The organism is Streptococcus sp. 2579, assembly GCF_013277195.1.
Taxonomy (GTDB): domain Bacteria; phylum Bacillota; class Bacilli; order Lactobacillales; family Streptococcaceae; genus Streptococcus.
This window is the reverse complement of record NZ_VMMM01000005.1, coordinates 1-57,671: the sequence shown is the minus strand read 5'-3', so window position 1 is coordinate 57,671 and position 57,671 is coordinate 1. Positions and strand designations below refer to the sequence as shown.

Annotated in this window: 46 protein-coding genes and 1 riboswitch (1 of these 47 running past the window's edge); of the genes, 42 read left to right on the top strand and 4 right to left on the bottom strand. The window is 40.7% G+C overall.

All coding sequences use genetic code 11. From position 1 onward, the window contains the following. From HT725_RS02735 to tsf, 3 genes are all read left to right on the top strand, one after another. A protein-coding gene (locus HT725_RS02735; protein ID WP_112445445.1) for a CHAP domain-containing protein crosses the window boundary here: on the top strand, nt 1-1,014 show its 3' portion. Its footprint begins 165 nt before the window's first position; the window shows 1,014 of its 1,179 coding nt (coding positions 166-1,179); its start codon lies off the left edge, out of view; it ends in the stop codon at nt 1,012-1,014. 224 nt (nt 1,015-1,238) lie between these two features. Continuing rightward, nucleotides 1,239-2,018 carry a 30S ribosomal protein S2 gene (rpsB, locus tag HT725_RS02730; RefSeq protein ID WP_000268466.1) on the top strand — a complete coding sequence of 260 codons (780 nt, stop codon included), beginning with the start codon at nt 1,239-1,241 and terminating at the stop codon, nt 2,016-2,018. 78 nt (nt 2,019-2,096) lie between these two features. After that, nucleotides 2,097-3,137 (top strand): translation elongation factor Ts, encoded by a 1,041-nt coding sequence (tsf, locus tag HT725_RS02725; RefSeq protein WP_000808091.1) that lies wholly within the window; start codon nt 2,097-2,099, stop codon nt 3,135-3,137. A gap of 121 nt (nt 3,138-3,258) precedes the next feature. On the opposite strand, the gene cysK is transcribed toward tsf, so the two are convergent. Both cysK and HT725_RS02715 read right to left on the bottom strand, forming a co-directional pair. Further along, nucleotides 3,259-4,185, bottom strand: a complete 927-nt coding sequence (cysK, locus tag HT725_RS02720) for a cysteine synthase A (protein WP_173253018.1) — start codon at nt 4,183-4,185, stop codon at nt 3,259-3,261. Between the two features lie 284 nt (nt 4,186-4,469). Further along, entirely contained in the window at nt 4,470-5,105 is a 636-nt protein-coding gene (locus tag HT725_RS02715) for a YigZ family protein (RefSeq protein WP_173228965.1), read from the bottom strand. 56 nt (nt 5,106-5,161) lie between these two features. On the opposite strand from HT725_RS02715, the gene HT725_RS02710 reads away from it, so the two are divergent. From HT725_RS02710 to HT725_RS02625, 18 genes are all read left to right on the top strand, one after another. Further along, on the top strand, nt 5,162-6,460 hold the full coding sequence (locus HT725_RS02710) for a DEAD/DEAH box helicase (protein WP_173253017.1): 1,299 nt from the start codon (nt 5,162-5,164) through the stop codon (nt 6,458-6,460). Continuing rightward, entirely contained in the window at nt 6,457-7,119 is a 663-nt protein-coding gene (locus HT725_RS02705) for a ComF family protein (RefSeq protein WP_173253016.1), read from the top strand. Before HT725_RS02710 ends, HT725_RS02705 begins: the two co-directional genes overlap by 4 nt. A gap of 79 nt (nt 7,120-7,198) precedes the next feature. Then, complete coding sequence (gene raiA, locus HT725_RS02700; RefSeq protein ID WP_050073478.1) at nt 7,199-7,747, top strand: ribosome-associated translation inhibitor RaiA; 549 nt, start codon at nt 7,199-7,201, stop codon at nt 7,745-7,747. Nucleotides 7,748-7,882: 135 nt separating this feature from the next. Then, a complete protein-coding gene (locus HT725_RS02695) occupies nt 7,883-9,856 on the top strand; it encodes a DHH family phosphoesterase (RefSeq protein ID WP_173253015.1) in 1,974 nt (657 codons plus the stop codon). Next, the gene (gene rplI / locus HT725_RS02690; RefSeq protein ID WP_173224870.1) at nt 9,853-10,305 is read left to right on the top strand and encodes a 50S ribosomal protein L9; all 453 of its coding nucleotides are present in this window, start codon (nt 9,853-9,855) and stop codon (nt 10,303-10,305) included. The genes HT725_RS02695 and rplI overlap by 4 nt, the downstream gene beginning before the upstream one ends. Before the next feature lie 43 nt (nt 10,306-10,348). Next, on the top strand, nt 10,349-11,701 hold the full coding sequence (gene dnaB, locus HT725_RS02685) for a replicative DNA helicase (RefSeq protein WP_000852490.1): 1,353 nt from the start codon (nt 10,349-10,351) through the stop codon (nt 11,699-11,701). Nucleotide 11,702: 1 nt separating this feature from the next. Next, entirely contained in the window at nt 11,703-11,969 is a 267-nt protein-coding gene (locus HT725_RS02680; RefSeq protein WP_001278169.1) for a Veg family protein, read from the top strand. A gap of 88 nt (nt 11,970-12,057) precedes the next feature. After that, entirely contained in the window at nt 12,058-13,419 is a 1,362-nt protein-coding gene (cbpD, locus tag HT725_RS02675) for a choline binding-anchored murein hydrolase CbpD (protein WP_173253014.1), read from the top strand. A gap of 82 nt (nt 13,420-13,501) precedes the next feature. Further along, nucleotides 13,502-13,604, top strand: a riboswitch (TPP riboswitch). A gap of 68 nt (nt 13,605-13,672) precedes the next feature. After that, a complete protein-coding gene (locus HT725_RS02670; RefSeq protein ID WP_000647665.1) occupies nt 13,673-13,963 on the top strand; it encodes a thiamine-binding protein in 291 nt (96 codons plus the stop codon). Continuing rightward, nucleotides 13,926-14,684, top strand: a complete 759-nt coding sequence (locus tag HT725_RS02665; protein WP_001245134.1) for an ABC transporter permease — start codon at nt 13,926-13,928, stop codon at nt 14,682-14,684. The genes HT725_RS02670 and HT725_RS02665 overlap by 38 nt, the downstream gene beginning before the upstream one ends. 36 nt (nt 14,685-14,720) lie before the next feature. Further along, nucleotides 14,721-15,728, top strand: a complete 1,008-nt coding sequence (locus HT725_RS02660; RefSeq protein WP_173253013.1) for an ABC transporter substrate-binding protein — start codon at nt 14,721-14,723, stop codon at nt 15,726-15,728. Further along, nucleotides 15,728-16,456: an ABC transporter ATP-binding protein gene (locus HT725_RS02655; protein ID WP_173253012.1), complete on the top strand. Its 729-nt coding sequence runs from the start codon at nt 15,728-15,730 to the stop codon at nt 16,454-16,456. Before HT725_RS02660 ends, HT725_RS02655 begins: the two co-directional genes overlap by 1 nt. Before the next feature lie 117 nt (nt 16,457-16,573). Beyond that, complete coding sequence (locus HT725_RS02650; RefSeq protein WP_173253011.1) at nt 16,574-17,032, top strand: CtsR family transcriptional regulator; 459 nt, start codon at nt 16,574-16,576, stop codon at nt 17,030-17,032. A gap of 1 nt (nt 17,033) precedes the next feature. Further along, nucleotides 17,034-19,466, top strand: coding sequence for an ATP-dependent Clp protease ATP-binding subunit (locus tag HT725_RS02645; protein ID WP_173253010.1), 2,433 nt, complete (start codon nt 17,034-17,036; stop codon nt 19,464-19,466). A gap of 507 nt (nt 19,467-19,973) precedes the next feature. Then, nucleotides 19,974-20,627: a two-component system response regulator RR06 gene (gene rr06, locus HT725_RS02640; RefSeq protein WP_173253009.1), complete on the top strand. Its 654-nt coding sequence runs from the start codon at nt 19,974-19,976 to the stop codon at nt 20,625-20,627. Further along, on the top strand, nt 20,624-21,967 hold the full coding sequence (locus HT725_RS02635; RefSeq protein WP_173253008.1) for a HAMP domain-containing sensor histidine kinase: 1,344 nt from the start codon (nt 20,624-20,626) through the stop codon (nt 21,965-21,967). Before rr06 ends, HT725_RS02635 begins: the two co-directional genes overlap by 4 nt. Before the next feature lie 168 nt (nt 21,968-22,135). Further along, nucleotides 22,136-22,663, top strand: coding sequence for an isoprenylcysteine carboxyl methyltransferase family protein (locus tag HT725_RS02630; RefSeq protein ID WP_173253007.1), 528 nt, complete (start codon nt 22,136-22,138; stop codon nt 22,661-22,663). Between the two features lie 76 nt (nt 22,664-22,739). Continuing rightward, nucleotides 22,740-25,049 (top strand): RICH domain-containing protein, encoded by a 2,310-nt coding sequence (locus HT725_RS02625; RefSeq protein ID WP_173253032.1) that lies wholly within the window; start codon nt 22,740-22,742, stop codon nt 25,047-25,049. Nucleotides 25,050-25,126: 77 nt separating this feature from the next. On the opposite strand, the gene dusB is transcribed toward HT725_RS02625, so the two are convergent. Together dusB and hslO are read right to left on the bottom strand one after the other, a co-directional pair. After that, the gene (gene dusB, locus HT725_RS02620) at nt 25,127-26,107 is read right to left on the bottom strand and encodes a tRNA dihydrouridine synthase DusB (RefSeq protein WP_000183308.1); all 981 of its coding nucleotides are present in this window, start codon (nt 26,105-26,107) and stop codon (nt 25,127-25,129) included. Next, entirely contained in the window at nt 26,094-26,966 is an 873-nt protein-coding gene (gene hslO / locus HT725_RS02615) for an Hsp33 family molecular chaperone HslO (RefSeq protein WP_031227923.1), read from the bottom strand. Before hslO ends, dusB begins: the two co-directional genes overlap by 14 nt. A gap of 164 nt (nt 26,967-27,130) precedes the next feature. Here hslO and HT725_RS02610 point away from each other — a divergent pair, with 164 nt between their 5' ends. The 21 genes from HT725_RS02610 to HT725_RS02505 all read left to right on the top strand — a co-directional run. Next, complete coding sequence (locus HT725_RS02610; RefSeq protein ID WP_173253006.1) at nt 27,131-28,558, top strand: helix-turn-helix domain-containing protein; 1,428 nt, start codon at nt 27,131-27,133, stop codon at nt 28,556-28,558. Between the two features lie 158 nt (nt 28,559-28,716). Continuing rightward, entirely contained in the window at nt 28,717-30,225 is a 1,509-nt protein-coding gene (glpK, locus tag HT725_RS02605; protein ID WP_050256796.1) for a glycerol kinase GlpK, read from the top strand. Nucleotides 30,226-30,266: 41 nt separating this feature from the next. Beyond that, on the top strand, nt 30,267-32,093 hold the full coding sequence (glpO, locus tag HT725_RS02600; RefSeq protein ID WP_173253005.1) for a type 1 glycerol-3-phosphate oxidase: 1,827 nt from the start codon (nt 30,267-30,269) through the stop codon (nt 32,091-32,093). A gap of 87 nt (nt 32,094-32,180) precedes the next feature. Further along, nucleotides 32,181-32,885, top strand: a complete 705-nt coding sequence (locus HT725_RS02595) for an MIP/aquaporin family protein (protein ID WP_173253004.1) — start codon at nt 32,181-32,183, stop codon at nt 32,883-32,885. Nucleotides 32,886-33,113: 228 nt separating this feature from the next. Continuing rightward, nucleotides 33,114-33,245, top strand: coding sequence for a teichoic acid D-Ala incorporation-associated protein DltX (locus HT725_RS02590; RefSeq protein WP_000813667.1), 132 nt, complete (start codon nt 33,114-33,116; stop codon nt 33,243-33,245). 20 nt (nt 33,246-33,265) lie between these two features. Then, entirely contained in the window at nt 33,266-34,816 is a 1,551-nt protein-coding gene (gene dltA / locus HT725_RS02585) for a D-alanine--poly(phosphoribitol) ligase subunit DltA (protein WP_173253003.1), read from the top strand. Then, nucleotides 34,813-36,057, top strand: a complete 1,245-nt coding sequence (gene dltB, locus HT725_RS02580) for a D-alanyl-lipoteichoic acid biosynthesis protein DltB (RefSeq protein ID WP_173253002.1) — start codon at nt 34,813-34,815, stop codon at nt 36,055-36,057. Before dltA ends, dltB begins: the two co-directional genes overlap by 4 nt. A gap of 12 nt (nt 36,058-36,069) precedes the next feature. After that, nucleotides 36,070-36,309, top strand: coding sequence for a D-alanine--poly(phosphoribitol) ligase subunit DltC (dltC, locus tag HT725_RS02575; protein ID WP_173253001.1), 240 nt, complete (start codon nt 36,070-36,072; stop codon nt 36,307-36,309). Further along, nucleotides 36,302-37,570 (top strand): D-alanyl-lipoteichoic acid biosynthesis protein DltD, encoded by a 1,269-nt coding sequence (gene dltD / locus HT725_RS02570; RefSeq protein WP_173253000.1) that lies wholly within the window; start codon nt 36,302-36,304, stop codon nt 37,568-37,570. The genes dltC and dltD overlap by 8 nt, the downstream gene beginning before the upstream one ends. Nucleotides 37,571-37,722: 152 nt before the next feature. Next, entirely contained in the window at nt 37,723-38,163 is a 441-nt protein-coding gene (gene adcR, locus HT725_RS02560) for a zinc-dependent transcriptional regulator AdcR (protein WP_001249308.1), read from the top strand. Further along, nucleotides 38,163-38,867: a metal ABC transporter ATP-binding protein gene (locus HT725_RS02555; RefSeq protein WP_001269496.1), complete on the top strand. Its 705-nt coding sequence runs from the start codon at nt 38,163-38,165 to the stop codon at nt 38,865-38,867. The genes adcR and HT725_RS02555 overlap by 1 nt, the downstream gene beginning before the upstream one ends. After that, nucleotides 38,860-39,666, top strand: a complete 807-nt coding sequence (locus HT725_RS02550; RefSeq protein WP_000950038.1) for a metal ABC transporter permease — start codon at nt 38,860-38,862, stop codon at nt 39,664-39,666. Before HT725_RS02555 ends, HT725_RS02550 begins: the two co-directional genes overlap by 8 nt. A gap of 9 nt (nt 39,667-39,675) precedes the next feature. Then, complete coding sequence (gene adcA, locus HT725_RS02545) at nt 39,676-41,181, top strand: zinc ABC transporter substrate-binding lipoprotein AdcA (protein ID WP_173252999.1); 1,506 nt, start codon at nt 39,676-39,678, stop codon at nt 41,179-41,181. A 1,818-nt stretch (nt 41,182-42,999) separates the two neighbouring features. Continuing rightward, complete coding sequence (locus HT725_RS02540) at nt 43,000-43,884, top strand: SPFH domain-containing protein (RefSeq protein WP_025168872.1); 885 nt, start codon at nt 43,000-43,002, stop codon at nt 43,882-43,884. 202 nt (nt 43,885-44,086) lie between these two features. Next, complete coding sequence (locus HT725_RS02535) at nt 44,087-49,009, top strand: ZmpA/ZmpB/ZmpC family metallo-endopeptidase (RefSeq protein WP_173218785.1); 4,923 nt, start codon at nt 44,087-44,089, stop codon at nt 49,007-49,009. A 225-nt stretch (nt 49,010-49,234) separates the two neighbouring features. Then, nucleotides 49,235-53,023 (top strand): sugar-binding domain-containing protein, encoded by a 3,789-nt coding sequence (locus tag HT725_RS02530; protein ID WP_173252998.1) that lies wholly within the window; start codon nt 49,235-49,237, stop codon nt 53,021-53,023. A 1-nt stretch (nt 53,024) separates the two neighbouring features. Then, complete coding sequence (locus HT725_RS02525; RefSeq protein ID WP_138703866.1) at nt 53,025-54,713, top strand: alpha-L-fucosidase; 1,689 nt, start codon at nt 53,025-53,027, stop codon at nt 54,711-54,713. Nucleotides 54,714-54,813: 100 nt separating this feature from the next. Further along, entirely contained in the window at nt 54,814-55,704 is an 891-nt protein-coding gene (locus tag HT725_RS02520) for an Rpn family recombination-promoting nuclease/putative transposase (protein ID WP_138703865.1), read from the top strand. 236 nt (nt 55,705-55,940) lie between these two features. Continuing rightward, entirely contained in the window at nt 55,941-56,702 is a 762-nt protein-coding gene (locus HT725_RS02515) for an IS110 family transposase (protein WP_173218789.1), read from the top strand. Beyond that, nucleotides 56,665-57,108 carry a transposase gene (locus HT725_RS02510; protein WP_119942462.1) on the top strand — a complete coding sequence of 148 codons (444 nt, stop codon included), beginning with the start codon at nt 56,665-56,667 and terminating at the stop codon, nt 57,106-57,108. The genes HT725_RS02515 and HT725_RS02510 overlap by 38 nt, the downstream gene beginning before the upstream one ends. Nucleotides 57,109-57,363: 255 nt before the next feature. After that, nucleotides 57,364-57,671: YSIRK-type signal peptide-containing protein (locus HT725_RS02505; protein WP_173252997.1), on the top strand; the 308-nt coding region annotated here is incomplete at its 3' end.

Genomic DNA, 57,671 nt, shown 5'->3' with positions numbered 1-57,671 from the left:
GATCAAATTCAGGAGCAAGTATCTGCTATTCAAGCAGAGCAATCTAACTTGCAATCTGAAAATGATAGATTACAAGCAGAATCTAAGAAACTCGAGGGTGAGATTACAGAACTTTCTAAAAACATTGTTTCTCGTAACCAATCTTTGGAAAAACAAGCTCGTAGTGCTCAAACAAATGGAGCCGCAACTAGCTATATCAATACCATTGTAAACTCAAAATCAATTACAGAAGCTATTTCACGTGTTGCTGCAATGAGTGAAATCGTATCTGCTAACAACAAAATGTTGGAACAACAAAAGGCAGATAAAAAAGCAATTTCTGAGAAGCAAGTAGCAAATAATGATGCTATCAATACTGTAATTGCTAATCAACAAAAATTGGCAGATGATGCTCAAGCATTGACTACTAAACAGGCAGAACTAAAAGCTGCTGAATTGAGTCTTGCTGCTGAGAAAGCGACAGCTGAAGGGGAAAAAGCAAGTCTATTGGAACAAAAAGCAGCAGCTGAGGCAGAGGCACGTGCAGCTGCGGCAGCAGAAGCAGCTTATAAAGAAAAACAAGCTAGCCAACAACAATCAGTACTTGCTTCAGGTAATACAAACCTAACAGCACAGGTACAAGCAGTATCTGAATCTGCAGTAGCACCTGTTCAGGCTAAAGTACGTCCAACATATAACACGGATGCCTCAACTTATCCAATTGGAGAATGTACCTGGGGAGTTAAAACATTAGCACCTTGGGCTGGAGACTATTGGGGTAATGGAGCACAGTGGGCCACAAGTGCAGCAGCAGCAGGTTTCCGTACAGGTTCAACCCCTCAAGTTGGAGCAATTGCATGTTGGAACGATGGTGGATATGGACACGTAGCGGTTGTTACAGCTGTTGAATCAACAACACGTATTCAAGTATCAGAATCAAACTATGCAGGTAATCGCACACTTGGAAACCACCGTGGATGGTTTAATCCAACAACGACTTCTGAAGGTTTTGTGACATATATTTATGCAGACTAATTACAGAGGGACTCGAATAGAGCCCTCTTTTTCAGTTTTTACCAGGGACAATAACTATTAAAAATCCCATCAAAATAGCTTGAAAATATCGAAAAAGTATGGTAGAATAAAGATTGTCGTGTGAACGATAATACTCATTCTTGATGAATTGTGAAGCAGTTGCCCTTGGGTCGTTTTGCGAGTTGAAGTCAAGAAGAGGAAAAAAACAAAAAGGAGAAATACTCATGGCAGTAATTTCAATGAAACAACTTCTTGAGGCTGGTGTACACTTTGGTCACCAAACTCGTCGCTGGAACCCTAAGATGGCTAAATACATCTTTACAGAGCGTAACGGAATCCACGTTATCGACTTGCAACAAACTGTAAAATACGCTGACCAAGCATACGACTTCATGCGTGATGCAGCAGCTAACGATGCGGTTGTATTGTTCGTTGGTACTAAGAAACAAGCAGCTGATGCAGTTGCTGAAGAAGCAGTACGTTCAGGTCAATACTTCATCAACCACCGTTGGTTGGGTGGAACTCTTACAAACTGGGGAACAATCCAAAAACGTATCGCTCGTTTGAAAGAAATCAAACGTATGGAAGAAGATGGAACTTTCGAAGTTCTTCCTAAGAAAGAAGTTGCACTTCTTAACAAACAACGTGCGCGTCTTGAAAAATTCTTGGGTGGTATCGAAGATATGCCTCGTATCCCAGATGTGATGTACGTAGTTGACCCACATAAAGAGCAAATCGCTGTTAAAGAAGCTAAAAAATTGGGAATCCCAGTTGTAGCGATGGTTGACACAAACACTGATCCAGATGATATCGATGTAATCATCCCAGCTAACGATGACGCTATCCGAGCTGTTAAATTGATCACAGCTAAATTGGCTGACGCTATCATCGAAGGACGTCAAGGTGAGGATGCAGTAGCAGTTGAAGCAGAATTTGCAGCTTCAGAAACTCAAGCAGATTCAATTGAAGAAATCGTTGAAGTTGTAGAAGGTGACAACGCTTAATTTATATAAATAGTAATTACCTAGGAGGGCGGGGCTTAGCCCGGCTCTCCTATTTTTAAAAAATATAGGAGAATCAAAATGGCAGAAATTACAGCTAAACTTGTTAAAGAGTTGCGTGAAAAATCTGGTGCTGGTGTTATGGACGCTAAAAAAGCATTGGTTGAAGTGGAAGGCGATATCGAAAAAGCGATTGAATTGCTTCGTGAAAAAGGTATGGCAAAAGCAGCTAAGAAAGCTGACCGTGTTGCTGCAGAAGGTTTGACTGGTGTTTATGTTGACGGTAACATTGCAGCAGTTGTTGAAGTAAATGCTGAAACTGACTTCGTTGCGAAAAACGCTCAATTTGTTGAGTTGGTAAACGCAACAGCTAAAGCAATCGTTGAAGGAAAACCAGCTAACAACGAAGAAGCTCTTGCTTTGACTATGCCTTCAGGTGAAACTCTTGAAGCTGCATACGTATCTGCAACAGCGACTATCGGAGAAAAAATCTCATTCCGTCGCTTTGCTTTGATTGAAAAAACAGATGCACAACACTTCGGAGCATACCAACACAACGGTGGACGTATCGGTGTTATCTCTGTAATCGAAGGTGGAGACGAAGCACTTGCTAAACAAATTTCAATGCACATTGCTGCTATGAAACCAACAGTTCTTTCATACAAAGAATTGGATGAGCAATTTGTTAAAGATGAGTTGGCACAATTGAACCACGTTATCGACCAAGATAACGAAAGCCGTGCAATGGTTAACAAACCAGCTCTCCCACACTTGAAATATGGATCAAAAGCTCAATTGACTGATGATGTTATTGCTCAAGCTGAAGCTGACATCAAAGCTGAGTTGGCTGCAGAAGGCAAACCAGAAAAAATCTGGGACAAAATCATCCCAGGTAAAATGGATCGCTTCATGCTTGACAACACTAAAGTTGACCAAGCTTACACACTTCTTGCACAAGTTTACATCATGGATGACAGCAAGACAGTTGAAGCATACCTTGAATCAGTTAACGCTTCAGTAGTTGAGTTCGCTCGCTTTGAAGTTGGTGAAGGTATTGAGAAAGCTGCAAACGACTTTGAAGCTGAAGTTGCAGCTACAATGGCAGCAGCCTTGAATAACTAATTATAGAAAGGAAGTAAATTTGCTTCCTTTTTTCTATGCAGTCGATCCTTATAGGGAGAGTTTCCTATTTTCAAGGTAAAAATAAAAAGCCCTATAATAAGGGCCAATTGTATTTAGGAGACTAAACTTCAAATTCATAGAGTGCTGTAGAGAGATAACGTTCACCGTTATCTGGTGCTAGAGCAAGGACTTTTTTACCTGTACCTAATTTTTTGGCAATCTCGATGGCTCCGTAGATAGCTGCAGCTGAAGAAATCCCTACAAGGAAACCTTCTTTTCCACCAATTTCACGTCCGAGTGCAAGAGCATCATCTGATGTTACACGAACGATACCATCATAGGCTTTAGTATCAAGTGTATCAGGAATAAATCCAGCTGAGATACCTTGAATTTTGTGAGGACCAGGTTTTTCACCAGATAGAATAGCAGATTCATCTGCTTCTACTGCAAAAACTTGAATACTTGAATTTGCTGATTTGAGTGCATGAGAAACACCAGAAATTGTTCCACCGGTACCCACTCCAGCAACAAAGGCATCTAGTCCATCTTTACCGAAAGCAGCTAGTATTTCAGCTCCTGTTGTTCTTTCGTGTACCTCTGGATTTGCTGGGTTGTCAAATTGAAGAGGAAGGAAACCATCACGTTCAGCAGCGATTTCTTGAGCTTTGGCAATAGCACCCTTCATTCCTTCGCTACCAGGCGTAAGGACGAGTTCAGCACCATAGGCTTGGATGATCTTACGTCGTTCTACACTCATAGTTTCAGGCATAACGATGACGACTTTATACCCTTTAGCAGCACCTACCCATGAAAGTCCAATACCAGTGTTTCCACTTGTTGCTTCAACAATAGTAGAACCAGGTTTTAGAATACCGTCTTGTTCAGCTTTTTCAATCATGCTAAGAGCAATACGGTCTTTTACAGAAGAACCAGGGTTAAATGCTTCAAGTTTTACATAGACATCTGCAGCACCTTCTGGCACAATGTTGTTGAGTTTAACAATCGGAGTTTGACCGATTAGTTCAGTAATGTTGTTATAAATAGACATATGAATACCTCTTTGTATAAGATATTTCTAGTATAACGCTAACTATACCATTTGTAAAATATAGAAATCCTATCGGAGCGATAGGATTTTTTTATATCATAGGTCTAAGCCATTAATTTTAAGAGATTGTGTTAGGCTAATTCTAGTAAATAGGTGTAAAGGAGAACGCTATCCATTTTCTTTTTGAATTGCTTCATTTTCTAGTATATTTTGGTACGCATCTTTTTATTTTGCTAATTAAAGTAGCGGTGGAAATATCAGTGAAACACTGTATTATCCATTGTTTACACTAAGTTTACAGGAACTTCAACTTCTCGTAAACCTTGATCAGTTAAAGTGACTTTTCCATTAAAAAACTCCACAAGTGCAGATTTAATAGTTTCTTTTTCTTCTTTATCAACATAAATCATCGTATCGACTTGATCTGTAAAGTTTGTATCCAGCTCCATGAGATTATGTTCTTTAAGAAAGTTACTGTACTCTTGGTACTGAGCATAAGACATTTGAATAGCAATGCCAGCCTGTTCTTTTATTTCAATAATACCAATTTCTTTGACAGATAAGGCAACACTGCCGGCGTAAGCACGAATGAGTCCTCCAGCGCCTAGTTTAATACCACCAAAGTAGCGTGTCACGACCACACAGACATTGGTGAGATTGTGATTTTCTAGTACCCCAAGCATGGGAACACCAGCAGTGCCACTAGGCTCACCATCATCACTTGTCCGTTTAATTTCACTACGTTCCCCAATAATAAATGCAGAGCAGTTATGCGTCGCTTTGTAGTGTTCTTTTTTGATGGCAGTAATGAAGTCACGAGCCTCTTCTTCGCTATAAACACGCTTGGCATGACAGATAAAGCGGGATTTTTTGATTTCTTCTTGGACTTGACCGTCCTCTTTAATTGTTCTAAATTCCATGATTTAATTGTACTAAAAAATCATCTAAAGCGCTAGGTTTTTACGAATAAAGAAGTATGAAAGTAAATCCAAATTATCTCGGTCGTTTGTTTACTGAGAATGAATTAACTAAAGAGGAACGTCAGTTGGCAGAGAAACTTCCAGCAATGAGAAAGGAGAAAGGGAAACTTTTCTGTCAACGTTGTGATAGTGCTATTTTAGATGAATGGTATTTGCCCATCGGTGCTTACTATTGTAGGGAGTGTTTACTGATGAATCGAGTCAGGAGTGATCAAGCTTTATACTATTTTCCGCAGGAGGATTTTCTGAAGCAAGATGTTCTTAAATGGCGTGGTCAATTAACCCCTTTTCAAGAGAAGGTATCAGAGGGACTGATTCGAGCAGTAGTCAAGCAGGAGCCAACCTTAGTTCATGCGGTAACAGGAGCTGGAAAGACAGAAATGATTTATCAAGTAGTAGCTAAAGTGATCAATGCGGGTGGTGCAGTATGCTTGGCTAGTCCTCGCATAGATGTTTGTTTGGAGCTGTACAAGCGCCTGCAAGATGATTTTGCTTGCGAGATATCTTTACTACACGGAGAATCAGAGCCGTATTTTCGAACACCACTAGTTGTTGCGACGACCCATCAGTTATTGAAATTTTATCAAGCTTTTGATTTGCTGATAGTGGATGAAGTAGATGCTTTTCCTTATGTTGACAATCCCACGCTTTACCACGCTGTCAAGAATAGTGTAAAGGAGAATGGATTGAGAATCTTTTTAACAGCGACTTCGACCGATGAGTTAGATAGGAAGGTTCGCATAGGAGAACTAAAACGATTGAGTTTGCCAAGACGGTTTCATGGAAATCCGTTGATTATTCCTAAACCTGTCTGGTTATCGGATTTTAATCACTGTTTAGAGAAAAATCGGTTGTCACCAAAGTTAAAGTCCTATATTGAGAAGCAGAGAAAGACAGCTTATCCGTTACTCATTTTTGCTTCAGAAATTAAGAAAGGGGAGCAGTTAAAAGAAATCTTACAGGAGCAATTTCCAAATGAGAAAATTGGATTTGTATCTTCTGTAACAGAGGATAGATTAGAGCAGGTACAAGCATTTCGAGATGGAGAACTGACAATACTTATCAGTACGACGATATTGGAGCGTGGAGTTACTTTTCCTTGCGTGGATGTTTTCGTAGTAGAGGCCAACCATCGTTTGTTTACCAAGTCTAGTTTAATACAGATTGGTGGACGAGTTGGACGAAGTATGGATAGACCGACAGGAGATTTGCTTTTCTTCCATGATGGGTTAAATGCTTCAATCAAGAAGGTAATTATGGAAATTCAGATGATGAATAAGGAGGCTGGTCTATGAAGTGCTTGTTATGTGGGCAGACTATGAAGACTGTTTTAACTTTTAGTAGTCTCTTACTTCTGAGGAATGATGATTCTTGTCTTTGTTCAGACTGTGATTTTACTTTTGAAAGAATTGGGGAAGAGAACTGTCCAAACTGTATGAAAACAAGCTTGTCAACGAAGTGTCAAGATTGTCAACTTTGGTGTAAAGAAGGAGTTGAAGTCAGTCATAGAGCGATTTTTACTTACAATCAAGCTATGAAGGATTTTTTCAGTCGGTATAAGTTTGATGGAGACTTCCTGTTAAGAAAAGTTTTCGCTTCATTTTTAAGTGCGGAGTTAAAAAAGTACAAAGAGTATAGATTTGTCGTAATTCCCCTAAGTCCTGAAAGATTGCTTGACAGAGGATTTAATCAGGTTGAGGGCTTGGTAGAGGCAGCAGGTTTTTCGTATCTGGATTTACTAGGGAAAAGAGAAGAGAGAGCCAGTTCTTCTAAAAATCGTTCAGAGCGCTTGGGGACAGAACTTCCTTTCTTTATTAAAAGTGGAGTCCGCATTCCTAAGAAAATCCTACTTATAGATGATATTTATACTACAGGAACAACTATAAATCGTGTGAAGAAACTGCTGGAAGAAGCTGGTGCTGAGGATGTAAAAACATTTTCCCTTGTAAGATGAGGAAAAAATTTGCAAAAATAGAATGAAAGCGTTATAATAAAATCATAAAAACAAAAATGTTTAGAAAGAAGGTACTCATATGATTAAATATAGTATCCGTGGTGAAAACCTAGAAGTAACAGAAGCAATTCGTGATTATGTAGTTTCTAAACTCGAAAAGATCGAAAAGTACTTCCAGCCAGAACAAGAGTTGGATGCCCGAATTAACTTAAAAGTTTATCGTGAAAAAACAGCTAAAGTGGAAGTAACGATTCCGCTTGGATCTATTACTCTCCGCGCAGAAGATGTGTCTCAAGATATGTATGGTTCAATTGACCTTGTAACTGATAAAATTGAACGTCAGATTCGTAAAAACAAAACAAAAATCGAGCGTAAAAATAAAAATAAGGTAGCAACTAGTCAATTATTTACAGATGCTTTGGTGGAAGATTCAAATGTTGTCCAGTCTAAAGTTGTTCGTTCAAAACAAATTGATTTAAAACCAATGGATTTGGAAGAAGCTATTCTACAGATGGATTTGTTGGGACATGATTTCTTTATCTATGTGGATGTTGAAGATCAGACAACCAATGTGATTTATCGTCGTGAGGATGGCGAGATTGGCTTGTTAGAAGTTAAAGAATCTTAATTTCAATATGTGTAAAGGTAGGTTTACTGAATTGTAAACCTCCTTTTTCTTATAATTGATAGAATTACTGATTACACTTTTAAAAAGTCGCTTTTTGAGGGGTATTATGGTATAATGGGTGCCAAGAGGTTTGGAATGAAAAAATTTTATGTAAGTCCAATTTTTCCTATTCTAGTAGGATTGATTGCGTTTGGAGTCTTATCCACTTTCATTATTTTTGTTAATAATAATCTGTTGACGCTTTTAATTTTGTTTCTTTTTGTAGGAGGCTATGTTTTTTTATTTAAGAAACTGAGAGTGCATTATACAAGGAGTGAAGTAGAACAAATCCAGTATGTAAACCACCAAGCGGAAGAAAGTTTGACAGCTCTATTGGAACAGATGCCTGTAGGTGTTATGAAATTGAATTTATCTTCTGGAGAGGTTGAGTGGTTTAATCCCTATGCTGAATTGATTTTGACCAAGGAAGATGGCGATTTTGATTTGGAAGCTGTTCAAACGATTATCAAGGCTTCAGTAGGAAATCCGTCTACTTATGCCAAACTGGGTGAGAAGCGTTATGCTGTTCATATGGATGCTTCTTCCGGTGTTTTGTATTTTGTAGATGTATCCAGGGAGCAAGCCATAACAGATGAATTAGTAACGAGTCGACCAGTGATTGGAGTTGTATCTGTGGATAATTATGATGATTTGGAGGATGCAACTTCTGAGTCAGATATTAGTCAAATCAATAGTTTTGTAGCTAATTTTATATCAGAGTTTTCAGAAAAATACATGATGTTTTCTCGTCGGGTAAGTATGGATCGATTTTATCTATTTACTGACTACACGGTGCTTGAGGGCTTGATGAATGATAAATTTTCTGTTATTGATGCTTTCAGAGAAGAGTCGAAACAGAGACAGTTGCCCTTGACCTTAAGTATGGGATTTTCTTATGGCGATGGAAATCATGATGAAATAGGGAAAGTTGCTTTGCTCAACTTGAATTTGGCTGAAGTACGTGGTGGCGACCAGGTGGTTGTCAAGGAGAATGATGAAACGAAAAATCCAGTCTACTTTGGCGGTGGGTCGGCTGCGTCCATCAAGCGCACTCGTACCCGTACTCGATCAATGATGACAGCCATATCTGATAAGATTCGTAGTGTGGATCAAGTGTTTGTAGTTGGGCATAGAAATTTAGATATGGATGCCTTGGGCTCTGCTGTAGGTATGCAGTTGTTCGCCAGCAATGTGATTGAAAATAGCTATGCTCTTTATGATGAAGAACAAATGTCTCCAGATATTGAACGAGCTGTTTCATTCTTAGAAAAAGAAGGAGTTACGAAGTTGTTGTCTGTTAAGGATGCAATGGGGATGGTAACCAATCGTTCTTTGTTGATTCTTGTAGACCATTCAAAGACAGCTTTAACTTTATCGAAAGAATTTTATGATTTATTTACACAGACCATCGTTATTGATCACCATAGAAGGGATCAGGATTTTCCAGATAATGCGGTCATTACTTATATCGAAAGTGGTGCAAGCAGTGCCAGTGAGTTGGTAACGGAATTGATTCAGTTCCAGAATTCTAAGAAAAATCGTTTGAGTCGTATGCAAGCAAGCGTCTTGATGGCTGGTATGATGCTGGATACTAAAAATTTCACCTCACGAGTGACTAGTCGGACATTTGATGTTGCTAGCTATCTCAGAACGCGCGGAAGCGATAGTATTGCTATCCAAGAAATCGCTGCGACAGATTTTGAAGAATATCGTGAGGTCAATGAACTGATTTTACAGGGGCGTAAATTAGGTTCAGATGTACTAATAGCAGAGGCTAAGAACACGAAATGCTATGACACAGTTGTTATTAGTAAGGCAGCAGATGCCATGTTAGCTATGTCAGGTATTGAAGCGAGTTTTGTCCTTGCGAAAAATACACAAGGCTTTATATCCATCTCAGCTCGGAGTCGTAGTAAACTGAATGTACAACGGATTATGGAAGAGTTAGGCGGTGGGGGCCACTTTAATTTAGCTGCAGCTCAAATTAAGGATTTAACCTTGTCAGAAGCAGGTGAAAAACTGACAGAAATTGTATTAAATGAAATAAAGGAAAAGGAGAAAGATGAATGAAAGTAATCTTTTTAGCAGATGTTAAAGGAAAAGGTAAAAAAGGCGAAATTAAGGAAGTACCAACAGGGTATGCACAAAACTTTCTTATCAAAAAGAATCTAGCCAAAGAAGCGACTGCTCAAGCGGTAGGTGAGCTTCGTGGTAAACAAAAATCCGAAGAGAAAGCCCACGCTGAGATGATTGCAGAAGCAAAAGCAATTAAAGCCCAACTTGAATCAGAGGAAACTATTGTAGAATTTGTTGAAAAGGTTGGTCCAGATGGCCGTACCTTTGGTTCTATTACCAATAAGAAGATTGCAGAAGAATTGCAAAAGCAATTTGGAATTAAGATTGATAAACGTCATATTCAAGTACAAGCTCCGATTCGAGCAGTTGGTTTGATTGATGTACCAGTGAAAATCTATCAAGATATCACAAGTGTAATCAACCTTCGTGTGAAAGAAGGATAAGTTTACACCTTCTTGACAAGATTGTAAAAGGAAGGGAAGTCTGATGGCAGAAGTAGAAGAGTTACGAGTACAACCTCAAGATATCTTAGCTGAGCAATCCGTTTTAGGGGCTATCTTTATTGATGAGAGTAAGCTTGTTTTTGTGCGAGAATACATTGAGTCTCGGGACTTTTTTAAGTATGCCCATCGTTTGATTTTCCAAGCTATGGTTGATTTATCCGATCGTGGTGATGCTATAGATGCAACAACGGTTCGTACCATTCTTGATAATCAAGGTGATTTGCAGAATATTGGTGGCCTGTCTTACCTAGTTGAGATTGTCAATTCTGTGCCCACTTCTGCTAATGCGGAGTATTATGCTAAAATCGTTGCAGAAAAAGCAATGCTACGTCGTTTAATTGCCAAGTTGACAGAGTCTGTCAACCAAGCTTACGAGGCTTCACAACCAGCTGATGAAATCATTGCTCAGGCAGAAAAAGGCCTGATTGATGTCAGCGAAAATGCTAATCGAAGTGGATTTAAGAACATTCGAGATGTGTTGAATGTCAACTTTGGAAATCTGGAAGCTCGCTCGCAACAAACGACCGATATTACAGGTATTGCGACAGGCTATCGTGATTTAGATCATATGACGACTGGTCTGCATGAAGAGGAGTTGATTATCTTAGCAGCTCGTCCGGCGGTTGGTAAGACAGCCTTTGCCTTGAATATCGCTCAGAACATTGGGACTAAGTTGGACAAAACGGTTGCTATTTTTTCACTGGAAATGGGTGCGGAAAGTCTAGTGGATCGTATGTTGGCGGCAGAAGGTTTGGTGGAATCCCATTCTATCCGTACAGGTCAATTGACCGATGAGGAGTGGCAAAAGTATACCATTGCTCAAGGGAATCTAGCTAATGCAAGTATCTATATCGATGATACGCCAGGGATTCGGATTACGGAAATTCGTTCTCGTTCTCGTAAACTGGCTCAAGAAACTGGGAATCTTGGTTTGATTTTGATAGATTACTTGCAGCTTATCACGGGAACTGGGCGAGAAAACCGCCAACAAGAAGTTTCAGAAATTTCACGTCAGTTGAAAATTTTAGCTAAGGAACTGAAGGTTCCAGTAATCGCTCTTAGTCAGCTTTCTCGTGGGGTAGAACAACGTCAGGATAAGAGACCGGTCTTGTCTGATATTCGTGAATCTGGGTCTATTGAGCAGGACGCTGATATCGTAGCCTTTCTTTATCGCGACGATTACTATGAGCGTGGTGGTGAAGAAGAGGAAGGCATCCCAAATAATAAGGTAGAAGTTATTATCGAGAAAAACCGTAGTGGAGCTCGTGGAACGGTGGAATTAATTTTCCAAAAAGAATACAATAAATTTTCAAGTATCTCAAAGAGGGAGGCATAAGATGTCAGATGCATTTACAGATGTAGCCAAGATGAAAAAAATCAAAGAAGAAATCAAGGCACATGAGGGACAAGTCGTAGAAATGACTTTGGAGAATGGTCGTAAGCGCCAAAAAAATAGATTGGGTAAGCTAATTGAGGTTTATCCATCCCTATTTATTGTGGAATTTGGGAATGTGGAAGGAGATAAACAAGCTAATGTTTACGTTGAATCCTTTACTTACTCAGATATCCTTACTGAAAAGAATTTGATTCATTATCTGGACTAAAGTGAGAAATTTTCTCACTTTTTCTTTTTTCTCCGAATAGTTTAAGTGAAGGCAATCTTCGATTTATATTATTTTTCAAGGAGGAAGAATGAAAATTTTACCGTGTATAGCAAGAGGGACAAGTTATTACTTGAAGATGTCAGTTAAAAAGCTTGTTCCTTTTTTAGTAGTAGGATTGATGTTAGCAGCGAGTGATAGTGTCTATGCCTATTCTGGAGGGAATGGGTCGATTGCGCGTGGGGATGATTATCCTGCTTACTATAAAAATGGGAGTCAGGAAATTGATCAGTGGCGCATGTACTCTCGTCAGTGTACTTCATTTGCAGCCTTTCGCTTGAGTAGTGTCAATGGTTTTGAGATTCCAAGGGCTTATGGAAATGCGAATGAATGGGGGCATCGTGCTCGTCGTGAAGGCTATCGTGTAGATAATACACCGACGATTGGCTCTATTGCTTGGTCTACTGCAGGAACTTATGGGCATGTTGCCTGGGTGTCAAATGTAATGGGAGATCAGATTGAGATCGAGGAATATAACTATGGTTATACAGAAGCCTATAATAAACGAAGTATAAAAGCAAATATGATGACAGGATTTATTCATTTTAAAGATTTGGCTGGGGGTAATGTAGTAAGTAGTGGCAAAGTATTCAATAGTCAACCTTCTTCTACAGGAGGAACTCATTATTTTAAGAATAAGGTAGCTATAAAAAATCAACCTTTAGTTAGTGCAACTTCAATTGCATATTATTCTCCAGGTGAGAGTGTTCATTATGATCAGGTACTTGAAAAAGATGGGTACAAGTGGTTGAGTTATACTGCCTATAATGGAAGCTATCGTTATGTTCAATTGGAGGCTGTGAATAAAAATCCTCTAGGTAATTCTGTTCTTTCTTCAACCGGTGGAACTCATTATTTCAAGTCTAAGTCTGCTATAAAAAATCAGCCATTAGCTAGTGCAACTGCGATTGATTACTATTATCCTGGGGAGAATGTTCATTATGATCAAATTCTCGAAAAAGATGGCTACAAGTGGTTGAGTTATACGGCTTATAATGGAAGTCGTCGCTATATCCAGCTAGAGGGAGTGGTTTCTTCACAGAATTATCAGAACCAATCAGGAAATAGCTCTAGCTATGGATCCAATAGTAGTTCAGCTGTTGGTTGGAAGAAGATAAATGGTAGTTGGTATCATTTCAAATCAAATGGTTCTAAATCAACGGGATGGCAGAAAGATGGAGCTAGCTGGTATTATTTGAAATCATCTGGTGAAATGCAGACAGGCTGGTTAAAGGAAAATGGCTCGTGGTATTATCTGGATAGTTCAGGGGCAATGAAAACAGGCTGGTATCAAGTTTTTGGTAAGTGGTATTATTCTTACTCTTCAGGTGCCTTAGCTGTTAATACGACGGTGGATGGCTACAGAGTAAACAGTGATGGAGAACGAGTATAGAAAATTGGAGTAGGAAATTTTTCCTGCTCTTTTCTGTAAGCAGTTTCCTTGACATTTTTCTTATTTTGCGCTATCATATATCTATATAATATATGGGAGTCTGTGTACAGTCTGAGAGGAAGTGTTAAACTTCGACCGCACCTGATCTGGGTAATGCCAGCGTAGGGAACGATACTTAGTCTATTCTTGACCTTTTCCATATATGGTAAAGGTTTTTCTTTTTGTCAAAGGAAAACGAGAAGAGGAGGTTTTTATGAAAGCAAGCATTGCCTTGCAAGTTTTACCCCTAGCACAGGGGATTGATCGGATAGCTGTTATCGATCAGGTCATTGCTTATCTGCAAGTTCAAGAAGTGACCATGGTGGTGACACCATTTGAAACGGTCTTGGAAGGGGAGTTTGATGAGCTTATGCGCATTCTAAAAGAAGCGCTGGAAGTGGCAGGGCAGGAGGCAGATAATGTCTTTGCCAATGTCAAAATAAATGTAGGAGAGATTTTAAGTATTGATGAGAAACTTGAAAAGTATACTGAGACGACACATTAGTCTATTGGGCTTTCTGGGAGTCTTGTCAATCTGGCAGTTAGCAGGTTTTCTTAAACTTCTCCCCAAGTTTATCCTGCCGACACCTCTTGAAATTCTCCAGTCCTTTGTTCGTGACAGAGAATTTCTCTGGCACCATAGCTGGGCGACCTTGAGAGTGGCTTTATTGGGACTGATTTTGGGAGTCTTGATTGCCTGTCTCATGGCTGTACTTATGGATAGTTTAACTTGGCTCAATGACCTGATTTACCCTATGATGGTGGTTGTTCAGACCATTCCGACCATTGCCATAGCTCCTATCTTGGTCTTGTGGCTAGGTTATGGGATTCTGCCCAAGATTGTCTTGATTATTTTGACGACAACTTTTCCTATCATCGTCAGTATTTTGGACGGTTTTAGGCATTGTGACAAGGATATGCTGACCTTGTTTAGTTTGATGCGGGCCAAGCCTTGGCAAATCCTGTGGCATTTTAAAATTCCAGTCAGCCTGCCTTACTTTTATGCAGGTCTGAGGGTCAGTGTCTCCTACGCCTTTATCACAACAGTGGTATCTGAGTGGTTGGGAGGCTTTGAAGGACTAGGTGTCTACATGATTCAGTCCAAGAAACTGTTTCAGTATGATACCATGTTCGCGATTATTATTCTGGTATCGATTATCAGTCTTCTGGGTATGAAGTTGGTCGATATCAGTGAAAAATATGTTATTAAATGGAAACGTTCGTAGAATTAGAATGTTTCAAAAAGAAAAGAGGAAATCAAAATGAAAAAAACATGGAAAGTGTTTTTAACGCTTGTAACAGCTTTTGTAGCTGTTGTGCTTGTGGCCTGTGGCCAAGGAACTGCTTCTAAGGATAATAAGGAAGCAGAACTTAAGAAGATTGACTTTATCCTAGACTGGACACCAAATACCAACCACACAGGGCTTTATGTTGCCAAGGAAAAAGGTTATTTCAAAGAAGCTGGAGTCGATGTTGATTTGAAATTGCCACCAGAAGAAAGCTCATCTGACTTGGTTATCAATGGTAAGGCACCATTTGCAGTGTATTTCCAAGACTACATGGCTAAAAAATTGGAAAAAGGAGCAGGAATCACTGCCGTTGCAGCTATCGTAGAACACAATACATCAGGAATCATCTCTCGTAAATCTGATAATGTAAGCAGTCCAAAGGACTTGGTTGGTAAGAAATACGGAACTTGGAATGACCCAACTGAACTTGCTATGTTGAAAACATTGGTAGAGTCACAAGGTGGGGACTTTGATAAAGTCGAAAAAGTACCAAACAACGATTCAAACTCAATCACACCGATTGCCAATGGAGTATTTGACACTGCTTGGATCTACTATGGATGGGATGGAATTCTTGCCAAATCTCAAGGTGTAGATGCTAACTTTATGTACTTGAAAGACTACGTTAAAGAATTTGACTATTACTCACCAGTCATCATTGCTAACAACGACTACCTCAAAGATAACAAAGAAGAAGCACGTAAAGTCATCCAAGCTATCAAAAAAGGCTACCAATATGCCATGGAGCATCCAGAAGAAGCAGCTGACATCCTCATCAAAAATGCACCTGAACTCAAGGAAAAACGTGACTTTGTCATCGAATCTCAAAAATACTTGTCAAAAGAATACGCAAGCGACAAGGAAAAATGGGGTCAATTTGACGCAGCTCGCTGGAATGCCTTCTACAAATGGGATAAAGAAAATGGTATCCTTAAAGAAGACTTGACAGACAAAGGCTTCACCAACGAATTTGTGAAATAATGACAGAGATTAGACTAGAACACGTCAGTTATGCCTATGGTCAGGAGAGGATTTTAGAGGACATTAACCTGCAGGTGACTTCAGGTGAAGTGGTTTCTATTCTGGGTCCAAGTGGTGTAGGAAAGACCACCCTCTTTAATCTAATTGCTGGGATTTTAGAAGTTCAGTCAGGGAGAATTGTCCTTGATGGTGAAGAAAATCCCAAGGGGCGCGTGAGTTATATGTTGCAAAAGGATTTGCTCTTGGAGCATAAGACGGTGCTTGGTAATATCATCCTGCCCCTCTTGATTCAAAAAGTGGATAAGGCGGAAGCCATTGCCCGAGCGGATGAAATTCTTGCGACCTTCCAGTTGACAGCTGTACGGAACAAGTATCCTCATGAACTCAGTGGCGGGATGCGTCAGCGTGTAGCCTTGCTTCGCACCTACCTTTTCGGGCACAAGCTTTTTCTCTTAGATGAAGCCTTTAGCGCCTTGGATGAGATGACCAAGATGGAACTCCACGCTTGGTACCTTGAGATTCACAAGCAGTTGCAGCTAACGACCCTGATCATCACGCATAGTATCGAGGAGGCTCTCAGTCTCAGCGACCGCATCTATATCTTGAAAAATCGCCCTGGGCAGATTGTTTCAGAAATTAAACTAGATTGGTCTGAAGGTGAGGACAAGGAAGTCCAAAAGATTGCCTACAAACGTCAAATTTTGGCAGAATTAGGCTTAGATAAATAGAAAAATAGGGAGTTGGTGAAGATTATCCTTTACCAGCGCCCTTTTTCTTTTAAAAATGAGAAAATTTCGGTATAATAGTCAAAGATAGTCAAGGTTTAAAGAGAGAGGTGGGTTGTAATGAGATTTAAAAATACATCGGATCATATTGAGGCCTACATCAAGGCGATTTTAGATCAATCTGGTATCGTGGAGTTGCAACGTAGTCAGTTGGCAGATACCTTTCAGGTTGTCCCTAGTCAGATTAACTATGTGATCAAGACACGCTTTACTGAAAGTAGAGGCTACTTGGTTGAAAGTAAGCGTGGTGGCGGAGGCTATATTCGTATAGGACGGATTGAGTTTTCTAGTCATCATGAAATGCTCCGGGAGCTGCTTTACTCGATTGGTGAGCGAGTCAGTCAAGAAATTTATGAAGATATTCTGCAGCTTTTGGTTGAGCAGGAATTGATGACCAAGCAGGAGATGAATTTGCTGGTAGCAGTAGCTTTGGATCGCGTTCTAGGAGAAGAAGCTCCAGTCCATCGTGCAAACATGCTACGCCAGGTCATACAAGAGGTAGATAGAAAAGGGAAGTAAGATGAACTATTCAAAAGCATTGAATGAATGTATCGAGAGTGCCTACATGGTGGCTGGCCATTTTGAAGCTCGTTACCTAGAGTCTTGGCACTTGTTGATTGCCATGTCCAATCACAGTTATAGTGTGGCAGGGGCAACTTTAAATGATTATCCATATGAGATGGACCGTTTAGAAGAGGTGGCTTTGGAACTGACTGAAACGGACTATAGCCAGGATGAAACCTTTACGGAATTGCCGTTCTCCCATCGTTTGCAAGTTCTTTTTGATGAAGCAGAGTATGTAGCGTCAGTGGTCCATGCTAAGGTGCTAGGGACGGAGCACGTCCTCTATGCGATTTTGCATGATGGCAATGCCTTGGCGACTCGTATCTTGGAGAGGGTTGGTTTTTCTTATGAAGACAAGAAAGATCAGGTCAAGATTGCAGCCCTTCGTCGAAATTTAGAAGAACGAGCAGGATGGACTCGTGAAGACCTCAAGGCTCTACGCCAACGGCATCGTACAGTAGCTGACAAGCAAAATTCTATGGCCAATATGATGGGCATGCCCCAGACTCCAAGCGGTGGTCTCGAGGACTATACGCATGATTTGACAGAGCAAGCGCGTTCTGGCAAGTTAGAACCAGTCATCGGTCGGGATAAGGAAATCTCACGTATGATTCAAATCTTGAGTCGAAAGACCAAGAACAATCCTGTCTTGGTTGGGGATGCTGGTGTCGGGAAAACAGCCTTGGCGCTTGGGCTCGCTCAGCGTATTGCTAGTGGTGATGTACCTGCGGAAATGGCTAAGATGCGCGTGTTAGAGCTTGATTTGATGAACGTTGTTGCAGGGACACGCTTCCGTGGTGACTTTGAAGAACGCATGAACAATATCATAAAGGATATTGAAGAAGATGGTCAAGTTATCCTCTTTATCGATGAACTTCACACTATCATGGGTTCTGGTAGTGGAATTGACTCAACTCTGGATGCGGCCAATATCTTGAAGCCAGCCTTGGCGCGTGGAACTTTGAGAACGGTTGGTGCGACTACTCAGGAAGAATATCAAAAACATATCGAAAAAGATGCGGCCCTTTCTCGTCGTTTCGCTAAAGTGACGATTGAAGAGCCAAGTGTTGCAGATAGCATGACCATTTTGCAGGGGTTGAAGGCGACTTATGAGAAACATCACCGTGTACAAATCACAGATGAAGCGGTTGAAACAGCCGTTAAGATGGCCCATCGTTACTTAACTAGTCGTCACTTGCCAGACTCTGCTATCGATCTCTTGGATGAGGCAGCAGCAACAGTGCAAAATAAAGCAAAGCATGTAAAAGCAGACGATTCTGGCTTGAGTTCAGCTGACAAGGCCTTGATGGATGGCAAGTGGAAACAAGCAGCTCAGCTAATCGCAAAAGAAGAGGAAGTGCCTGTTTACAAAGACTTGGTGACAGAGTCTGACATTTTGACCACCTTGAGTCGCTTGTCAGGTATCCCCGTTCAAAAACTGACTCAGACTGATGCTAAGAAATACCTGAACTTGGAAGCAGAACTACACAAACGTGTCATCGGTCAAGATCAAGCAGTTTCAAGTATTAGTCGTGCCATTCGCCGCAATCAGTCAGGGATTCGTAGTCATAAGCGCCCGATTGGTTCCTTTATGTTCCTAGGACCGACAGGTGTCGGTAAGACCGAATTGGCCAAAGCTCTGGCAGAAGTTCTTTTTGACGACGAATCAGCCCTTATCCGCTTTGATATGAGTGAGTATATGGAGAAATTTGCAGCCAGCCGTCTCAACGGAGCTCCTCCAGGCTATGTGGGTTACGAAGAAGGTGGGGAGTTGACAGAGAAGGTTCGCAACAAACCCTATTCCGTTCTCCTCTTTGACGAGGTAGAGAAGGCCCATCCAGACATCTTTAATGTTCTCTTGCAGGTCTTGGATGATGGTGTCTTGACAGATAGTAAAGGACGCAAGGTTGACTTTTCAAATACCATTATCATCATGACGTCAAACCTTGGTGCAACTGCCCTTCGTGATGACAAGACAGTTGGTTTTGGGGCAAAGGACATTCGTTTTGATCAGGAGAATATGGAAAAACGCATGTTTGAAGAGCTGAAAAAAGCTTATAGACCTGAGTTTATTAACCGTATTGATGAAAAGGTGGTCTTCCATAGCCTGTCTAGCGACCATATGCAGGAAGTGGTGAAGATTATGGTCAAACCTTTAGTGGAAAGTTTGGCTGAAAAAGGCATTGACTTGAAATTACAAGCTTCCGCACTGAAATTATTGGCAAATCAAGGATATGACCCAGAGATGGGAGCTCGTCCACTTCGCAGAACATTGCAAACAGAAGTGGAAGACAAGTTGGCAGAACTTCTTCTCAAGGGAGAATTAGAGGCAGGTAGCACACTTAAGATTGGTGTTAAAGCAGGCCAGTTAAAATTTGATATTGCATAAAAGAATAAAAGTATCAGCATCTGACCATAAGTCACAGTGGAGTGAAACTCAATGAAAATCAAAAAGCAAACTAGGAAGCTAGNNTTTTGAGGTTGCAGATAGAGATGACGTGGTTTGAAGAGATTTTCGAAGAGTATGAAACTAAAACCTATAGCTTCTAAAGGATCCGTGGTTTTCACTATTCAACCCAAAATTCATATGTTTATTACCCTCCATCGTATTTGTCTTAGAGCGTGTGTAGTAGAAAAAGAGCAGTCTTATCTGAAATTTTTATTCTTTCAAAAGAGACCTGTTTCTTTTTTGCCTGTCAACCCCGTTCTAGCTTGTATTTGAAAAATCAAACTAAGTTGCAAGATGAATGATTTTCTTGTATTTACGTTGTTGTTGACAACAAGTAGCGGATAAATGAAATCCATTCCATTATCATAGATGATAGGCTGGTAGGAAATTTTCAAATAACATACAGGAAATAGATGTGTGAAGTTCCGGTAGTAGAAAGGGAGAAAGATGAACATTTTAGTTGCAGATGACGAGGAAATGATTAGAGAAGGAATTGCAGCATTTCTGACAGAAGAGGGTTATCATGTCATTATGGCTAAGGATGGACAAGAGGCCTTGGAAAAATTTCAAGATCTTCCTATCCATCTCATGGTACTGGATTTAATGATGCCTAGGAAGAGTGGTTTTGAAGTGTTAAAAGAAATCAATCAAGAGCACGATATTCCTATCATCGTCTTGAGTGCTCTGGGAGATGAAACTACTCAGTCACAGGTATTTGATCTCTATGCTGATGATCATGTGACAAAGCCTTTTTCTTTGGTACTGCTTGCCAAGCGTATTAAAGCGCTTATCAGACGTTACTACGTCATAGAGGATCTTTGGCAATATCAGGATGTAACAGTGGATTTTACCTCTTACAAAGCACATTATAAAAATGAAGAAATTGATCTCAAACCAAAGGAATTATTGGTACTAAAGTGTTTGATTCAACATAAAAATCAAGTTTTAAGTAGAGAGCAGATATTGGAAGAAATTTCAAAAGATGTAGCTGATTTACCTTGTGATAGGGTCGTTGATGTCTATATTCGTACTCTTCGTAAAAAATTGGCTTTAGATTGTATCGTGACTGTGAAAAATGTTGGGTATAAGATTAGCTTATGATAAAAAATCCTAAATTATTAACCAAGTCTTTTTTAAGAAGTTTTGCAATTCTAGGTGGTGTTGGTCTAGTCATTCATATAGCTATTTATTTGACCTTTCCTTTTTATTATATTCAGTTGGAAGGGGAAAAGTTTAATGAGAGTGCAAGAGTGTTTACGGAGTATTTAAAGACTAAGACAGCTGATGAAATTCCAAGCTTACTCCAGTCTTATTCAAAGTCCTTGACTATATCTGCTCACCTTAAAAGAGATATCTTAGATAAGCGGCTCCCTCTTGTGCATGACTTAGATATTAAAGATGGAGAGCTATCAAATTATATCGTGATGTTAGATATGCCTGTTAGTACAGCAGATGGTAAACAGGTAACGGTGCAGTTTGTGCAGGGAGTGGATATCTACAAAGAAGCAAAGAATATTTTGCTTTTGTATCTCCCCTATACATTCTTGGTTACAATTGCTTTTTCCTTTGTTTTTTCTTATTTTTATACGAAACGCTTGCTCAATCCTCTTTTTTACATTTCAGAAGTGACTAGTAAGATGCAAGATTTGGATGATAATATTCGTTTTGATGAAAGCAGAAAAGATGAAGTTGGTGAAGTTGGAAAGCAGATTAATGGTGTGTACGAGCACTTGTTGAAGGTTATTCATGAGTTGGAAAATCGCAATGAGCAAATTGTAAAATTGCAAAATCAAAAGGTTTCCTTTGTCCGTGGAGCATCACATGAATTAAAGACACCTCTAGCTACTCTCAGGATTATCTTAGAAAATATGCAATACAATGTGGGGGATTATAAGGATCATCCTAAATATCTTGAAAAGAGTATTGAGAAAATTGATCAGATGAGTTTCTTGCTAGAGGAAGTGTTGGAATCTTCTAAATTTCAAGAATGGACAGAGTGTAGTGAGATTTTAATAGTAAATACCGTTTTGACAGATGTTTTGTCTCGATATCAGGAATTGGCATTTTCTAAAAATCTTGTGATTGATAATCAGTTGACTACTGATACAAAAGTAAGGATGAGTTTGAAGGCTTTGGATAAAGTCTTGACAAATCTTATCAGTAATGCTATCAAATACTCAGATCAATCTGGCATTGTGACTATTTCTGAGCAAGATGGTTATCTTTCTATTAGGAATACATGTGCTCCGTTGAATCAGGAAGAGTTAGAACATTTATTTGATATTTTTTACCATTCACAAATTGTAACAGACAGAGAAACAGGATCAGGATTGGGTCTTTATATTGTGAAGAATATCTTAGAAAGTCATCGTATGTCCTATAGTTTCTTGCCTTATGAACAAGGGATGAAATTTAAAATCTGCTTGTTACCAGATAGTTAGCTTTTAGTGATACTCTTTTCTTACTTGAGGATAATTTAAGGAAGCATAGTTTGAATGGTAGTGATAGAGTAAATCAAAGAACGGAATCAGTTTTCGTTCTTTTTCTTTTTCAATTCATATTGGGTTAACATAGAGATGTTACAGTAGTGGTAAAGAAAGGGGATCGTGATGATAGCAATAATCATTATCTGTGTATTTTTAATTCGCTTGTTGTTCCTAAAGAAATCAATTGCAAATGAAAAACGGCTTCGTAGGGATGGTGGGCGAGAATTTGGCATTAAAAATACCAAACGTCTTACCTTGGTTCATATTGTTTTTTATATGGCTTGTTTTATGGAAGCCCTAGTCTATCGACCGTCTTTCAATATGATGAGTGTTGTGGGTTTGGTGCTCCTGATATTTTCTATGTTGATGTTGCTACTTGTTATTCATCTGCTTGGGGATATTTGGACAGTCAAGTTGATGTTGGCACCAAATCATAAGTTTGTGGATCATGTCTTATTTAGGACAGTAAAACATCCCAATTACTTTTTAAATATCCTTCCTGAGTTGATTGGCTTAACCTTGCTGAGTCATGCCTATATGACTTTTGTTTTAGTTTTTCCAGTTTATGCAGTTATTTTGTATCGACGAATAGCTGAAGAGGAAAAGTTATTACATGAAGTTATAATCCCAAATGGAAGCATAAAGAGATAAATACAAGATTCAATTCATATACAGTTCATATTGAAATGATATAGTAGTGTTAAGAAAAATATTGGAGGAAATAATTATGTTTGCATCAAAAAGTGAAAGAAAAGTACGTTATTCAATTCGTAAATTTAGTATTGGAGTAGCTAGTGTAGTAGTTGCTAGTCTGTTCTTAGGAGGAGTAGTCCATGCAGAAGTGGTTGGTGGTGGGAATAACCCCATGGTTACATCTAGTGGGCAAGATAGGTTGAAGGAATACAAGCAGCAGTTGATAAAAGAGTTGGAAGATACGGATTTATCTAGTGATAGAAAAGCTGACTATAGAAAACAAATTGAAGATGGGAAGGACTATTCAACATTAGCGAGCGTACAAAATCAATTTTATGATGAGGCTCGGACAATACGTGAGACTAAACGTAATGAGGCAGTTGTTCAAGCTAAGTTACTTCTATCTAAATATATGGAACATCGCTTAGACGAACTTACAAAATTGGAAAAACAAGATAATTCTAAAATCGGGGAGATAGTAGAGGGTGTTAAAAGTATTGTCCGAAAGTATCAAAGTATGTTTGATGAAGCTTATGATGAGGCAGAAGTGGAACAGATGAGACAAAAAGGACAAAGTGAGCTAGATAAGTTGGTAGAGGACTTTAAGAATAGTTTATCAAATCAACAAAGTGAACCATCAGGAAATTCTAATTCTTCTAATGGTAGAGGTGATACGACTAAGCCTGCGAATCAAGGATTAGATTCTGATTCACCTTCTGGAAAAGAACATAATAATCCAACTCCACCAAAAGTAGAAAATCAAGGAGGAAATATAGTTTCTACTGAAAAAACTACGGAGACAAATCTTAAAGAAGCTAAAGAAACAGCTAAAACAACTTTGGATAATTATAGAAAAAGTCGTTTAACAAAATTAAATCCAGCTGCTTTTTGGTTTGGAGACCTCTTGTTGGCGTCTCAAAAGACTTTATCCGAATATAGTACGCAATTTGAGAGTGCTTCGAGTAAAGAAGAAGTGGAAGCTCTGATAGAAAAATCTAAACAGGCAATTGATGAACTGATAGCTACTCATCAAAATAGAGAAATCAGCTTAGAGCGAGATAAGGCAAAGGCTGCAGTTACTAAACATCTAACAGGCTTATTGGATGACATCAAGAAAAATTTAGAAAAAGAGCAACATATCAATACTGTAGAGCTAATTAAAAAGCTAAAAGATATTGAAAAAACGTATTTGCATAAATTAGATGACTCAACCCAAAAAGCCCAACTACAGAATCTGGTTACAGAAAGTCAATCAAAACTAGATGAAGCTTTGTCTAACTTTAAAAAGGGCTTATCTTCTTCGTCAAATTCAGGATCTTCCACTAAACCAGAAACTCCAGAAAAACCAGAGCAACCTACTCCAAGCAAACCTGCGGAAAAAGAGCAGACCCCATCAGGATCCACTGCAGGAAGTCACTCCGGTTCCACTAGCTCTTCAGGAGGTTCTAGTGCTTCCACTAAACCAAAATCTCCAGAAAAACCAGAGCAACCTGCTCCAAGCAAACCTGCTGAAAAGGAGCAGAATCCATCAGGTTCAACCACAGGAAGTCACTCCGGTTCCACTAGCTCTTCAGGAAGTTCAAGTGCTTCCACTAAACCAAAATCTCCAGAAAAAGAGCAAGAAGTAGAACCATCTACCCCAAGTAAACCATCAGGAAACGAGACAAATTCTTCATCTCCTACCAGATCTAACAGTCTTTCTCCTACTCTCTCATCTCAACCGACATCTACTGTCCAAAAGGTATTTACAACTCAAAATGGGAATGCCAAGATTACTGTTATGTTTGAAACTGCTACAGAAGCAGACTCTGTCAATCTTAAAGAGGTAACAACAAAAGAAATGATTGATAATGTTACCCGTCAAACAGGGCAAGGCACAGTGCGCATATTTGATATTTCCCTTTCAAAAGATGGAAAAGAAACCCATGTGAAGGGAGAAAGAGTAGTTCGTCTTGCAATTGGTAATATTGATTCTGAGATTCAAGTTTACCATGTGAAGGAAAATGGAGAATTGGAGTTGCTCCCATCAACAGTTGAAAATGGGCAAGTCGTTTTCAAAACGAGTCATTTCAGCTTGTTTGCGATTAAAATGCTTCCTAAAAAACAAATGGTTGCCGAGCCAGAGGCAAATAGGGAAGGAAAAACTCAATCTGATGATAAGGAAATGGTTCTTCTTGCTGATAAAGCAAATCAAATGAGTGAAAATCGTTCAAATTCAGATAAAAAAGATAAGCAAGCGCTCCCATCAACTGGAACAATGTCAACGTTGCTTATGGAATTCTTAGGTCTTATATCTCTAGTAGGTGTTTATCTATTAAAAGGAAAAAAGACGGAGAATGACTAATTTCATATAGACATTACTTGCCTGTATAAATCCAAGAAAAACCCGTAACCTTTAAGAGAGTTACGGGTTTTGGTCTATTAAGCCTTATCCAACTGCAAGAGAGCCTCAATCTCTGCTAGGGTGCTAGCTTGGGAAATGGCTCCACGGAGTTTGGCAGCGCCAGATGTTCCACGGAGGTAGTGAGGAGCGAGGCCACGGAATTCACGAACTGCTACGTTTTCCCCTTTGAGGTTAATCAAGCGTTTCAAGTGTTCGTAGGCGATTTTCATCTTGTCTTCAAAGGTCAAATCAGGTAGAATTTCTCCTGTTTCAAAGTAGTGGTTGATTTGATTGAAGAGGTAAGGATTTCCCATGGCAGCTCGGCCAATCATGACTGCGTCAGCACCGACTTCTTCGATACGCTGTTTGGCTTCTTGAACCGTACGGATGTCACCATTGGCGATGAATGGAATCTTGGTCAGAGCTTGAGCGACCTTGTGAAGGGTCTCAAGGTCTGCGTGACCTGTATACATTTGCTCACGGGTACGACCATGCATGGCGAGGGCAGAAACACCTGCAGCTTCAGCAGCGAGGGCATTTTCGACTGCAAGAGACGGGTCAGCCCAGCCTGTACGCATTTTGACAGTAAGGGGGATATCAAGGACAGACTGGACCTTGTTGATGATAGAGTAAATCTTATCTGGATCCTTGAGCCACATAGCGCCAGCTTCGTTCTTCACTATTTTGTTAACTGGGCAGCCCATGTTGATATCGACGATATCGGTTTTGGTGTTTTCTTGGATGAATTCTGCTGCGCGTGCTAGGCTGTCTTCATCACTACCAAATAATTGGATAGAGACAGGGTTTTCGCCTTCGTCGATATGAAGCATGTGCAGGGTTTTTTCGTTGTTGTATTGGATGCCCTTGTCAGAGACCATTTCCATTACAACGAGTCCAGCTCCGAGCTCTTTTGCGATGGTACGAAAGGCTGAGTTGGTGACACCTGCCATAGGTGCTAAAACGGTACGATTGGGAATCTCAACATTGCCAATCATAAAAGGTGTATTAAGATTTGTCACGAATGAGTTCCTCCAGGTCATTTTCATCAAAGTTGTAAGTTGTTTGGCAGAATTGACAAGTGATTTCTGCTCCGTGGTCTTCCTCTTTCATTTCCTGTAAGTCTGAGCTCGGAAGGCTGGCAAGAGCGTTCATAAAGCGTTCATGGCTACAGTCACATTGGAAACGGATTTCTTCTTCAGAAAGACGCTTGTAGGCCTCGTCACCGTAGATTGCCTTGAGGAGGGCTTCGATATGGTCGTCGCTTTCCAAAAGGGTTGAGATAGCTGGCATTTCTTGGATGCGTTTTTCAAAGCGAGCAATCTCTTCTTCCTTGGCTCCCGGCAAGACTTGAACTAGGAAACCACCTGCAACCTTAACCTTGTCTTCCTCGTCTAAAAGGACATTGAGGCCGACTGCTGAAGGTGTTTGTTGGCTTTCAGTCAAGTAAAAGGCAAGGTCTTCACCAATTTCTCCAGAGATAAGGGGAGTCATAGAGTTGTAAGGATTTCCAGTACCGTAGTCTGTGATAACGAGGAATTGACCATTTCCAACAAAAGGTCCGACTAGAACTTCACCAGTTGCAGTCTTTTTGATGTCAACACCAGGATTTTGAACGTAGCCTTTGACGTTCCCCTTGGTATCAGCGACGGTGATGATAGCACCTAGAGAGCTAGATCCCAGCACCTTAACTGTAAGTTTGGTATTTCCTTTTTCATTGGCTGCGAGAATCTGGCTAGCGATAAGAGTTCGACCAAGCGCTACAGTTGAGCTAGCTTGGGTTTGGTGTTTTTCTTGAGCAGTGCGGACGGTTTCTGTGCTGTCAAGGACAAAAGCACGAAAGGCTCCGCTTTCTGATATTGTTTTAATAATTTTATCCATAGCTACTATTTTAGCATAAAAATGCCCAAAGGGGGAGCCGTGTGTTTGCTGATTTTTAGGATAATGAACCAGGAAATCAGCATGAAAATAAAAAGAGAAACAGATTATTTCAGCATTTGTAAGATTTATGCTATGCTTAAGGTAGAAAATGAAAGGGGTAACAAATGTATTTAGGAGATTTGATGGAAAAGGCCGAATCTGGCCAATTTTCAATCCTTTCCTTTCTATTACAAGAGTCTCAGACGACTGTCAAGGCTGTGATGGAGGAAACAGGATTTTCAAAAGCAACTCTAACCAAATATGTCACCCTGCTTAATGACAAGGCTTTGGATAGTGGCTTAGAGCTGACTATTCACTTAGAAGATGAAAATCTGCGTCTGTCAATCGGTGCAGCTACCAAGGGGAGAGACATCCGGAGCTCGTTTTTGGAGAATGCGGTTAAATATCAGATTCTAGTTTATCTTCTTTACCACCAACAGTTTTTAGCCCATCAGTTGGCTCAAGAATTGATGATTAGTGAGGCTACGCTTGGTCGCCACTTAGCTAGTTTAAATCAGATTTTGTCAGAATTTGACTTATCCATCCAAAATGGACGTTGGCGAGGCCCAGAACATCAGATTCGCTATTTCTATTTCTGTCTTTTCCGCAAGGTCTGGTCCAGTCAGGAGTGGGAAGGTCACATGCAGAAACCAGAGAGAAAACAGGAGATTGCCAGTTTAGAAGAAATCTGCGGTGCAAGTTTGTCTTCGGGGCAGAAATTGGACTTGGTTTTGTGGAGTCACATCAGTCAACAACGTCTTCGGGTCAACGCCTGTCAGTTTCAAGTGATAGAAGAAAAAATGCGAGGGTACTTTGACAATATTTTCTACCTTCGTTTGCATCGAAAGGCTCCGTCCTTTTTCGCTGGACAACACCTTCCTCTAGGAACTGAGGATGGGGAGATGATGATTTTCTTCTCTTTCCTCCTATCCCATCGCATTCTTCCTCTTCATACAATGGAATATATCCTTGGTTTTGGAGGGCAGTTGGCAGATTTACTGACGCAATTGATTCAAGAAATGAAGAAAGAGGAGTTGCTGGGCGGTTATACAGAGGACCATGTCACCTATGAACTCAGTCAGCTTTGTGCTCAAGTCTATCTCTATAAGGGCTATATTTTACAGGATCGCTACAAGTACCAGTTAGAGAATCGCCATCCTTATTTGTTGATGGAACATGATTTTAGGGGAACGGCAGAGGAGATTTTTCATGCTCTACCTGCCTTTCATCAGGGGACGGACTTAGATAAGAAAATTCTCTGGGAATGGCTCCAGTTGATCGAATATATGGCTGAAAATGGTGGTCAACATATGCGGATTGGTCTGGATTTGACATCTGGTTTTCTTGTCTTTTCAAGGATGGCAGCCATTTTGAAACGGTATTTGGAATACAATCGTTTTATTACCATTGAAGCCTATGACCCTAGTCGCCATTATGATTTGCTGGTTACCAATAACCCTATTCATAAGAAGGAACAGACACCAGTCTATTATTTAAAAAACGACTTGGATATGGAAGATTTGGCAGGGATTCGTCAGTTATTATTTACCTAAAAGGCTTGGTTAACCCAGGCCTTTTTTGTGAAATTCACACAATCTCCTCACATTTTTTAAAAAATTAAAAAAAGTTGATAAACAAGAAAGCGCTTTATTTTGTATACTAGTAAGTGTAAAGAGGAAACACCTCAAGATCTTTATCAGGAGGACAGCACATGTCACAAGAAAAATACATTATGGCTATTGACCAGGGAACTACAAGTTCTCGTGCCATCATTTTTAATAAAAAAGGAGAAAAGGTCAGCTCTAGCCAAAAAGAGTTTACTCAGATTTTCCCTCAGGCAGGTTGGGTTGAGCACAATGCCAATGAAATTTGGAACTCAGTCCAGTCAGTTATTGCGGGTGCTTTCATCGAAAGCGGTGTCAAGCCAAATCAAATCGAAGCAATCGGGATTACCAACCAACGTGAAACAACTGTCGTCTGGGATAAGAAAACAGGACTTCCTATCTACAATGCTATCGTTTGGCAGTCACGCCAGACAGCACCTTTGGCTGAACAACTAAAAAGCCAAGGTTATGTGGAAAAATTCCATGAAAAGACTGGTTTGATTATTGATGCTTACTTCTCTGCTACCAAGGTTCGTTGGATTTTGGACCATGTAGAGGGCGCTCAAGAGCGAGCAGAAAAAGGGGAATTGCTCTTTGGTACCATTGATACTTGGTTGGTTTGGAAATTGACTGACGGTGCGGCTCACGTGACGGACTACTCAAATGCAGCTCGTACCATGCTTTATAACATTAAAGAACTCAAATGGGATGATGAGATTTTGGAAATCCTCAACATTCCTAAGGCTATGCTTCCAGAAGTTCGTTCTAACTCTGAAATTTACGGTAAGACAGCGCCATTCCATTTCTACGGCGGACAAGTGCCAATCTCAGGTATGGCTGGTGACCAACAAGCAGCCCTCTTTGGACAGTTAGCCTTTGAACCAGGTATGGTCAAGAATACTTATGGAACAGGTTCTTTCATCATCATGAATACTGGGGAAGAAATGCAGTTGTCTGAAAACAACCTCTTGACAACCATTGGTTACGGTATCAATGGCAAGGTTTACTATGCCTTGGAAGGTTCTATCTTCATCGCAGGAAGTGCCATTCAGTGGCTTCGTGACGGTCTTCGCATGGTTGAAAATTCACCAGAATCTGAAAAATACGCTCGTGATTCTCACAATGATGATGAAGTTTATGTCGTTCCAGCCTTTACAGGTCTAGGCGCTCCATACTGGAACCAAAACGCTCGAGGTTCTGTCTTTGGTTTGACTCGTGGAACAAGTAAAGAAGACTTTATCAAGGCGACTTTGCAATCTATTGCTTATCAAGTGCGTGACATCATCGACACCATGCAAGTGGATGCGCAGACAGCTATCCAAGTCTTGAAAGTAGACGGTGGTGCAGCTATGAACAATTTCCTCATGCAGTTCCAAGCTGATATTTTGGGAATTGACATCGCACGCGCCAAAAACTTGGAAACAACAGCTCTAGGAGCAGCCTTCCTAGCTGGTTTGTCAGTAGGTTACTGGAAAGACTTGGATGAGTTGAAACTCTTGAACGAGACAGGAGAACTCTTTGAGCCATCTATGAACGAATCTCGCAAGGAACAACTCTACAAGGGCTGGAAGAAGGCCGTAAAAGCAACCCAAGTCTTTGCGGAAGTAGACGACTAATACTGGCAGAATAAAGCGATTTATTTAGAAAGTGTGTAAATATGGAATTTTCAAAGAAAACACGTGAATTATCAATTAAAAAAATGCAGGAACGCACCCTGGACCTCTTGATTATCGGTGGAGGAATCACAGGGGCTGGTGTAGCCTTGCAGGCGGCAGCCAGTGGTCTTGATACTGGTTTGATTGAAATGCAGGATTTCGCAGAAGGAACATCCAGCCGTTCAACAAAATTGGTTCACGGAGGTCTTCGTTACCTCAAGCAATTTGACGTAGAAGTAGTGTCAGATACGGTTTCAGAACGTGCAGTAGTACAACAAATTGCTCCACACATTCCAAAACCAGACCCAATGCTCTTGCCCGTTTACGATGAGGATGGAGCGACCTTTAGCCTCTTCCGTCTCAAAGTAGCCATGGACTTGTACGACCTTTTGGCAGGAGTTAACAACACACCAGCTGCTAACAAAGTTTTGAGCAAGGATCAAGTCTTGGAACGCCAACCAAACTTGAAGAAAGAAGGTTTGGTAGGAGGTGGGGTTTACCTTGACTTCCGTAACAACGATGCGCGTCTCGTGATTGAAAATATCAAACGTGCCAACCAAGACGGTGCCCTCATTGCCAACCACGTGAAGGCAGAAGGCTTCCTCTTTGACGAAAACGGCAAGATTACAGGTGTTGTAGCTCGTGATTTGTTGACAGACCAAGTCTTTGAAATCAAGGCTCGTCTGGTTATCAACACTACAGGTCCTTGGAGCGATAAGGTGCGCAATTTGTCTAATCAGGGAACCCAATTCTCACAAATGCGTCCAACTAAGGGAGTTCACTTGGTAGTGGATTCAAGCAAAATCAAGGTTTCACAGCCAATTTACTTTGATACAGGTTTGGGTGATGGCCGTATGGTCTTTGTTCTCCCGCGTGAAAACAAGACTTACTTTGGTACAACTGATACAGACTACACAGGTGATTTGGAACATCCGAAAGTGACTCAGGAAGATGTAGATTATCTACTTGGCATTGTCAACAACCGCTTCCCAGAAGCGAATATTACAGTTGCTGACATTGAAAGTAGCTGGGCAGGTCTTCGTCCATTGATCGCAGGCAATAGCGCTTCTGACTACAATGGAGGGAATAACGGAACTATCAGTGATGAAAGCTTTAACAACTTGATCGCGACTGTTGAGTCTTACCTCTCTAAAGAAAAAACTCGTGAAGACGTCGAGGCTGCTGTCAGCAAGCTTGAAAGCAGTACCTCTGAGAAACATTTGGACCCATCTGCAGTTTCTCGTGGTTCTAGCTTGGACCGAGATGATAATGGGCTCTTGACTCTTGCTGGTGGTAAAATCACAGACTACCGTAAGATGGCTGAAGGAGCTATGGAGCGCGTGGTTGACATCCTCAAAGCAGAATTTGACCGCAGCTTTAAACTCATCAACTCTAAGACATACCCTGTTTCAGGTGGGGAATTGAACCCAGCAAATGTGGACTCAGAAATCGAAGCCTTTGCGCAACTTGGAGTATCACGTGGCTTGGATAGTAAGGAAGCTCATTACCTAGCAAATCTTTACGGTTCAAATGCACCGAAAGTTTTTGCCCTTGCTCACAGTTTGGAACAAGCGCCAGGACTCAGCTTGGCAGACACCTTGTCACTTCACTATGCAATGCGCAATGAGTTGGCTCTGAGCCCAGTTGACTTCCTTCTTCGTCGTACCAACCACATGCTCTTTATGCGTGATAGTTTGGATAGCATCGTTGAGCCAGTTTTGGATGAAATGGGACGATTCTATGACTGGTCAGAAGAAGAAAAAGCAGCTTACCGTGCTGATGTCGAAGCGGCACTCGCTAACAACGATTTAGCAGAATTAAAAAATTAAGAAAAAATAAAAAAAATAAAAAAAATAAAAGAGGTGGAGGGTAGGACTCCTTGTCGCCCGCCCCTTCTTTTTAATGGAGACAGAAAGATGACGAATGAATTATTTGGAGAATTTTTGGGGACTTTAATCCTGATTCTTCTAGGAAATGGTGTTGTAGCAGGTGTAGTTCTTCCTAAAACCAAGAGCAATAGCTCAGGTTGGATTGTGATTACTATGGGTTGGGGGATTGCGGTTGCAGTTGCAGTTTTTGTATCTGGCAAGCTCAGTCCAGCTCATTTAAACCCAGCTGTGACCATTGGTGTGGCCTTAAAAGGTGGTTTGCCTTGGGCTTCCGTTTTTCCATACATCCTAGCTCAGTTCGCAGGGGCTATGCTTGGTCAGATTTTGGTTTGGTTGCAATTCAAACCTCACTATGAGGCAGAAGAAAATGCAGGAAATATCCTGGCAACCTTCAGTACTGGACCAGCCATCAAGGATACTGTATCAAACTTGATTAGCGAAATCCTTGGAACCTTTGTTTTGGTGTTGACAATCTTTGCTTTGGGGCTTTATGATTTTCAGGCAGGTATCGGAACCTTCGCAGTTGGAACCTTGATTGTCGGTATTGGTCTATCACTAGGTGGGACAACAGGCTATGCCTTGAACCCTGCACGTGACCTTGGACCTCGTATCATGCACAGTATCCTTCCAATTTCAAACAAGGGAGACGGAGACTGGTCTTACGCTTGGATTCCTGTTGTGGGACCTGTTATCGGTGCAGCCTTGGCCGTTCTCGTATTCTCACTTTTCTAATCTGGAAAACAACTATGTTGATAGAGCTTGAGATGGAAATCTCAGGCTTTTTTCTTTTAAAATATACATAGAAAACCGCATAATCCTTAAAATAAGCTGAAATCTATTGAAAACATACGGTAAACAATTGAAAAAATACTATATAAAGTGGTACAATGGTAGAAAAATAAGCTAGTAAGAATCACTCTTATTTTAGCGAAAAATTACAGAAATGAATGGTTTTTCTTGATGAAACAGAGAAAAGAATTGTACCTTTTTCTTGGTCGGACAGCCTTGTATTTTCTTATCTTTCTAGGGCTGCTTTACTTCTTTAGCTATCTTGGTCAGGGTCAAGGAAGCTTTATCTATAATGAATTTTAACTTGAAGGAGAATTCCTATTGTGTCAAATAAACCAATAGTAGATATGATTGAAACCATTGAGCATTTTGCTCAGATACAGCCTAGCTATCCTGTTTATAATGTTTTGGGGCAGGAACACACTTATGGCGATTTAAAGGCTGATTCGGATAGTTTGGCTACAGCCATTGACCAACTAGGCTTGCTTGAAAAGTCTCCTGTGGTTGTTTTTGGTGGCCAAGAATATGAAATGTTGGCAACTTTTGTAGCGCTGACTAAGTCAGGTCATGCCTACATTCCCATTGATAGCCATTCGGCCTTGGAGCGAGTTTCGGCTATTTTAGAAGTAGCGGAGCCAAGTTTGATTATTGCCATTTCAGACTTTCCTTTGGAGCAGGTTTCTACACCGATGATGACTCTAGCTCAGGTTCAAGAAGCCTTTGCTCAAGGGACTAGCTATGAGATCACGCATCCAGTCAAGGGCGATGATAATTACTACATTATCTTTACTTCTGGTACGACTGGTAAGCCAAAGGGAGTGCAGATTTCCCATGATAACCTCCTCAGCTTTACCAACTGGATGATTACGGATAAGGAATTTGCGACGCCAAGTCGTCCGCAAATGCTGGCTCAACCACCTTATTCATTTGACCTGTCTGTCATGTACTGGGCACCGACCTTGGCACTTGGTGGGACGCTTTTTGCTCTTCCATCTGCCATTACTCAGGACTTTAAGCAACTCTTTGCGACTATCTTTTCATTGCCAATCGCTATCTGGACATCAACCCCTTCTTTTGCAGATATGGCCATGTTGTCTGAAGCCTTCAACAGTGAGAAAATGCCTGGAATCACGCATTTCTACTTTGATGGTGAAGAATTGACGGTCAAAACGGCTCAAAAACTGCGTGAGCGTTTCCCGAATGCCCGTATTATCAATGCTTACGGTCCAACAGAAGCGACAGTAGCCTTGTCAGCTGTTGCTGTGACAGACGAGATGTTGGCGACTCTCAAACGCCTACCAATCGGCTATACCAAGGCTGATTCTCCAACCTTTATCATTGACGAGGAAGGAAATAAACTGCCAAATGGCGAACAGGGAGAAATCATTGTGTCAGGACCAGCTGTTTCAAAAGGTTATATGAACAATCCTGAAAAAACGGCAGAAGCCTTCTTTGAGTTTGAAGGTCTGCCAGCCTACCATACAGGCGATGTGGGAACCATGACAGATGAGGGCTTGCTTCTCTACGGCGGACGAATGGACTTCCAGATTAAGTTCAACGGTTACCGCATTGAGTTAGAAGATGTCTCTCAAAACCTCAACAAGTCTCGCTTTATCGATTCTGCTGTCGCTGTCCCACGTTATAATAAAGACCACAAGGTGCAAAATCTATTGGCCTATGTCATTTTAAAAGATGGTGTGCGTGAGCAGTTTGAGCGTGATATCGATATTACCAAGGCCATTAAGGAAGATTTGACAGACATCATGATGTCCTACATGATGCCGTCTAAATTCCTTTATCAAGACAGTTTGCCACTGACTCCAAATGGAAAGATTGACATTAAAGGATTGATTAACGAGGTGAATAAGAGATGATGGAGTTCTTTCAACAGCTTCCTCATTTAGAGCCATACGGCAATCCTCAGTATTTTGTCTATGTGATTGCTGCAACCTTGCCCATCTTTATCGGTCTCTTTTTCAAGAAACGCTTTGCCTGGTACGAAGTGCTGGTAAGTCTCTTCTTTATTGTCACCATGTTGGTAGGTGGGAAGACCAATCAGTTGGCTGCCTTGGGTATTTACCTTTGCTGGGAAATATTGCTCCTGCTTTTCTACAAGCATTATCGAAAAAGCAAGGATGGCAAGTGGGTCTTCTACTTAGTTAGTTTTCTGTCCCTCCTTCCGATTATCTTTGTCAAGGTGCAGCCAGCTATCAATGGAACGCAGTCTTTGCTTGGATTTTTGGGAATTTCTTACCTGACATTTCGTTCGGTTGGGATTATCATCGAGCTGAGAGATGGAGTGATTAAGGATTTTACCCTCTGGGAATTCCTTCGTTTCCTTCTCTTCATGCCGACCTTTTCAAGTGGTCCAATCGATCGCTTTAAGCGATTTAATGAAAATTATCAGACCATTCCTGAGCGAGATGAGTTGATGGATATGCTGGATGAATCTGTTCGCTATATCATGTGGGGCTTTTTGTACAAGTTTATCCTAGCTCATGTTTTAGGAGAGACCTTACTCCCTCCTTTGAAGAATTTAGCCTTGCAGTCAGGTGGCTTCTTTAACCCCTATGCCTTGGCAGTCATGTATACCTTTGGTCTGGAACTTTTCTTTGACTTTGCAGGTTATTCTATGTTTGCCTTAGCCATTTCAAATTTGATGGGAATCCGTAGCCCTATCAACTTTAACAAGCCCTTTTTATCAAGGGATTTGAAGGAGTTTTGGAATCGCTGGCACATGAGCCTTTCTTTCTGGTTCCGTGACTTTGTCTTTATGCGAATGGTCATGGTGTTGACCAGAAAGAAGGTCTTTAAAAATCGCAATGTAACCTCAAGTGTGGCCTACATTGTAAATATGCTGATTATGGGATTTTGGCATGGAGTGACCTGGTACTATATCGCCTATGGACTCTTTCATGGATTAGGCTTGGTCATCAATGACGCTTGGGTTCGCAAGAAAAAAACGCTCAATAAGGAGCGGAAAAAAGCAGGGAAAGCTGCTCTGCCTGAGAATCGCTGGATTCAGTTGCTTGGCATGGTTGTCACCTTCCATGTCGTCATGCTGTCATTCTTAATCTTTTCTGGATTTTTGAATGATCTATGGTTTAAAAAATAAAGGAAATAAAATATGGATATCAAATCAGAAGTTATCAAAATTATTGATGAGTTGTTTATGGAAGATGTTTCTGACATGATGGATGAAGATCTTTTTGACGCAGGTGTCTTGGATAGTATGGGAACGGTTGAGTTGATTGTGGAGATTGAAAACCGTTTTGACATTCGTGTCCCTGTAACAGAGTTTGGTCGCGACGACTGGAATACAGCTAATAAAATCATAGCTGGTATTGTGGAGCTACAAAATGCTTAAACGCTTATGGATGATCTTCGGACCGGTCTTGATAGCTGGTTTGTTGGTTTTTCTGCTCATTTTCTTTTATCCTACTGAGATGCGTCATAATCTAGGAGCTGAAAAGCGTTCAGCAGTGGCTACTACTATCGATAGTTTTAAGGAGCGAAGTCAAAAGGTCAGAGCACTATCTGATCCGAACATACGTTTTGTTCCCTTCTTTGGCTCTAGTGAATGGCTTCGTTTTGACGGTGCTCATCCTGCAGTCTTGGCTGAGAAGTATAATCGCTCCTACCGTCCGTATCTTTTAGGACAGAGGGGAGCTGCATCGCTTAACCAGTATTTTGGAATGCAACAGATGTTGCCACAGCTAGAGAATAAACAAGTTGTGTATGTTATCTCACCCCAGTGGTTCAGTAAATATGGTTATGAGCCAGCAGCTTTTCAGCAGTATTTTAATGGAGACCAGTTGACCAGTTTTCTGGAACATCAATCTGGAGATCAGGCTAGCCAATATGCGGCGACTCGCTTACTACAGCAGTTTCCTAACGTAGCTATGAAGGATTTGGTTCAGAAGTTGGCAAGTAAAGAAGAATTGTCGACGGCAGACAATGAAATGATTGAATTATTGGCTCGGTTTAATGAACGCCAAGCTTCCTTTTTTGGGCAGTTTTCAGTTAGAGGCTATGTCAATTATGATAAGCATGTAGTTAAGTATTTAAAGACCTTGCCAGACCAGTTTTCTTATCAAGCTATAGAAGATGTCGTTAAAGCAGATGCTGAAAAGAATACTTCCAATAATGATCTGGGAATGGAAAATTATTTCTATAATACGCAGATTAAGAAGGATCTGAAGAAATTAAAGGACTCTCAGAAAAGCTTTACCTATCTCAAGTCGCCAGAGTATAATGACTTGCAGTTGGTTTTAACACAGTTTTCTAAATCTAGGGTAAACCCGATTTTTATCATTCCACCTGTTAATAAAAAATGGATGGACTACGCTGGTTTACGAGAGGATATGTACCAACAAACGGTGCAGAAGATTCGCTACCAATTAGAAAGTCAAGGTTTTACCAATATAGCAGATTTTTCTAAGGACGGCGGGGAGCCTTTCTTTATGAAGGACACCATTCACCTTGGTTGGTTAGGTTGGTTGGCATTTGATAAGGCCGTTGATCCCTTCCTATCCAATCCCACCCCAGCTCCGACGTACCATCTGAATGAGCGCTTTTTCAGTAAAGACTGGGCGACTTATGATGGAGATGTCAAGGCATTTCAATAGATAATAGTATAGAAGAGTTCAAGGATGAAACTAGTTTTCACGTTTTTTCTTGACTCTTTTTTTGGTTGTGATATAATTAACCAGTAAATAATTTTTCAAAGAATAGTATTTTTCTTTTAAAAAAGAGAAGTCTAAAAGGAAAGGAGTCAGATATGAGACAGCTAGCGAAGGATATCGATGCTTTTTTGAATGAGGTGATTTTACAGGCAGAAAACCAACATGAAATCCTAATAGGTCATTGTACTAGCGAGGTAGCTCTGACCAATACCCAGGAGCATATCCTCATGCTCTTGTCGGAGGAATCTTTAACAAATTCAGAGTTGGCTCGTCGTCTCAATGTCAGTCAGGCGGCAGTTACCAAGGCCATTAAGTCTTTGGTCAAGGAAGGGATGTTGGAAACATCTAAAGATCCTAAGGATGCGCGTGTGATTTTTTATCAGTTGACTGATTTGGCTCGTCCAATCGCTGAGGAGCACCATCATCACCATGAGCATACACTTTTAACCTATGAACAAGTGGCGACTCAGTTTACTCCAAATGAACAAAAAGTGATCCAGCGGTTTTTGACTGCTTTAGTAGGAGAAATCAAATAATGAGATATATTACGGTAGAGGATTTATCCTTCTATTATGATAAGGAGCCCGTTCTTGAACATATCAATTATAGTGTTGATAGTGGGGAATTTGTTACCTTGACAGGGGAAAATGGGGCGGCTAAGACGACACTCATCAAGGCCAGTCTTGGAATCCTCCAGCCACGCATTGGAAAGGTGACCATTTCAAAGACAAATACGCAGGGTAAGAAATTGAGAATAGCTTACCTTCCTCAACAGATTGCCAGTTTTAACGCTGGTTTTCCAAGTACGGTTTATGAATTTGTCAAGTCGGGTCGCTATCCGCGAAAAGGCTGGTTCCGTCGTTTGAATGCTCATGATGAGGAGCATATCAAGGCTAGTTTGGACTCAGTTGGTATGTGGGAACACCGAGACAAACGCTTGGGGTCTCTCTCTGGGGGACAAAAGCAGCGAGCGGTGATCGCTCGTATGTTTGCTTCGGACCCAGATGTGTTTATCCTAGATGAGCCGACAACGGGGATGGATGCAGGAAGTAAAAATGAATTTTACGAACTTATGCACCACAGCGCCCATCATCATGGCAAGGCTGTTTTGATGATTACCCATGACCCTGAAGAAGTTAAGGATTATGCGGACCGCAATATTCATCTAGTCCGTAACCAAGACTCGCCATGGCGTTGTTTCAACGTTCATGAGAATGATCAGGAGGTGGGCCATGCTTAGTTTGTTATCTTATGACTTTATGCAACGTGCCTTTCTGGCTGTTATTGCCATGAGTCTTTTCTCGCCAGTTCTTGGAACCTTCCTTATCTTGCGCCGTCAGAGTTTGATGAGTGATACTCTTAGCCACGTCTCGCTTTCAGGTGTAGCCTTTGGGTTGGTTTTGGGGATTTCTCCGACAGTTTCTACGATTGCCATTGTCTTGATTGCGGCGGTCTTTCTGGAGTATCTCCGTACGGTTTACAAGAGCTTTATGGAAATCGGGACGGCTATCCTTATGTCAACAGGTCTGGCTGTTTCTCTGATTGTCATGAGCAAGGGAAAAAGTTCTAGTTCTATGAGTTTGGACCAGTACCTTTTTGGTTCAATCGTGACTATCAGCGAAGAGCAGGTTATTTCCCTCTTTGTCATTGCGGCGGTTGTTTTGATTTTGACCTTCCTCTTCCTTCGTCCAATGTATATCCTGACCTTTGATGAGGATACGGCCTTTGTGGATGGCTTGCCCGTTCGTACCATGTCCATTCTTTTTAACATGGTGACGGGGGTGGCCATTGCCCTTATGATTCCAGCTGCGGGAGCTCTTCTGGTATCGACCATTATGGTCTTACCAGCTAGTATTGCCCTGCGTCTGGGGAAAAATTTTAAATCGGTTATGCTACTTGCTAGTGCTATTGGCTTTTTGGGAATGGTGGCAGGACTCTACATTTCCTACTATGCAGAAACACCTGCAAGTGCAAGTATTACTATTATTTTTGTAACTGTTTTCTTGCTAATTAGTTTAGTAAGACGTTTTATCAAATAGGAGACTAAGATGAAAAAAATTAGCTTATTACTAGCCAGTCTATGTGCCTTGTTTTTAGTGGCTTGTTCCAATCAAAAGCAGGCAGATGGCAAACTAAATATCGTGACAACCTTTTACCCTGTCTATGAATTTACCAAGCAAGTTGCAGGAGATACTGCTAATGTAGAACTCCTAATCGGTGCTGGTACAGAACCCCATGAATACGAACCATCTGCCAAGGCAGTTGCCAAAATCCAAGACGCAGACACCTTCGTTTATGAAAATGAAAACATGGAAACTTGGGTTCCTAAATTGCTAGATACCTTGGATAAGAAAAAGGTCAAAACCATCAAGGCGACAGGCGATATGTTGCTCTTGCCAGGTGGTGAGGAAGAAGAGGGAGACCATGACCATGGAGAAGAAGGCCATCACCATGAGTTTGACCCCCATGTTTGGTTATCACCAGTTCGTGCCATTAAACTTGTAGAGCACATCCGTGACAGCTTGTCAGCAGATTATCCTGATAAAAAAGAGACCTTTGAGAAGAATGCGGCTGCCTATATCGAAAAATTGCAAGCCTTGGATAAGGCTTATGCAGAAGGCTTATCCAAAGCCAAACAAAAGAGCTTTGTAACGCAACACGCAGCCTTTAAATATCTCGCCTTGGACTATGGACTCAAACAAGTCGCAATCTCAGGCCTTTCTCCAGATGCCGAGCCATCAGCTGCTCGTTTGGCAGAATTGACAGAGTATGTCAAGAAAAATAAAATCGCCTATATCTACTTTGAAGAAAATGCCTCACAAGCCCTTGCTAACACACTTTCAAAAGAGGCAGGTGTCAAAACAGATGTCCTCAATCCTTTAGAAAGTCTGACAGAAGAAGATACCAAGGCTGGAGAAAATTACATCTCTATCATGGAGAAAAACCTCAAGGCTCTAAAACAAACAACAGACCAAGAAGGTCCAGCTATCGAACCTGAAAAGGCAGAGGATACGAAGACAGTTCAAAATGGTTACTTTGAGGATGCAGATGTCAAGGATCGTACCTTGAGTGACTATGCAGGTAACTGGCAATCAGTTTATCCTTTCCTTGAAGATGGAACTTTTGATCAGATCTTTGACTACAAGGCTAAGTTGACTGGTAAGATGACTCAGGCTGAGTACAAGGCCTACTATACAAAAGGCTATCAGACAGATGTGACTAAGATTAATATCACTGATAACACTATGGAATTTGTTCAAGGTGGACAAAGTAAGAAATTCACCTACAAGTATGTTGGTAAGAAAATCTTAACTTACAAGAAAGGCAATCGTGGCGTGCGCTTCCTCTTTGAAGCCACAGATGCAGACGCTGGACAATTCAAGTATGTTCAGTTTAGTGACCACAATATCGCCCCAGTTAAGGCAGAACATTTCCATATCTTCTTTGGAGGCACAAGCCAAGAAGCCCTCTTTGAAGAAATGGATAACTGGCCAACCTACTACCCAGATAACCTATCTGGACAAGAAATCGCCCAAGAAATGTTGGCGCATTGATGAGAAATCGACTAGTTCATAGGAGCTAGTCGGTTTTTGGGTACTAGATGGCTAACTTCATTATAGATCTTTCAGAACTTTAAACAATAAATAAAACTCTTGAAATCTTAGCGCTTGTGTGTTAGAATAATTTTATCGGGTAAGGTTCATTAGAACACCAAATCCCTTAACTATTGCAGTAGTTAAGGGATTTTTTGGTATATTCTATAGTAATAGAAAAAGACCCTCTAAATTTTGTAGAGAGCCTTAAAAAATCAAAATAAAAAGATAACCCCAGGCACATAGGAATGCTCAACCTTTCAGTCTACCCCATTCTGGGACCCAGCGTTTATCCTTCACAAGTTATCTTATTGAGTTCATTATATCACACTTATGGAAAATGTAAAGAAATTTGTATAGTATTTTTAAATGAATTGATGAAAAATCAAATACCTTTCAGAACTAAGGAACTTTAAATAATAAATAAAACTCTTGAAATATCTGGGCTTATATGCTAGAATGTAGTTAGTGTATAAGGTTCATTAGAACACCAAAGCCCCTAACTACTGCCATAGTTAAGGGCTTTTTTGACGTATCTTAGCGATTTAACGGGTGTTGATAGGCTAGTCAGTCGGTCTACTTCTTACCATCTAGCCATTTGCAGACGAAATACAAGATAATTCCTGCTATAACATCCGCTATAATAGTAAGAGCAAGCTCAGGCATAAGGCTCATTAGTTTCACCTCCTCTCACGACCCCATAGGAACGTAATCGGTAACCGATGACCAAAATAGTATACCACACTAAATTTAGATCATCAAGGTCACTTAATGCTTGAACTATTGTAGATTATATGCTAGAATATAGTTAATTGATAAGGTTCATTAGAACACCAAAGCCCCTAACTAGTGCGATAGTTAAGGGCTTTTTTGACGTATCTTAGCGATTTAACGGGTGTTTATAGGCTAGTCACTCGGTTTACTCTTTACTATCTAGCCATCTGCAGACGAAATACAAGATAATTCCAGCTATAACATCCGCTATAATAGTAAGAGCGAGCTCTATGATAAGGCTCATTAGTTTCACCTCCTCTCACGAACCCATAGGAACGTAATCGGTAACCGATGACAAAAGTATTATACCACACTAAATTTAGATCATCAACCTCACTTAATGCTTGAACTATTGTAGATTATATGCTAGAATATAGTTAATTGATAAGGTTCATTAGAACACCAAAGCCCTTAACTATTGCCGTAGTTAAGGGCTTTTTTGACGTATCTTAGCGATTTAACGGGTGTTGATAGGCTAGTCAGTCGGTCTACTCCTTACTATCTAGCCATCTGCAGACGAAATACAAGATAATTCCAGCTATAACATCCGCTATAATAGTAAGAGCGAGCTCTATGATAAGGCTCATTAGTTTCACCTCCTCTCACGAACCCATAGGAACGTAATCGGTAACCGATGACAAAAATAGTATACCACAATAAATTTAGATCATCAACATTGCTTAATGCTTGAACTATTGGAGTGCGGTTCACTGTAATGATGTTTTTGTTATCCTATTAAAGGGTTAGCTGTTATTTGTTTTGTTTAGTTAGCCATAGCTTGAAAAGTTCAGATAGTACTTGGATAAATAACGGAGCTAGAAATATTCTGAGCAAGGTTTCTAATATATGTAACTTAAATTGATAGAAATTAGACGACAATAGGACAATTCATCTCTAATTATTGACATTTCAGGAAAAATCGCAGTAAAAACGGTACAGCCTTCTTTAAATGTGCTATAATACTAGAAAAATACTTGTGGAGGTTCCATTATGGCAATATTTTTCATGATTTTTCTGATTGTTTGTGTGCTCCTATTGGTGATAGTCACACTGAGTACGGTTTATGTGGTTCGTCAGCAGTCGGTGGCGATTATTGAACGCTTTGGGAAATACCAAAAGGTTGCCAATAGCGGTATTCATATTCGCTTGCCTTTTGGGATTGACTCGATTGCAGCGCGGATTCAGTTGCGTTTGCTGCAAAGTGATATTGTGGTTGAGACCAAGACCAAGGACAATGTGTTCGTTATGATGAATGTAGCGACTCAGTACCGTGTCAATGAACAGAGCGTGACAGATGCCTACTATAAACTTATGCGTCCAGAATCTCAGATTAAATCTTATATCGAAGACGCTCTTCGCTCTTCTGTTCCAAAATTAACCTTGGATGAATTGTTTGAGAAAAAAGATGAGATTGCCCTTGAAGTCCAACACCAAGTAGCAGAAGAAATGACTACTTACGGTTATATTATTGTGAAAACCTTGATTACCAAGGTCGAACCAGATGCAGAAGTCAAGCAATCTATGAATGAAATCAATGCGGCGCAACGTAAGCGGGTCGCAGCGCAAGAATTGGCGGAAGCTGATAAGATTAAAATCGTCACTGCAGCTGAAGCCGAAGCAGAAAAAGACCGTCTTCATGGTGTGGGGATTGCCCAACAACGTAAGGCGATTGTGGATGGATTGGCAGAGTCTATCACTGAACTCAAGGAAGCCAATGTTGGCATGACAGAAGAACAAATCATGTCCATCCTCTTGACTAACCAGTACTTGGATACCTTGAATACCTTTGCCTCTAAAGGAAATCAAACCATCTTTCTACCAAATACGCCAAATGGTGTGGATGATATCCGTACACAAATCTTGTCAGCCCTCCGTGCTGAGAAGAAATAATAGATTAAAGAGCTTGGCAACAGGCTCTTTTTGTATTGCGTTTGTTAAGAAAAGCAAAGAACATTGATATACATTTAACTAAAAATTATTGTATGTTGTTGCCCTTAACTTGGAATGATAAGGGAATAACTAGAAAGATTTGTGAATACAAACGATTTCTGATATACTAAATATACAGTAATAATGAATGATGGGAGATGGGATGAAAGAATTTCAATTTGAGAGAAAGCAGCGTTTTTCTTTGAGGAAATATGCAATAGGAGCTTGTTCAGTCTTGCTAGGAACGAGTTTATTTTTTGCTGGTATGGGTGCTCAACCTGTACAGGCTACAGAAACGAATTCAACACTAATTTCAAGTCATTATTTGGATGAGCAGGATTTATCTGAAAAGCTGAAATCTGAGTTGCAATGGTTTGAAGAAAATAAGATTGAGGTAAAAGAGGGAAAAGAATACTACTTTATCTATCGAAAATTAGCTACAAGATTACCAGAAACAGGTCTTTTTTCTAATGATGGGATGTTTATCTTGGGAGCAGGATTATTATTGCTTTCCTTCACTTTAATCAAGAGAAAAAAGGGAGCGTCTTACTTCCTTGTGACAGTCTTTGCTGTTGGTGGTTGGGGAGCATCCATCTCTGCTTTAGAAAATCTGGTAGAATTGCAACCAGCCCTTGTTAAGAGAGTAGAAGGTCAGTTTTTACCAAGTCCTGAAACAGTCCAAGGATATGAATTTACGGGATATTATTTGGTAAGAGATAGTGGTAGCAAGGAACTTTCTGTTGATAAAGTAGAGTCGCCAGCATTATCTCAAAAGGAGGACAGTTCAGAACCTCAATCTAAGAAGATTGTACCACAGACTGCATCTCATTTTAGCTCGACTGAAGATCTTGTGCAATCTCCTCAACCATCCTACGCAGTTGAGAAAATTGTTGAAGCTCCTGCAAGCAAACAAGCTCCTGCTGAAATTGGATCTATAGGTACTAAGGAAGAAGTTGCAGGAAATCCCCAAGTAGAACAACCGAAAGCAGAAGATAATAGTGATTATAAAACAAGTCCTGAGGAAGGTGTGTTAAATGCCACAGTAGAGAAACCAGAATTGCTAGTCACTACAGAGGAGGTTGCTTTCCAAACGATAGAACAAGAAGATGCAACCTTAGCTAAAGGGCAAACTAAAGTTGTTCAAGAAGGTGTTGTTGGTGAACGCACCATCTATACGGAAGTCACTATCGTTAATGGGGAAAAATCTAGTAAAGTTATAGAAAATATAATTACAAAAGAGCCGGTGGACAAGGTGATTGCAGTTGGGACTAAGGAAGAAGTTGCACCAAAATCTGAGGAAGGTAGACCAGTTCAACCTGAAAAAACTCCAATAGTAGAGAATGAAACAGAGACAAAACCAGCTGATGGAATAGGACAACCAAGACCAGGAGCAGAAGAAACGCCGGGTACAGAAGCAACACCAGGCGAGAAACAAACACCTGACAAACCCGAAGCCGAGCCGAAGCAACCAGATCCAGCAACCCCAGCCGTGGAATCAGGGGGTGAGGAAAATCAAACTCTTGCCCAACAAGGTACTGAGTCTAAGCAACCCTCTAAAGAAACTGCTGAGACCAAAGATTCTGATCCAGCAAGCCCAGTCGTGGAATCAGGACGCGAAGAAGATCAATCTCCTGCGGAACAAAAGGGTGAGGAGAACCAGCTGGAGAATTCAGTTGAGGGGGTAAAAGATGTTGGTGAGTCTGCCCCACAAGAACCCCAAAAACAACCAGAACAAACGCCTCCATCTCCAGAGGTCAACCCAAGTCAAGGAAACGAACCAGGACCAACTGCTCAGCCTGACCCCTTAGCTCCTCAAGATCAGTCAGATTCTCAGAAGAAACCAACTGTCCCAAGTCCAGTAACTAAAGAAAAAGTATTGGAATATAAAACAACATATAAAGCTTCACCAGCCTTAAATTACAAAGAGCAACGAGTAGAAGTAGTAGGCGAAAATGGTAAGGAAGTGACAACTACTTCTTACAGTTTTGATGAAAGTACTGGGAAAATAGTAGAAAACACTTCAACAAAGATAGAAAAACATCCAGTAGATAGAGTTGTTAAGGTTGGGAATGTAGAAGAAACAAGATCAACAGTCAAAAGAGGTGAACAGTTTGTTGCGGATGAGTCACTTGATAAAGGTGTCAAAGAAGTCAGAAATCAGGGTCAGGACGAAGAAACGACAACAATAAAAGTTTACAAAGTAAATGAACAAACAGGAGACTTAACTGAGCCGACTGTAACGACAAAAGTCGCTAAGTCAATGCAGGCGAAAATAACGGCAGTAGGAACTAAGTCTAAGGTTGAAATAAAGGATACTCCGTTTGAAACACGATATGTAGCAGATGAGACGCTAAGTTATAAGGAAAAAGTAGAAACACCGGGTGAAAAAGGGCGTACAGTATCAACTACAAAATACACAGTAAATCAAGAAACAGGAGCTATTTCAGAAGAAACTACAACAGAAAACACTCCAGCTAAAGACAAAATAGTAAAAGTTGGAAATGTAGAAAAGATAGTATCACCTATAGAAATTACAGAGGTGAAAAAAGACGTTCCTGAACTTCCGAAAGGAAAAGAAGTAGTTGAAGATGCAGGTGAGCAAGGGGAAACAACCGTCACTAAAACTTATGAAGTTAATCCGGAGACAGGAGAGTTATCAAATCCAGTAGAGAAGACTGAAACAACTAAAGCTATGCGACAAAAAGTAATCTTGGTTGGTACTAAAGAAGACAAACCACATCTATTGCCAGAAAATAGCGAGTTAGAAAATGCAGTGGATGTGACGGAAGCTAGTAGAGAAATGAAGTCTGTAGACTTCTTAACAGATGAAAACTTTAAAGCACAACTAACTCCGCCGGCTTTAGAAATAGACCGCGATTTTTATAAAAAACGCAGTGAGTTGAAAAAAACGCAGCCGCAGATAAGGGATGATGAAGTAAGAGAAATTCTACGAAAAGAATATCTTGAAAAATTATCGATTAAAGAAATACTCGATGCGACTAAAACCGATTTAGAAGCTAGTTTGAAAAAAGTTGCGGCGCATACCTTGAGTATTTTAGGTGACAATCAACAAAATAGAGAAAAAGTAAAAGGTGATATTGAAGCTAATAAAGAGAAAATATTACTAGGATTATCCTATATCAATCGTTTTTATAATATTGATTTTGGAGATACCAATATCCGTGATATTCTAGCTTATAATCCAAGCTCATTTGGTAAGAAAGAGGTTACTGCTTTAGATTGGTTAACACACCTTGGGTCTATGAGTTATGATGAATTAAGATTAACCAATAGTCCAAAAACATTTGAGAAATACTTTGGTAAAATTACAGATAAACCAACATTATTAGATTTCCTAGATTACAACAGAACTACATTCACTAATATGGATGGTGATACGTGGTTGAAGAAAGCGACTAAAGCTATCGTAGTTGAAAAAGCTTCGAAAGAAAAAACTGATGAAAAAGTAGACTTATATACAAAATTAACTACTCCTCCTGAGAAATATGGAGCTGAAAATCTTCAAATTGAAAGTAGAAGACAACAAAATGTAGCTACATTATTAGGTTTGGTAAATATTAAAGAACCAAGCGTGTATGCTATAACTAACATAGCGACGGTAACCTACGGAAACATCGGAACGTATATGGATACTTCTTTAAAGAAAACAAATAAAGCTAAGTATACCGAAGAGCTTAATAAGGTTAAAGAATTGATAGAATTAACTGCGACAAGACAGGCTAATTATGTTGACACTTTATACAGAATAACAAAAGAAGAAAATCGTTCTAAATTAGTTACAAGTAGAGTGATTGTAGATACGATGAAAAAATATACGCCTAATGAGTTTGCTGGAATAGCGACAACATGGTCTAAAGAGTCAGGTCCTACAGCAGATAAAGGGGTTAAGGACTTTATGACGCCATTAGGGCTATATTCACCATCGCAAAATGTAGGTGCAGAAGCGAATGGAGTGGGTGTCCGTTACTTCATAGATAGAGTTCTGGATGATAGAGGTTCAGCGACTTACTCTCACGAAATGACGCATTTATTAGACAGAACAGTACTGTTTAATAATCATGGTCGTCGAGATGGTACAGCGGCAGAGTTTTATGCTAGAGGAATCTTCGAGAATTCATACACACCAGAGACAGATACATATTTCAACTTAAACTTCGTTTACGATGAAAGTAAGAAAAATGGCTTTTACAACAAAACACCAGATAGATTCAAAACAGCTGCAGATTTGAAATCTTATATGCATGGAAGTTTTGATGTGTTATATAGTTTAGATTATTTAGAAGCGGAAGCAACAAAACAACTTACAGCAGAAGATAAAACTAAATATTTCAAAAAAATAACACCAATTGCATCGACAGGAACTAGAGCGACAGTAACATATAAAAATCCAGCGGTTAAAGCTACGCATAACAGTGAAAAAATCTCAGAAATTACACTAGATGAAGCGAGAGATCTATCGGATATCAATAGTCTGATTGACAATAATATTTTAGTTAATCGTTATATCATAAATGGATTTTATGCAACAGGTGATGTAAAAGCTAATGGGTATTATTTAGTGGATATGTTTGATACCATTTATGGTGTTAGTCAAAATGACTCTGGTATGAGTGGGGATATCACCTTTAGAAAACAAGCTTTTGAACTTATGGGAGCTTTGGGCTATTATGAAGGATTTGTTCCTTATGTGTCAAATCAATACAAAAACCAAGCTGAAGAAGAAGGCAAACCGCTATCTGATAAATATATTTTCGATAACATTTTAGGAAAATCTTACGCAGCTTTCAAAAAAGAGCAAATAACTGAGCGTGTTGAGAAATTAGGTAAGTTAAAACCAATTACTATAAATTACAACGGAAAAGAAGAAGTGATTGATAGTAAAGAAAAATTACAAGAGCTTATGAATAAAGCTGTTTTAGCTGAACTAGCCCAGATAAAAGCAGGAAACACAACGGCTAAAAAGTTTAAATTTATCGAAACACCCGTTCAAAAACTGAAAAAAGCGATTTATAAAGCTTATCTCAAAGATTCAGATGACTTTAGACAATCGATTTACAATAGTTAAGACAAAAGGGACATCTCTCTGGAATGAACATTCAGAGAGGTGTTTTTTTGCGCTCTTGTAAGGTTTGACTTTATTAGTTTGCTTGAATATGGAGTGATTTTCAGACTTTTCCACAAATTATAGAATCTTTTCTGAGTATTTAGGGAGTGATAGAGGAAGTCTTGAAAGCGCTTTTGTTTTGTGCTATAGTCAAGTAAATCGAGTCGTTTAAAGAGGAATGCTTGTATGAGAAGAGAAGAAGTTTTACGAAATCACTGGTTTTTTAGCCAAGAGATGGGGAAGGAAGAGGCCTTGGCACCGGATTTTCAGAGGGGAAATTGGCAGGCCATTCAAGTGCCACATGACTGGAGTATTTACAATGATTTTGACCATTATTCGCCAGCGCAAAATGAGGGTGGTCAGTTAAATGGGGGTCAGGCTTGGTACCGGACGCAGTTTTACTTGGAAGAAGATGCCAGTCTTGTATCGGTGCGTTTGTTGTTTGACGGGGTTTACATGAATGCCCAAGTCTATATTAACGGGCAAGTGCTGGGCTATTATCCCAATGGCTATACACCCTTTTCTTATGATATCACCTCTTATCTAAGAAACGATGGGACAGCCAACCAGCTTGCGGTTTTTGTGGAAAATAAGCAACCTAGCAGTCGTTGGTATTCGGGCAGTGGTGTTTACCGAGAAGTAAAATTATTGATTAGAGATTTGGTGCATCTGGATTTATATGGGATTAAGATAGAAAGTCCCAAGCTCAAGGAGCAAAGAGATGGATGGGTGGAAACTCAGCTTGAAAGTAAAGTTTCAAATGATGGGCCTCAGTCTGTGTCGGTATATTTAGAACAGAGTATCTGGTATGATGGACAACAGCTGTCAGACTGGCAGGCGGCAGACTCTCTAGTGATTGAGTCTGGGGACAAATATTCTTTCCAACAAGCCATATCAATTTTCCAACCTTTGCTTTGGGATATTGACCATCCTCATCTCTATCAGTTGAAGACTCGCCTTTATAAAAATGGCATTTTGGTTGATGAAGAAGAGGAGAGCTTTGGTTACCGCTATATAGATTGGCAAGCGGATAAGGGCTTCTTTCTAAATGGTCGCTGGTTGAAGATTCATGGAGTTTGTCTGCACCATGACTATGGATCTCTGGGAGCTGTGGAAAACAGGTCAGCTGCCGAGAGACGATTGCGCCAGATGAAGGAAATGGGCGTCAATGCGATTCGAATCACCCATAATCCAGCTAGTAGTATCTTGCTAGATGTGGCTGCTAAAATGGGGCTACTTATTCAAGAAGAAGCATTTGATACCTGGTATGGAGGCAAGAAAGAATATGACTATGGTCGCTTTTTTGAGGAAGAAGCGACTCATCCAGAAGCGAAAGCAGGCGATTTCTGGTCAGATTACGACTTGCGCACTATGATTGAGCGTGGCAAGAACAATCCAGCGATTTTTATGTGGTCCTTGGGAAATGAAGTCAGCGAAGCAAATGGCGATGCCCATTCATTGAAAACTATTAAACGCTTGCTGGAAAGGGTCAATGAGATTGATGATAGCCGTTTTGTGACCATGGGAATGGACCAGTTCCGCTTTGGAGATGGTTCTGGAGGTCATGAAAAGATTGCTGATTTGCTGGATGTGGTAGGCTTGAATTACTCGGAAGATAATATTGATAGGATTCGTAAAAGACATCCCAAGTGGCGACTTTACGGGTCTGAAACCTCATCGGCTACCCGAACGCGTGATAGCTATTTTCGCCCAGCTAAGGAATGGGTTGGGGATAATCGCCACGTGCGGAATTTTGAACAGTCAGACTATGGCAATGATCGGGTTCCTTGGGGGAAGACGGCGACGGCTTCTTGGATAGCAGATAGAAATCGGCTAGACTATGCGGGTCAGTTTATCTGGACAGGAGTGGACTATATAGGTGAGCCGACTCCTTGGCACAATCAAAATGACACGCCTGTAAAGAGTTCCTATTTTGGGATCGTGGATACGGCAGGGATTCCTAAAAATGACTATTATCTTTACCAAAGTCAGTGGGTGGACCTAGATCAGCAGCCTATGGTTCATATCTTACCTCACTGGAATTGGGAAATCCACAAGAGTTATCAACAAGTTGTGGATAAGTATGGGGATATCCCTGTTCGAGTCTATTCAAATGCTGGTTCAGTAGAGCTATTTCTCAATGGGAAATCCCAAGGCAGAAAGACTTTTCAGGAAAAATGGACTTCAGGCGGTAGAAAATACCAAGAGGGAGAAGGTTCTGGCCAACTCTATCTTGAATGGCGTTTGGCTTATCAACCGGGAGAATTGCGTGCTGTAGCTTATGACCGTCAAGGTCAGCTTGTGGCAGAAGATAGGGTGGTGACTGCAGGTAAGCCTGCTAAGATTGGGTTACATGCCGAGAAATCACAACTGGAGCCAGATGGGCAAGACCTCCTCTATCTCTATTTTGATGTATTGGACAAGAATGGAAATTGGGTTCCGACTGCTTCCAATCAGCTTCATTTTGAAATTGAAGGCCCTGCTCGCATTGTAGGTGTGGATAATGGCAGGCAGGCCAGTCATGAACGTTACAAGGCTCAGAAAAATGGTCGGTTTAAGCGGAAAGCCTTTCATGGCAGAGGTGTCCTCTTAGTTCAGAGCTTGGAGCAGGCAGGTCTAGTCAGAGTAAAGGCCAGTGCCAGAGGGCTAGAGCCAGCAAGTTTTGATCTCTTAGTGGGAGAGGCTTTGGCTACCCAACCAGTGAAAAATAAGCGCTTGTTTGAGATTCGAGTGAACAAGCAGGCAGAATTACAAGAAGGGGATTCCCCAGCCATTGGACTTTATCCACAAACTGTGGATAACCCTGTGAACAAGGTGGGGAATAGTGAAGTGATTTGGGAGATGAGTGGCAGTGCCCACGCCATTATCAAGCAGGGAGTGCTTCATTGCTTGTCTGCAGGGGACTTGGCTATTCGCGCCATTTATCAAGGAAAGACCTATCAAACTCATTTGCAGGTCTCAGAAAATAGCTCACTAGGGCAGGCAGTTTCTGTACGACCACTTCGCTTGTATACAGCTAAGGGGACTTATCCACAGCTTCCGTCCTCGGTCTTGGTGGACTATGAGTCAGGCGATGCAAAACGAGTCAAGGTTGTCTGGGAGGAAATTCCTAAAGAAGATTTGGAAAAATTTCATGAATTTATGGTATCTGGTCAGCTAGAGGGTTTGGATTTAAAGGCTTCTGCTCAGGTTTGTGTTCAAGGGATTTGTGCTATTGAGCCTGAAAGGGTCTGGACGCTTGTCAAGGAAGCTCCACACTTACCAGACCGAGTTAAACTAGTCTTATCAGATGGCAGAAGAGATACGGCCAAGGTGACTTGGGATGAACTCAATCCTCAAATCTATGATCAGGTAGGAGAATGTGTGCTCACAGGACAAGTAGCGGGCTGTGAGTGGCCGGCAACAGTCACTATTCATGTGACAGATGCCAGTGTAGATGGGGAAGTCATTTCCAATCAATGGACAGGGTCCAATCTGCCTCTGGTCTTTGCTTCCCACTCAGAGCTGAATCACCCAGTCTCTTACCTCAATGACAAGGTCATTTCTCGGAAGAAATCGACAGCCAATACTTGGATTGCTAAGTCAGATCAAGCTAGCGTGGGCATTCTTTTTGGAGATGCAGGGATTTTAAAACCGCGATTTGTGGATAATGTGACCTTGTATTATGTTGAGAATCAAGAATACGTGGCGATGGAGCCTACTTTTATTGATTATTATGTAGGGAATGAGCCTAGCTTGCCTCGGACTCCCAATCATTTGGATAAGGATTCCCTGCTCAAACAAGAGGAGAATTGGCGACCTGTATCAGCTATCCGAAAAGTTTCAAGCGACAAGGCTGAAGAGCTTCGTTTTGAATTTGACAAGGTAGAAACCTATGCCCTTCGTCTTCGATTTGAAAACTTGGTAAATCCACTAGCGTTAACAGAATTGCAAGTGCATGCCAAAAAAGTTAAGAAAAATGTAGATAGGAAGTAGTATGGTAAGAGAAATAAAACCGCATGGGCCCTTGCCTAGTTCGACCCAGCTAGCTTATTTAGAGGATGAACTAGCAGCCTTTATCCATTTTGGTCCCAATACCTTTTATGACCAGGAATGGGGGACAGGTCAGGAGAATCCTGCACGCTTTAACCCGACAAGGTTAGACGCACGTGAGTGGGTTCGCGTGCTCAAGGAAACGGGCTTCAAAAAGTTGATTTTGGTGGTCAAGCACCATGATGGCTTTGTCCTTTATCCGACAGCTCACACAGATTATTCGGTCAAGGCCAGCCCTTGGAGGAATGGAGAGGGGGACTTGCTCCTTGAAGTATCCCAAGCTGCCACAGAGTTTGATATGGATATGGGGGTCTACCTATCGCCGTGGGATGCTCATAGTCCCCTCTATCATGTGGACCGAGAAGCAGACTATAATGCCTATTATCTGGCTCAGCTGCAGGAAATCTTATCAAATCCTGCTTATGGTAATGCAGGAAAATTTGCTGAGGTCTGGATGGATGGAGCTAGAGGAGAGGGCGCTCAAAAGGTCAATTATGAATTTGAAAAATGGTTTGAAACCATTCGTGAACTGCAGGGAGATTGCTTAATTTTTTCAACAGAAGATACCAGTATACGCTGGATTGGCAATGAACGAGGGTATGCAGGTGATCCCCTGTGGCAAAAGGTGAATCCTAATAAACTAGGAACAGAAGCAGAGCTGGACTATCTTCAGCACGGAGATCCCTCGGGCACGATTTTTTCAATTGGTGAGGCAGATGTTTCCATTCGACCGGGCTGGTTTTACCATGAAGAGCAGGATCCTAAGTCACTTGAGGAGTTGGTCGAAATCTACTTTCACTCGGTGGGTCGGGGAACTCCACTCTTGCTTAATATTCCGCCGAATCAAGATGGGCTCTTTGATGCAAAGGATATTGAACGTCTCTATGAATTTGCGGCCTATCGCAATGAGCTCTATAAAGAAGATTTGGCTCTGGGATCTGAGGTATCTGGTCCAGCTCTTTCCACAGACTTTGCCTGTCACCATTTGACAGATGGCCTTAGGACCAGCTCTTGGGCAAGCGACGTAGGCTTGCCAATCCAGTTAGAACTTGAGTTAGGGTCACCTAAAACTTTTGATGTAATTGAGTTAAGAGAAGATTTGAAGTTAGGGCAACGAATCGCTGCTTTTCATGTGCAAGTAGAGGTGGACGGCGTCTGGCAAGAGTTTGCCAGGGGCTTCACAGTTGGTCATAAGCGCCTCTTGCGAGGTCCACTAGTAGAGGCACAGAAGGTGCGCGTGATGATTACAGAGTCACAGGATTTACCTGTATTGACCAAGATTTCCCTCTATAAAACTCCTGGATTATCAAAAAAAGAAGTTGTTCAGGAACTAGCATTTGCAGAAAAAAGTTTAACTGTGACAAAGGGAGAGGCTCTTCATTTTAGGATTGAACGTAGCGAAAGTGGCTCCTCTTTAGAGGCTAAGATTTCGATTCAACCGGGGACAGGTGTGCATGGTGTCGCCTATCAGGATGAGATTCAAGTCCTTCAATTCCAAGCAGGGGAAAGAAAAAAAGATTTGTGCCTACCAACCCTGTATTTTGCTGCCGATAAGACTTTAGATTTCTATCTAAATCTGACTGTTGATGGACAACTGATTGATCAAGCTCATATTTTAGTTGAAACGAGATAAAATATCTTCACAATTCATTTCCTTTTCGAATAAATAGATAGAACCATCGAATCTAGCAAAATTAGATTTAAAAATATGGTATAATAGAAGGAGGAAATGGATGACTTTAAGACATCCGGGCATTAGCCCGACCAATGATTTGGTTGCTAAGAAAATCTTTAGCAACCCAGAAATCACTTGTCAGTTTATCCGCGATATGTTGGACTTGCCTGCCAAAAATGTAACCATTTTGGAGGGGAGCAATATTCATGTACTACCTTCCCTGCCTTATTCAGCCCAAGATTTCTACACTAGCATAGATGTCTTGGCGGAGTTGGATAATGGTACGCAAGTTATTATTGAGATTCAGGTTCATCATCAGAATTTTTTCATCAATCGCCTATGGGCTTACCTATGTAGTCAGGTTAATCAAAACCTAGAAAAAATTCGCCAACGAGAAGATGATACCCACCAGAGTTACAAACATATCGCACCAGTATACGCTATCGCAATCGTGGACAGCAATTACTTTTCAGATGATTTGGCCTTCCACAGTTTCAGCATGCGAGAGGACACGACAGGTGAGGTCTTAACCATCACAAACAATGGACAAGAAAACCATCTAGTCAAGATGGCATTCTTGGAACTAAAAAAATACAGAGAAACCAGCAAAGACAAGGTTCGTAAACCATGGTTGGAGTTTTTCGGGAATAAGCCCTTTACCCAGCAACCCGAGCGAGCCATCAGCCAAGCAGACCAACTGCTAGACTACAAGAGCTGGTCCGAGGAGGACAGGAAGATGTTTAGCCAACTACGTATGCGAGAAGAACAGGCCTTGTTAGCGCAGGACTATGCCTTGGAAACAGCTAGAGCGGAAGGCATTGAAGAGGGATTAAAAGTAGGTCTAGTAAATCTCGTTCGCCAAGGTCTGCTGCTATCTGAGGTTGCCAGTCAGCAGTTGGGTATGACTGTGGCTGAGTTTGAGGCGCTATTGAAAGACCATCACAAATAAGGACTAAAAAAACTCTAAGCAGGCAGAGCCTGCTAACTCATGACAGAAAAAGAAGTTTAGCTTATAATGAAGATAAACAATACAAATCCGTGGTGTCTAATAGGGCTTTTCCTAGCCTGTTAAAAAAACTGGATGAACAAGAGTCATGAGATAACTCGAATATGCCTTGAGCATAAAAATATCTTACTAGTAGCCTCTTGTTCTATTGTTCAAATAGTTAACAGGAGGTTTTTATAATGGAAGTCATGATTGAAACGTGTTGTGGTATTGATGTCCACCAAAAATCCATTGTTTGTTGTATTCTAGATGATCCACTAGATACTAATAAGCCAAAGAAAATTCAGAAGAAATTTGGGACAACTACTGTAGCTCTTCACAATGCCTTAGATTGGTTGGTGGAAAACCATGTCACACATGTCTTTTTTGAAAGTACTGGGCAATATTGGCTCCCTCTCTTTAATATCTTTTCAGATTCTAATCTCGTCTTGGTACTTGCTAATCCTCAACATATCAAGAATGTGCCTGGTCGAAAAACAGACATGAAAGATGCCGAATGGATTGCTCAACTCGGCCGTTGCGGACTAATTGAACCTTCCTATATCCCTGCTCCTGAAGTAGTACAGCTTCGTTTACTGACACGTCGCATGCGTTCTTACAAGCAGCGTCAAACTCAAGTCAAAAATGAAATTCACAATCTCTTACAACGGGCTAATATCAAGCTAACAAGTTATCTTTCTGATATTTTTTCTAAGACAGGGCGATCACTTTTAAAATTATTTATTAACGGAGAAAGCATTACTGTAGAATCTGTTATCCCTTGTATCCAAAAGCGAGTGAAAGCAAGTCCAGAAGAACTTGTTGAAGCGATGGAAGGAAAGTTGTCACTAGAAGATCGCTTCCTCTTAGACCAGAGCTTAGAGGAATATCAGATGTATCAGGAACTCATTGAAAAATTGACCGATGAGATTCAACACTACATCGAAAAGGAGTTTCCCTGAGGAAAATAGGATACTTCAAACCATTCCTGGTGTGAATGAAAACTGTGCTGCCACTATTCTAGCTGAGATTGGACTAACTGTTACAGCCTTTCCATCCGATGCACACTTAGCATCCTGGGCTGGACTATGCCCAGGATCTTATGAGAGTGCTGGCATTAAAAAATCCTCACACATTACGCAAGGAAATCGATATATCAAACAGGCTCTGACCATGTCGGGATTAATTGTAGCGCATTCTAAGGATCCAGCTTTTTCTTCTTTTTACAATCGAATTTCCCAAAGAGGAAGCAAGATGAAGGCGATTATTGCTTGTGCTCATAAGATTCTCAGAATCATTTACAAACTACTCTCCACCAAACAGACTTATCAAAAAGAAAAGGCGATAGGACTGAGGAAACAGTTCTAACGCTAAAACTAAAAAAATTCAATTACAGTATAGCACAGGAAGTGATTTTTTACTGTCTTTTTTCAAATAAAAATTTAGCGTTTTGCTGTTCAAATTTGCGAAAATAGTATATAATAATACTGTCTCAAAACTTGTCTTTTGACAAGCCTGGGAACAAAAAGAAAAAAACATATCCTTTCCTTAAATACTAAAATATTTAAGGGGGGGGTATTTTTTAGTACCTCCAGAAAGGAAAAAACGAGAGGTAATTCAATCATGAAAAAATCATATCGTGATGATAACGGGGAAAAGGTCTTCCGTTATTCCATTCGTAAGTACCACTTTGGTGCTGCCAGTGTTGCGGTAGCGGCTCTGATGTTTTTTGCCAACGGAGCTGTGGCAGCGAGTGAGACAATTACTCCAGTTACGGCAAGTGATGTCGTTACGGCAGGTTCTGATGGCAATGCAGATGGGGTTCCAGGAACCTCGGATGAGGAAGACTCCAAGCAAGCTCTGACTGACCAGCCAGCTGAACTTAAACCAGCTGATGAGCTAAAAGCACAAGAGGCGCCGGCTGAAGAAGC

Excerpts from the sequence above, each read along its gene's own strand:
- rpsB (WP_000268466.1), top strand. The coding sequence starts at position 1,239 with ATGGCAGTAATTTCAATGAAACAACTTCTTGAGGCTGGTGTACACTTT.
- tsf (WP_000808091.1), top strand. The coding sequence starts at position 2,097 with ATGGCAGAAATTACAGCTAAACTTGTTAAAGAGTTGCGTGAAAAATCT.
- cysK (WP_173253018.1), bottom strand. The coding sequence starts at position 4,185 with ATGTCTATTTATAACAACATTACTGAACTAATCGGTCAAACTCCGATT.
- HT725_RS02715 (WP_173228965.1), bottom strand. The coding sequence starts at position 5,105 with ATGGAATTTAGAACAATTAAAGAGGACGGTCAAGTCCAAGAAGAAATC.
- HT725_RS02710 (WP_173253017.1), top strand. The coding sequence starts at position 5,162 with ATGAAAGTAAATCCAAATTATCTCGGTCGTTTGTTTACTGAGAATGAA.
- HT725_RS02705 (WP_173253016.1), top strand. The coding sequence starts at position 6,457 with ATGAAGTGCTTGTTATGTGGGCAGACTATGAAGACTGTTTTAACTTTT.
- raiA (WP_050073478.1), top strand. The coding sequence starts at position 7,199 with ATGATTAAATATAGTATCCGTGGTGAAAACCTAGAAGTAACAGAAGCA.
- HT725_RS02695 (WP_173253015.1), top strand. The coding sequence starts at position 7,883 with ATGAAAAAATTTTATGTAAGTCCAATTTTTCCTATTCTAGTAGGATTG.
- rplI (WP_173224870.1), top strand. The coding sequence starts at position 9,853 with ATGAAAGTAATCTTTTTAGCAGATGTTAAAGGAAAAGGTAAAAAAGGC.
- dnaB (WP_000852490.1), top strand. The coding sequence starts at position 10,349 with ATGGCAGAAGTAGAAGAGTTACGAGTACAACCTCAAGATATCTTAGCT.
- HT725_RS02680 (WP_001278169.1), top strand. The coding sequence starts at position 11,703 with ATGTCAGATGCATTTACAGATGTAGCCAAGATGAAAAAAATCAAAGAA.
- cbpD (WP_173253014.1), top strand. The coding sequence starts at position 12,058 with ATGAAAATTTTACCGTGTATAGCAAGAGGGACAAGTTATTACTTGAAG.
- HT725_RS02670 (WP_000647665.1), top strand. The coding sequence starts at position 13,673 with ATGAAAGCAAGCATTGCCTTGCAAGTTTTACCCCTAGCACAGGGGATT.
- HT725_RS02665 (WP_001245134.1), top strand. The coding sequence starts at position 13,926 with ATGAGAAACTTGAAAAGTATACTGAGACGACACATTAGTCTATTGGGC.
- HT725_RS02660 (WP_173253013.1), top strand. The coding sequence starts at position 14,721 with ATGAAAAAAACATGGAAAGTGTTTTTAACGCTTGTAACAGCTTTTGTA.
- HT725_RS02655 (WP_173253012.1), top strand. The coding sequence starts at position 15,728 with ATGACAGAGATTAGACTAGAACACGTCAGTTATGCCTATGGTCAGGAG.
- HT725_RS02650 (WP_173253011.1), top strand. The coding sequence starts at position 16,574 with ATGAGATTTAAAAATACATCGGATCATATTGAGGCCTACATCAAGGCG.
- HT725_RS02645 (WP_173253010.1), top strand. The coding sequence starts at position 17,034 with ATGAACTATTCAAAAGCATTGAATGAATGTATCGAGAGTGCCTACATG.
- rr06 (WP_173253009.1), top strand. The coding sequence starts at position 19,974 with ATGAACATTTTAGTTGCAGATGACGAGGAAATGATTAGAGAAGGAATT.
- HT725_RS02635 (WP_173253008.1), top strand. The coding sequence starts at position 20,624 with ATGATAAAAAATCCTAAATTATTAACCAAGTCTTTTTTAAGAAGTTTT.
- HT725_RS02630 (WP_173253007.1), top strand. The coding sequence starts at position 22,136 with ATGATAGCAATAATCATTATCTGTGTATTTTTAATTCGCTTGTTGTTC.
- HT725_RS02625 (WP_173253032.1), top strand. The coding sequence starts at position 22,740 with ATGTTTGCATCAAAAAGTGAAAGAAAAGTACGTTATTCAATTCGTAAA.
- hslO (WP_031227923.1), bottom strand. The coding sequence starts at position 26,966 with ATGGATAAAATTATTAAAACAATATCAGAAAGCGGAGCCTTTCGTGCT.
- HT725_RS02610 (WP_173253006.1), top strand. The coding sequence starts at position 27,131 with ATGTATTTAGGAGATTTGATGGAAAAGGCCGAATCTGGCCAATTTTCA.
- glpK (WP_050256796.1), top strand. The coding sequence starts at position 28,717 with ATGTCACAAGAAAAATACATTATGGCTATTGACCAGGGAACTACAAGT.
- glpO (WP_173253005.1), top strand. The coding sequence starts at position 30,267 with ATGGAATTTTCAAAGAAAACACGTGAATTATCAATTAAAAAAATGCAG.
- HT725_RS02595 (WP_173253004.1), top strand. The coding sequence starts at position 32,181 with ATGACGAATGAATTATTTGGAGAATTTTTGGGGACTTTAATCCTGATT.
- HT725_RS02590 (WP_000813667.1), top strand. The coding sequence starts at position 33,114 with ATGAAACAGAGAAAAGAATTGTACCTTTTTCTTGGTCGGACAGCCTTG.
- dltB (WP_173253002.1), top strand. The coding sequence starts at position 34,813 with ATGATGGAGTTCTTTCAACAGCTTCCTCATTTAGAGCCATACGGCAAT.
- dltC (WP_173253001.1), top strand. The coding sequence starts at position 36,070 with ATGGATATCAAATCAGAAGTTATCAAAATTATTGATGAGTTGTTTATG.
- dltD (WP_173253000.1), top strand. The coding sequence starts at position 36,302 with ATGCTTAAACGCTTATGGATGATCTTCGGACCGGTCTTGATAGCTGGT.
- adcR (WP_001249308.1), top strand. The coding sequence starts at position 37,723 with ATGAGACAGCTAGCGAAGGATATCGATGCTTTTTTGAATGAGGTGATT.
- HT725_RS02555 (WP_001269496.1), top strand. The coding sequence starts at position 38,163 with ATGAGATATATTACGGTAGAGGATTTATCCTTCTATTATGATAAGGAG.
- HT725_RS02550 (WP_000950038.1), top strand. The coding sequence starts at position 38,860 with ATGCTTAGTTTGTTATCTTATGACTTTATGCAACGTGCCTTTCTGGCT.
- adcA (WP_173252999.1), top strand. The coding sequence starts at position 39,676 with ATGAAAAAAATTAGCTTATTACTAGCCAGTCTATGTGCCTTGTTTTTA.
- HT725_RS02540 (WP_025168872.1), top strand. The coding sequence starts at position 43,000 with ATGATTTTTCTGATTGTTTGTGTGCTCCTATTGGTGATAGTCACACTG.
- HT725_RS02535 (WP_173218785.1), top strand. The coding sequence starts at position 44,087 with ATGAAAGAATTTCAATTTGAGAGAAAGCAGCGTTTTTCTTTGAGGAAA.
- HT725_RS02530 (WP_173252998.1), top strand. The coding sequence starts at position 49,235 with ATGAGAAGAGAAGAAGTTTTACGAAATCACTGGTTTTTTAGCCAAGAG.
- HT725_RS02525 (WP_138703866.1), top strand. The coding sequence starts at position 53,025 with ATGGTAAGAGAAATAAAACCGCATGGGCCCTTGCCTAGTTCGACCCAG.
- HT725_RS02520 (WP_138703865.1), top strand. The coding sequence starts at position 54,814 with ATGACTTTAAGACATCCGGGCATTAGCCCGACCAATGATTTGGTTGCT.
- HT725_RS02515 (WP_173218789.1), top strand. The coding sequence starts at position 55,941 with ATGGAAGTCATGATTGAAACGTGTTGTGGTATTGATGTCCACCAAAAA.
- HT725_RS02510 (WP_119942462.1), top strand. The coding sequence starts at position 56,665 with ATGAGATTCAACACTACATCGAAAAGGAGTTTCCCTGAGGAAAATAGG.